General features: G+C 28.6%; 62 protein-coding genes and 1 pseudogene (2 of these 63 cut by a window edge). 16 read left to right on the top strand and 47 right to left on the bottom strand.

The genetic code is table 11. The features are described 5' to 3' along the window. Positions 1 to 495 carry the 5' portion of a MerR family transcriptional regulator gene (locus JFY71_RS06250; protein ID WP_243659963.1) on the bottom strand. Its footprint begins 312 nt before the window's first position, so only the first 495 of its 807 coding nucleotides appear in the window; the start codon lies at positions 493 to 495; its stop codon lies off the left edge, out of view. 60 nt (positions 496 to 555) lie between these two features. Here JFY71_RS06250 and JFY71_RS06245 point away from each other — a divergent pair, with 60 nt between their 5' ends. Beyond that, the gene (locus tag JFY71_RS06245) at positions 556 to 1,203 is read left to right on the top strand and encodes a YitT family protein (RefSeq protein WP_243659962.1); all 648 of its coding nucleotides are present in this window, start codon (positions 556 to 558) and stop codon (positions 1,201 to 1,203) included. A 90-nt stretch (positions 1,204 to 1,293) separates the two neighbouring features. Here JFY71_RS06245 and JFY71_RS06240 read toward each other — a convergent pair whose 3' ends face one another. Together JFY71_RS06240 and JFY71_RS06235 are read right to left on the bottom strand one after the other, a co-directional pair. Beyond that, on the bottom strand, positions 1,294 to 2,070 hold the full coding sequence (locus tag JFY71_RS06240; RefSeq protein WP_243659961.1) for a ZIP family metal transporter: 777 nt from the start codon (positions 2,068 to 2,070) through the stop codon (positions 1,294 to 1,296). Between the two features lie 282 nt (positions 2,071 to 2,352). Further along, positions 2,353 to 3,474, bottom strand: coding sequence for a baeRF3 domain-containing protein (locus tag JFY71_RS06235; RefSeq protein WP_243659960.1), 1,122 nt, complete (start codon positions 3,472 to 3,474; stop codon positions 2,353 to 2,355). A 207-nt stretch (positions 3,475 to 3,681) separates the two neighbouring features. Between JFY71_RS06235 and JFY71_RS06230 the strand changes: the two genes are divergently transcribed. After that, positions 3,682 to 5,151: an LTA synthase family protein gene (locus JFY71_RS06230; RefSeq protein WP_243659959.1), complete on the top strand. Its 1,470-nt coding sequence runs from the start codon at positions 3,682 to 3,684 to the stop codon at positions 5,149 to 5,151. 93 nt (positions 5,152 to 5,244) lie between these two features. Continuing rightward, entirely contained in the window at positions 5,245 to 5,997 is a 753-nt protein-coding gene (locus JFY71_RS06225; RefSeq protein WP_243659958.1) for a DUF2238 domain-containing protein, read from the top strand. Positions 5,998 to 6,065: 68 nt separating this feature from the next. Here the strand turns inward: JFY71_RS06225 and JFY71_RS06220 are convergent, their stop codons facing one another. The 8 genes from JFY71_RS06220 to JFY71_RS06185 all read right to left on the bottom strand — a co-directional run bounded on the left by JFY71_RS06220 (position 6,066) and on the right by JFY71_RS06185 (position 14,340). Further along, complete coding sequence (locus tag JFY71_RS06220) at positions 6,066 to 7,763, bottom strand: M3 family oligoendopeptidase (protein WP_243659957.1); 1,698 nt, start codon at positions 7,761 to 7,763, stop codon at positions 6,066 to 6,068. 96 nt (positions 7,764 to 7,859) lie between these two features. After that, a complete protein-coding gene (locus JFY71_RS06215; protein WP_243659956.1) occupies positions 7,860 to 8,756 on the bottom strand; it encodes a hypothetical protein in 897 nt (298 codons plus the stop codon). A gap of 78 nt (positions 8,757 to 8,834) precedes the next feature. Continuing rightward, a complete protein-coding gene (locus JFY71_RS06210) occupies positions 8,835 to 9,428 on the bottom strand; it encodes a cytidylate kinase-like family protein (RefSeq protein WP_243659955.1) in 594 nt (197 codons plus the stop codon). Positions 9,429 to 9,454: 26 nt separating this feature from the next. Then, positions 9,455 to 10,354, bottom strand: coding sequence for an acetamidase/formamidase family protein (locus tag JFY71_RS06205; RefSeq protein ID WP_243659954.1), 900 nt, complete (start codon positions 10,352 to 10,354; stop codon positions 9,455 to 9,457). Positions 10,355 to 10,432: 78 nt separating this feature from the next. Next, positions 10,433 to 10,891, bottom strand: coding sequence for a GNAT family N-acetyltransferase (locus JFY71_RS06200; protein ID WP_243659953.1), 459 nt, complete (start codon positions 10,889 to 10,891; stop codon positions 10,433 to 10,435). Between the two features lie 21 nt (positions 10,892 to 10,912). Then, a complete protein-coding gene (locus JFY71_RS06195) occupies positions 10,913 to 11,350 on the bottom strand; it encodes a GNAT family N-acetyltransferase (protein ID WP_243659952.1) in 438 nt (145 codons plus the stop codon). Between the two features lie 148 nt (positions 11,351 to 11,498). Next, the gene (locus JFY71_RS06190) at positions 11,499 to 13,592 is read right to left on the bottom strand and encodes an FtsX-like permease family protein (RefSeq protein WP_243659951.1); all 2,094 of its coding nucleotides are present in this window, start codon (positions 13,590 to 13,592) and stop codon (positions 11,499 to 11,501) included. Between the two features lies 1 nt (position 13,593). Then, on the bottom strand, positions 13,594 to 14,340 hold the full coding sequence (locus tag JFY71_RS06185; protein ID WP_243659950.1) for an ABC transporter ATP-binding protein: 747 nt from the start codon (positions 14,338 to 14,340) through the stop codon (positions 13,594 to 13,596). A 192-nt stretch (positions 14,341 to 14,532) separates the two neighbouring features. On the opposite strand from JFY71_RS06185, the gene JFY71_RS06180 reads away from it, so the two are divergent. Together JFY71_RS06180 and JFY71_RS06175 are read left to right on the top strand one after the other, a co-directional pair. Further along, the gene (locus tag JFY71_RS06180) at positions 14,533 to 15,240 is read left to right on the top strand and encodes a LytR/AlgR family response regulator transcription factor (RefSeq protein ID WP_243659949.1); all 708 of its coding nucleotides are present in this window, start codon (positions 14,533 to 14,535) and stop codon (positions 15,238 to 15,240) included. A gap of 8 nt (positions 15,241 to 15,248) precedes the next feature. Next, positions 15,249 to 16,589 carry a sensor histidine kinase gene (locus JFY71_RS06175; protein ID WP_243659948.1) on the top strand — a complete coding sequence of 447 codons (1,341 nt, stop codon included), beginning with the start codon at positions 15,249 to 15,251 and terminating at the stop codon, positions 16,587 to 16,589. 18 nt (positions 16,590 to 16,607) lie between these two features. Here the strand turns inward: JFY71_RS06175 and JFY71_RS06170 are convergent, their stop codons facing one another. From JFY71_RS06170 to JFY71_RS06145, 6 genes are all read right to left on the bottom strand, one after another. Continuing rightward, complete coding sequence (locus JFY71_RS06170) at positions 16,608 to 17,207, bottom strand: hypothetical protein (RefSeq protein WP_243659947.1); 600 nt, start codon at positions 17,205 to 17,207, stop codon at positions 16,608 to 16,610. Then, positions 17,194 to 18,384, bottom strand: a complete 1,191-nt coding sequence (locus JFY71_RS06165) for a glycosyltransferase (protein WP_243659946.1) — start codon at positions 18,382 to 18,384, stop codon at positions 17,194 to 17,196. Before JFY71_RS06165 ends, JFY71_RS06170 begins: the two co-directional genes overlap by 14 nt. Positions 18,385 to 18,394: 10 nt before the next feature. Beyond that, the gene (locus tag JFY71_RS06160; protein ID WP_243659945.1) at positions 18,395 to 18,910 is read right to left on the bottom strand and encodes a DedA family protein; all 516 of its coding nucleotides are present in this window, start codon (positions 18,908 to 18,910) and stop codon (positions 18,395 to 18,397) included. A gap of 337 nt (positions 18,911 to 19,247) precedes the next feature. Then, positions 19,248 to 19,721 (bottom strand): thioredoxin family protein, encoded by a 474-nt coding sequence (locus tag JFY71_RS06155; protein ID WP_243659944.1) that lies wholly within the window; start codon positions 19,719 to 19,721, stop codon positions 19,248 to 19,250. A gap of 81 nt (positions 19,722 to 19,802) precedes the next feature. Next, entirely contained in the window at positions 19,803 to 21,926 is a 2,124-nt protein-coding gene (locus JFY71_RS06150) for an ABC transporter permease (protein ID WP_243659943.1), read from the bottom strand. 2 nt (positions 21,927 to 21,928) lie between these two features. Then, the gene (locus JFY71_RS06145) at positions 21,929 to 22,690 is read right to left on the bottom strand and encodes an ABC transporter ATP-binding protein (protein ID WP_243659942.1); all 762 of its coding nucleotides are present in this window, start codon (positions 22,688 to 22,690) and stop codon (positions 21,929 to 21,931) included. 273 nt (positions 22,691 to 22,963) lie between these two features. Here JFY71_RS06145 and JFY71_RS06140 point away from each other — a divergent pair, with 273 nt between their 5' ends. Genes JFY71_RS06140 through JFY71_RS06130 form a run of 3 tightly spaced genes read left to right on the top strand, consistent with a single transcriptional unit; the run spans position 22,964 to position 25,008 of the window. Continuing rightward, on the top strand, positions 22,964 to 23,671 hold the full coding sequence (locus tag JFY71_RS06140) for a LytR/AlgR family response regulator transcription factor (protein WP_243659941.1): 708 nt from the start codon (positions 22,964 to 22,966) through the stop codon (positions 23,669 to 23,671). 7 nt (positions 23,672 to 23,678) lie between these two features. Beyond that, complete coding sequence (locus JFY71_RS06135; RefSeq protein ID WP_243659940.1) at positions 23,679 to 24,521, top strand: hypothetical protein; 843 nt, start codon at positions 23,679 to 23,681, stop codon at positions 24,519 to 24,521. Continuing rightward, the gene (locus tag JFY71_RS06130; protein WP_243659939.1) at positions 24,502 to 25,008 is read left to right on the top strand and encodes an ATP-binding protein; all 507 of its coding nucleotides are present in this window, start codon (positions 24,502 to 24,504) and stop codon (positions 25,006 to 25,008) included. The genes JFY71_RS06135 and JFY71_RS06130 overlap by 20 nt, the downstream gene beginning before the upstream one ends. A 36-nt stretch (positions 25,009 to 25,044) precedes the next feature. On the opposite strand, the gene JFY71_RS06125 is transcribed toward JFY71_RS06130, so the two are convergent. From JFY71_RS06125 to JFY71_RS06055, 15 genes are all read right to left on the bottom strand, one after another. After that, positions 25,045 to 26,370, bottom strand: a complete 1,326-nt coding sequence (locus JFY71_RS06125) for a 6-phospho-alpha-glucosidase (RefSeq protein WP_243659938.1) — start codon at positions 26,368 to 26,370, stop codon at positions 25,045 to 25,047. 9 nt (positions 26,371 to 26,379) lie between these two features. Beyond that, positions 26,380 to 27,963 (bottom strand): PTS transporter subunit EIIC, encoded by a 1,584-nt coding sequence (locus JFY71_RS06120; RefSeq protein ID WP_243659937.1) that lies wholly within the window; start codon positions 27,961 to 27,963, stop codon positions 26,380 to 26,382. A gap of 169 nt (positions 27,964 to 28,132) precedes the next feature. After that, complete coding sequence (locus JFY71_RS06115; protein WP_243659936.1) at positions 28,133 to 28,840, bottom strand: MurR/RpiR family transcriptional regulator; 708 nt, start codon at positions 28,838 to 28,840, stop codon at positions 28,133 to 28,135. Between the two features lie 62 nt (positions 28,841 to 28,902). Next, positions 28,903 to 29,262: an acylphosphatase gene (locus JFY71_RS06110; RefSeq protein ID WP_243659935.1), complete on the bottom strand. Its 360-nt coding sequence runs from the start codon at positions 29,260 to 29,262 to the stop codon at positions 28,903 to 28,905. Positions 29,263 to 29,532: 270 nt separating this feature from the next. After that, complete coding sequence (locus tag JFY71_RS06105; RefSeq protein WP_243659934.1) at positions 29,533 to 30,957, bottom strand: M20 family metallopeptidase; 1,425 nt, start codon at positions 30,955 to 30,957, stop codon at positions 29,533 to 29,535. 4 nt (positions 30,958 to 30,961) lie between these two features. Beyond that, on the bottom strand, positions 30,962 to 31,633 hold the full coding sequence (locus tag JFY71_RS06100; protein ID WP_243659933.1) for a hypothetical protein: 672 nt from the start codon (positions 31,631 to 31,633) through the stop codon (positions 30,962 to 30,964). A gap of 10 nt (positions 31,634 to 31,643) precedes the next feature. Next, positions 31,644 to 32,390, bottom strand: a complete 747-nt coding sequence (locus JFY71_RS06095; RefSeq protein ID WP_243659932.1) for a DUF5058 family protein — start codon at positions 32,388 to 32,390, stop codon at positions 31,644 to 31,646. Positions 32,391 to 32,659: 269 nt separating this feature from the next. Next, the gene (locus JFY71_RS06090) at positions 32,660 to 33,460 is read right to left on the bottom strand and encodes a GH39 family glycosyl hydrolase (RefSeq protein WP_338041883.1); all 801 of its coding nucleotides are present in this window, start codon (positions 33,458 to 33,460) and stop codon (positions 32,660 to 32,662) included. Between the two features lie 10 nt (positions 33,461 to 33,470). Then, positions 33,471 to 34,988 (bottom strand): helix-turn-helix transcriptional regulator, encoded by a 1,518-nt coding sequence (locus JFY71_RS06085; RefSeq protein ID WP_243659931.1) that lies wholly within the window; start codon positions 34,986 to 34,988, stop codon positions 33,471 to 33,473. A 375-nt stretch (positions 34,989 to 35,363) separates the two neighbouring features. Next, entirely contained in the window at positions 35,364 to 36,212 is an 849-nt protein-coding gene (locus JFY71_RS06080; protein WP_243659930.1) for a sensor histidine kinase, read from the bottom strand. Between the two features lie 78 nt (positions 36,213 to 36,290). Next, positions 36,291 to 36,635, bottom strand: a complete 345-nt coding sequence (locus JFY71_RS06075) for a GNAT family N-acetyltransferase (protein ID WP_263457765.1) — start codon at positions 36,633 to 36,635, stop codon at positions 36,291 to 36,293. A gap of 92 nt (positions 36,636 to 36,727) precedes the next feature. Then, positions 36,728 to 37,477: a hypothetical protein gene (locus JFY71_RS06070; RefSeq protein WP_243659929.1), complete on the bottom strand. Its 750-nt coding sequence runs from the start codon at positions 37,475 to 37,477 to the stop codon at positions 36,728 to 36,730. Between the two features lie 9 nt (positions 37,478 to 37,486). Then, on the bottom strand, positions 37,487 to 38,230 hold the full coding sequence (locus JFY71_RS06065) for a hypothetical protein (RefSeq protein WP_243659928.1): 744 nt from the start codon (positions 38,228 to 38,230) through the stop codon (positions 37,487 to 37,489). Then, the gene (locus JFY71_RS06060) at positions 38,223 to 39,143 is read right to left on the bottom strand and encodes an ABC transporter ATP-binding protein (protein ID WP_243659927.1); all 921 of its coding nucleotides are present in this window, start codon (positions 39,141 to 39,143) and stop codon (positions 38,223 to 38,225) included. The genes JFY71_RS06065 and JFY71_RS06060 overlap by 8 nt, the downstream gene beginning before the upstream one ends. A 93-nt stretch (positions 39,144 to 39,236) precedes the next feature. Beyond that, positions 39,237 to 39,917, bottom strand: a complete 681-nt coding sequence (locus JFY71_RS06055) for a response regulator transcription factor (protein ID WP_243659926.1) — start codon at positions 39,915 to 39,917, stop codon at positions 39,237 to 39,239. 364 nt (positions 39,918 to 40,281) lie between these two features. Here JFY71_RS06055 and pflB point away from each other — a divergent pair, with 364 nt between their 5' ends. The 4 genes from pflB to JFY71_RS06035 all read left to right on the top strand — a co-directional run bounded on the left by pflB (position 40,282) and on the right by JFY71_RS06035 (position 45,103). After that, positions 40,282 to 42,366, top strand: coding sequence for a formate C-acetyltransferase (gene pflB / locus JFY71_RS06050; protein ID WP_243659925.1), 2,085 nt, complete (start codon positions 40,282 to 40,284; stop codon positions 42,364 to 42,366). A 16-nt stretch (positions 42,367 to 42,382) separates the two neighbouring features. Beyond that, the gene (grcA3, locus tag JFY71_RS06045; protein WP_275955176.1) at positions 42,383 to 42,625 is read left to right on the top strand and encodes an autonomous glycyl radical cofactor GrcA3; all 243 of its coding nucleotides are present in this window, start codon (positions 42,383 to 42,385) and stop codon (positions 42,623 to 42,625) included. A gap of 1 nt (position 42,626) precedes the next feature. Then, positions 42,627 to 43,403, top strand: coding sequence for a pyruvate formate-lyase-activating protein (gene pflA, locus JFY71_RS06040; RefSeq protein WP_243659924.1), 777 nt, complete (start codon positions 42,627 to 42,629; stop codon positions 43,401 to 43,403). Between the two features lie 281 nt (positions 43,404 to 43,684). Then, the gene (locus JFY71_RS06035) at positions 43,685 to 45,103 is read left to right on the top strand and encodes a cation:dicarboxylate symporter family transporter (RefSeq protein WP_243659923.1); all 1,419 of its coding nucleotides are present in this window, start codon (positions 43,685 to 43,687) and stop codon (positions 45,101 to 45,103) included. A gap of 42 nt (positions 45,104 to 45,145) precedes the next feature. Here JFY71_RS06035 and JFY71_RS06030 read toward each other — a convergent pair whose 3' ends face one another. The 8 genes from JFY71_RS06030 to JFY71_RS05995 form a co-directional block, all read right to left on the bottom strand. Continuing rightward, positions 45,146 to 45,355: a helix-turn-helix transcriptional regulator gene (locus tag JFY71_RS06030; RefSeq protein ID WP_243659922.1), complete on the bottom strand. Its 210-nt coding sequence runs from the start codon at positions 45,353 to 45,355 to the stop codon at positions 45,146 to 45,148. Positions 45,356 to 45,365: 10 nt separating this feature from the next. After that, complete coding sequence (locus JFY71_RS06025) at positions 45,366 to 45,725, bottom strand: DUF6442 family protein (RefSeq protein ID WP_243659921.1); 360 nt, start codon at positions 45,723 to 45,725, stop codon at positions 45,366 to 45,368. A gap of 29 nt (positions 45,726 to 45,754) precedes the next feature. Beyond that, positions 45,755 to 46,093, bottom strand: coding sequence for a DUF6442 family protein (locus tag JFY71_RS06020; protein ID WP_243659920.1), 339 nt, complete (start codon positions 46,091 to 46,093; stop codon positions 45,755 to 45,757). A gap of 111 nt (positions 46,094 to 46,204) precedes the next feature. Next, positions 46,205 to 46,879, bottom strand: coding sequence for a methyltransferase family protein (locus tag JFY71_RS06015; protein WP_243659919.1), 675 nt, complete (start codon positions 46,877 to 46,879; stop codon positions 46,205 to 46,207). Beyond that, the gene (locus tag JFY71_RS06010; protein ID WP_243659918.1) at positions 46,879 to 47,382 is read right to left on the bottom strand and encodes a D-glycero-alpha-D-manno-heptose-1,7-bisphosphate 7-phosphatase; all 504 of its coding nucleotides are present in this window, start codon (positions 47,380 to 47,382) and stop codon (positions 46,879 to 46,881) included. Before JFY71_RS06010 ends, JFY71_RS06015 begins: the two co-directional genes overlap by 1 nt. Then, the gene (locus tag JFY71_RS06005; protein ID WP_243659917.1) at positions 47,379 to 48,137 is read right to left on the bottom strand and encodes a class I SAM-dependent methyltransferase; all 759 of its coding nucleotides are present in this window, start codon (positions 48,135 to 48,137) and stop codon (positions 47,379 to 47,381) included. The genes JFY71_RS06010 and JFY71_RS06005 overlap by 4 nt, the downstream gene beginning before the upstream one ends. 70 nt (positions 48,138 to 48,207) lie before the next feature. Further along, a complete protein-coding gene (locus JFY71_RS06000; RefSeq protein ID WP_243659916.1) occupies positions 48,208 to 49,947 on the bottom strand; it encodes a thiamine pyrophosphate-dependent enzyme in 1,740 nt (579 codons plus the stop codon). A gap of 53 nt (positions 49,948 to 50,000) precedes the next feature. Next, complete coding sequence (locus tag JFY71_RS05995) at positions 50,001 to 50,639, bottom strand: class I SAM-dependent methyltransferase (RefSeq protein ID WP_243659915.1); 639 nt, start codon at positions 50,637 to 50,639, stop codon at positions 50,001 to 50,003. 240 nt (positions 50,640 to 50,879) lie between these two features. Here JFY71_RS05995 and JFY71_RS05990 point away from each other — a divergent pair, with 240 nt between their 5' ends. Beyond that, the gene (locus JFY71_RS05990; RefSeq protein WP_243659914.1) at positions 50,880 to 51,782 is read left to right on the top strand and encodes an alpha/beta fold hydrolase; all 903 of its coding nucleotides are present in this window, start codon (positions 50,880 to 50,882) and stop codon (positions 51,780 to 51,782) included. Between the two features lie 56 nt (positions 51,783 to 51,838). On the opposite strand, the gene JFY71_RS05985 is transcribed toward JFY71_RS05990, so the two are convergent. Both JFY71_RS05985 and JFY71_RS05980 read right to left on the bottom strand, forming a co-directional pair. Then, positions 51,839 to 52,972 carry a helix-turn-helix domain-containing protein gene (locus JFY71_RS05985; RefSeq protein ID WP_243659913.1) on the bottom strand — a complete coding sequence of 378 codons (1,134 nt, stop codon included), beginning with the start codon at positions 52,970 to 52,972 and terminating at the stop codon, positions 51,839 to 51,841. Continuing rightward, the gene (locus JFY71_RS05980) at positions 52,956 to 53,450 is read right to left on the bottom strand and encodes an NUDIX hydrolase (RefSeq protein WP_243659912.1); all 495 of its coding nucleotides are present in this window, start codon (positions 53,448 to 53,450) and stop codon (positions 52,956 to 52,958) included. The genes JFY71_RS05985 and JFY71_RS05980 overlap by 17 nt, the downstream gene beginning before the upstream one ends. 405 nt (positions 53,451 to 53,855) lie before the next feature. On the opposite strand from JFY71_RS05980, the pseudogene JFY71_RS05975 reads away from it, so the two are divergent. Beyond that, positions 53,856 to 54,200: pseudogene (locus JFY71_RS05975) on the top strand (C-GCAxxG-C-C family protein); the annotation flags it as partial. Between the two features lie 17 nt (positions 54,201 to 54,217). Here JFY71_RS05975 and JFY71_RS05970 read toward each other — a convergent pair. From JFY71_RS05970 to JFY71_RS05955, 4 genes are read right to left on the bottom strand one after another with little or no spacing between them, the layout of a single operon-like run. Beyond that, the gene (locus tag JFY71_RS05970; RefSeq protein WP_243659910.1) at positions 54,218 to 54,694 is read right to left on the bottom strand and encodes a DUF6442 family protein; all 477 of its coding nucleotides are present in this window, start codon (positions 54,692 to 54,694) and stop codon (positions 54,218 to 54,220) included. 9 nt (positions 54,695 to 54,703) lie between these two features. Further along, positions 54,704 to 55,180, bottom strand: a complete 477-nt coding sequence (locus JFY71_RS05965) for a DUF2178 domain-containing protein (protein ID WP_243659909.1) — start codon at positions 55,178 to 55,180, stop codon at positions 54,704 to 54,706. Positions 55,181 to 55,195: 15 nt separating this feature from the next. Further along, entirely contained in the window at positions 55,196 to 55,618 is a 423-nt protein-coding gene (locus JFY71_RS05960; RefSeq protein ID WP_243659908.1) for a hypothetical protein, read from the bottom strand. Next, positions 55,618 to 55,818, bottom strand: coding sequence for a helix-turn-helix transcriptional regulator (locus JFY71_RS05955; protein WP_243659907.1), 201 nt, complete (start codon positions 55,816 to 55,818; stop codon positions 55,618 to 55,620). Before JFY71_RS05955 ends, JFY71_RS05960 begins: the two co-directional genes overlap by 1 nt. Positions 55,819 to 55,989: 171 nt before the next feature. Here JFY71_RS05955 and JFY71_RS05950 point away from each other — a divergent pair, with 171 nt between their 5' ends. Both JFY71_RS05950 and JFY71_RS05945 read left to right on the top strand, forming a co-directional pair. Then, a complete protein-coding gene (locus tag JFY71_RS05950) occupies positions 55,990 to 56,736 on the top strand; it encodes a threonine/serine exporter family protein (RefSeq protein ID WP_243659906.1) in 747 nt (248 codons plus the stop codon). A 17-nt stretch (positions 56,737 to 56,753) separates the two neighbouring features. After that, complete coding sequence (locus JFY71_RS05945; protein WP_243659905.1) at positions 56,754 to 57,206, top strand: threonine/serine exporter family protein; 453 nt, start codon at positions 56,754 to 56,756, stop codon at positions 57,204 to 57,206. Between the two features lie 45 nt (positions 57,207 to 57,251). Here JFY71_RS05945 and JFY71_RS05940 read toward each other — a convergent pair whose 3' ends face one another. After that, positions 57,252 to 57,671 carry the 3' portion of a M24 family metallopeptidase gene (locus JFY71_RS05940; protein ID WP_243659904.1) on the bottom strand. The gene runs 762 nt beyond the window's last position, so only the last 420 of its 1,182 coding nucleotides appear in the window; its start codon lies off the right edge, out of view — the gene reads right to left on this strand; the stop codon is at positions 57,252 to 57,254.

The following is a 57,671-nucleotide window of genomic DNA, read 5'->3' as shown; positions in this document are numbered from 1 at the left end:
ATAGTTTTCAAACTGGTGTAATTTAAAGCCATGTTGTTTTTGAAGAAATCTTATTGAAAAATCCACTTCCTCATCTAAGTAAACATCTGTTTCTAATTTTACTATTCTTCTACTTTCCAGCTCTTTAATTTCAAATTCTTCTACAGTCATTTTTTTGTATAAATCCAAATTTTCTATTTGAATTTCCAGTAGGGCTTTTTGTTTTTCTAATTGTTTTATTTCCTCTTCTACTATTTTATTCTGTTTATTAAGTAAGTTATATGTATTTGATAGGGACAAATCCTCTAAATATTCTTTTATTTCAGATAATGAAAAATGTAATTTCCTTAAGTCTGCTATTATATTTAATTTATAAATATCCTTTACACTGTATAGTCTGTAATTATTTTTACCACGTTTAGGTTTTATTAAGCCAATTTTTTCATAATATCTTAAAGAATCTATGCCAATATTAAATAAAGTCGATATTTCTTTGATTTTAAAATATTTTTCCATACTTCCTCCTTGACTCTAGTACTATACTATAGTTTATCATAATATTCGAGGTGAATTTTAATGATATTAAAAAATTGGAAAAATGAACTAAAGAAAGTATTTCCAATTAGCTTAGTAGTAAAAATATTTTTAGGAGCAATTATTTTATCCTTTGGTATATATAATATTCATGAACAGTCTTCTGTTACAGAAGGCGGCGTTATAGGCTTAAATTTATTGGTACATCACTGGTTTGGAATTTCTGTTGCATATATAACACCTATTTTAGACATATCATGTTATTTATTAGGTTTAAAATACCTTGGCAAAAGATTTTTAGTAGTGTCTCTTTTTTCTACTATACTTTTTTCAGGATTTTATAAATTCTGGGAATTATTTCCACCAATTTTTCCTAGTTTGGAAAGTCATATGTTAATTGCTGCAATTTTAGGCGGTTTATTTGTTGGTGTTGGTGCAGGACTTATTGTAAGTTCTGGAGGAAGTAGCGGTGGTGATGACGCTTTAGCTTTAGTAATTAGTAAAAAGTTTAATTTTAAAATATCCTCTGCCTATCTTTTTACAGACATTTCCGTTTTACTACTTAGTCTGTCCTATATACCAATAGGAAAAATCTTCTTCTCATTAATTACCGTTACTATATCGTCCTATACTATTGACTATATAACTAGCTTAGGTAAACAGACTGCTGTTTCATCAATAGAGGCATAGTTATTTTAAATATTTTCATAAAAAAATAGACATATTAATTTATGTCTATTTTTTATTTATTTTATTGTACAACAACTTCATGACCTTAAATTATCCTAAAGCTACATCAAGAACCATCATTATAGCAAATCCTACAGAAAAACCTATAACTCCTATGTTACTATGCTCTCCCCTTGATGCTTCCGGAATTAATTCCTCTACTACAACATATATCATTGCACCTGCTGCAAATGATAATAAATAAGGTAGCATCGGTTCAACTAATGACGCTGCTAGTATTGTTAAAATTGCACCAATAGGTTCAACTACTCCGCTTAATACTCCATAAAGAAAGGATTTGTTTTTGGAAAATCCCTCATTTCTTAAAGGCATTGAAATAATTGCCCCTTCCGGAAAATTTTGTATGGCTATTCCAATTGCAAGTGTTAATGCAGCTGAAAAGGTAATAGCTGTATTTCCTGCAGTGTAACCTGCAAATAAAACTCCAACTGCCATACCTTCCGGTATATTGTGTAATGTTACTGCAAGCATTAACATGGCACTTTTCTTTAATGTTGTTTTTGGTCCTTCAGGTTCATCATCATTAACATGAAGATGAGGTATAATATTATCTAATAATAACAAAAATAAAACTCCCAAAAGCAAACCTGTTACTGCCGGAATAAAAGATAATTTATCCATGTCTTTTGACATGTCCATTGCAGGTATTAAAAGAGACCAAACTGACGCTGCTACCATTACTCCACCGGCAAAACCAAGTAAGGCCTTTTGTAGATTGTCATTCATCTTTCCCTTCATAAAATAAACACAACCGGCACCTAAGGATGTACCCAGTAGTGGTATAAATAAAATTGCTAACAATTCCATAATATAACCTCCAAAAAATTTATAAACACTTTTTATATCTATCCTATATTAATAATTTTAAACAAAATCTAAATACATAGTGTATAATTATACCCCTAATTTTTTCTTATTTCAATCCAATAGCTTGCTGGTATTTAAATATAATAGTTAAATGCTTCTTAATTATATAAGGACTTAAGGAAACTCTACTCCATAATCTATCCAATAAAAAAGAGTGGAAATTTTAGCTTCCACCCTTTAAAATTTTATTTTAATAAATATTTATTTTTCTTTAAAATATTTTTAATACCTGTAAATTGCCGCTACTCCTGTAGTGTCCGGCATTTTTTCCTTAGGTAAAATAACCACTTCACCTTTCGCCTTTAAAACCATCTCTGCAATATCGTCTAAAACATCATCGGTTTCTACATCTTCTAAAGGCATTTCCTTAATTTCCTTTGTTTCCATATCTACAATTCCAGGTAAAATCTTATCAGACTCTATTAAAATAGTATCTATCCTACCTTCAACTGCTTTTTTAACAACATCGTTTATATTTGCACTTGCATTCCCCTTAGACTTACCATTGTTAAACATATTTACCAACATTTCGGTTCTGTCTAAGTAAATTTTTTCTATTATTTTCCATGCTTCTTCCTTAATAGCATTTATATCCATTGCCTCAAAGTCCTTATCTATTCCCTTTTCAACAAGTAATTTATTATTTGTTAATTTTCTAAATTCTCCTTGATATTGAGGCAGAGCTACTAAAACTAAAGGTGCTCCTGTTGGTTTTATGTAGTTTTCCCAAATATATCGGTCTACATTTCTAAGGTATTTTTCTGTTTCTTTTTTTACCTCATCCCTATTGCTACCAGTTGAATACATGGCTTTTCCATCTTTACTCATATCAATAGTTGTTAAACGATACTCTTCGGTAATTTCATCAGGCATATTTTTTGGTGATTCTATTTCTGTTAAATTGTATCTATCACCGTAAAACAATTTAAAATTATGTCTATTTATTCCAAGTACATAGTATTTATCCACAGATTGATAAACCCTTATTAATGGCTTAATGTGGAAACTATTAGATACTACTGTTAATTCCTTAATTTCCCTAAATAGATTATAGATTATGCAATGTTCTCTATTTAAAAATATTGCAACAGCATCTCTTGTCCTATTCCAAAAAACCATATCTTGTTCTAGGTCATAAAGGGGTGATAAAATTTCCTCTACTTCTTTTTTAGAAAATTTTTGTAATAAACTTCTTTCTGCCTTTTGAATTTGATTCTTAAACATTATTCTGTCTTTTTGATTTTCCATTTTATATCTGTGAGTTGGCATATATATGGATATACAAACATCTCCTCTTTCATATAAAACATCATTAGGAAAATCTTGAACTATTTTATATTTCATGTCATCACCTCTTGTATATTAGTTTCTATATTATATCTACCTGTTTTCATAGGTCCTAAAACATATTTTTTCTTTTTTACTTTAAAAATACCTAAAAAAATTAAGATAAGCCTTAACAATTCATTCTTTATAATATAAACTATGTTATATATTTACCCTTAGTCTTGTTAATTCAAGACTAAATTTAGACGATTTTATTTTAGGTGTGTGATATTTATTAAGAAAAGTATAAAAGATTATATTACAAATACCCTACTTATTATTTTTTCAATTATAATAGTAGCTTGTATTTATATTAAACTTAATTTTAAGAAACAAACAATTGAAGAGATTATATTTTACCTTTTAAACGATGCCGGACAAGCTTCTACAGCTGTTTTTATTACTGCAATTATTAAATCCATAATTCCCCTTCTTCTATTGGTTTTTGGATTATTGTTTTTAAAAAATAAACTATTTAAAAATAAAGAAATATTCTTTACTCTTATATTATTTTTATTAACAATGGTTACCTTTATAGTTACTTTAAGAGTAGATATCTTTATTAAAAACAATCTGCAATCTTCAAATTTTATAGAAGAAAATTATGTTGATGGTAGAGATGTTAATATTAAGTTTCCGGAAAAAAAGCGAAATTTAATATTAATCTTTGCTGAAAGTTTTGAAAACTCATTAATTAACAAAGAATTAGGAGGAGGCTGGGACTATTCCATTATGCCCGAAATGGAGGAACTGGCATTAAATAATTTAAATTTTTCAAATAATGAAAAAATAGGCGGTTTTTACCATACTAACGGTTCAACTTGGACTGTTTCCGGCTTAGTTGCAATAACTTCCGGAATTAATATGAAGGTAAATATGGCAAATGCATATTTTTCAAATAACTTTATGGCTGGAGCGTATTCCCTTGGTGATATTTTAAAAGAAAATGGATATAATTTAAATATTTGTATGGGCTCAGCTGCAGAGTTTGGAGGAAAGGATAAATACTTTTTAAATCATGGCGATTATGATATTTTCGACTATAACTATGCTGTAGAAAATGGATATATGAAGGCCGAAGATAAGGTTTGGTGGGGTTTTGATGATTCCGATCTCTTTAAATGGTCTAAGGAGGAAACTTTAAAACTTGCAGAAGAAAACAAGCCTTTTAATTTAATTATTGAAACCGCAAATACCCATTTTGAAAATGGTTATTTAGAAGAAAATGCTCCAAATAATTTTAATACTCAATATGAAAATGTTCATTCCTATTCATCTACACAAATTAATGATTATATTAACTGGGTAAAGGAACAGGATTTTTATGAAGATACAACAATTGTAGTCCTAGGAGATCATCTAGGAATGCAAACGGATTTTTATGAGGACAATATGACTCCCGGCTATGACAGAACGGTTTATAATGTATTTATAAATCCTGCCATTAACACCAAAAATAATAAAAACAGAACCATAACATCCTTCGATATGTACCCAACTATTTTAGCAAGTATTGGAGCAGAAATTGAAGGAGATAGGTTAGGCTTGGGAGTGAATTTGTTTTCAAATAAAAAAACCCTGTCTGAAAAAAATGGTTATGACTATGTAAATAATGAAGTTGGAAAAAATTCCAATTTCTTCAACCAGTATATACTTGGTGAAGATTATTTAGATGTAATAAGAATTGGAAAATAGTTTTTTAGTCTATTTTCTTAAATAAGGTATAATAGTAGTTATAATATTAGTTAAAATATATTTTTAACTTTAATAATTACGTAAGGAGATTTAATGAGTAAAAAGAAAATTGATGAAAATAGAACTAATAAAGAAGAAAAAATAGACAAAAGAAAAACCTTAATTTTTAAAATAGTTTTTACATTATTAGCAGTATCAGTGGTTTTTTCCATTTATAATTTAATAAACGCCCCATCCGGTGTTTCTAATAAAGAATATGAGCTGGTAAAAAGTGACTATGTTCTAATGATTTTACAATGTATAGTAGGTATGATAGTAATTTTTTTACCTTCCCAAGTTGAAAGAAAATTTGGCATCGATATACCTGACACAATGGAAATAATTTATTTTATTTTCTTATTCTGTGCAATTTATTTAGGCGAAGTAAGAAACTTCTATTATAAGATTCCTTACTGGGATATGATTTTACATGCCTTTAGTGCAATGATGCTTGGTGCCCTAGGATTTATATTAGTTGATTTCTTTAATAAGAAGGCCATTAAAGGCACCCACTTAAGTCCATTTTTTGTTTCATTGTTTGCTTTTTGTTTTGCAATGACCTGTGGTACGGTGTGGGAAATTTACGAATACTTAGCCGATAGTGTTCTAGGTACTAATATGCAGAAGTTTATTACAGCAGAAGGTGTTGTATTAACCGGTCATGCAGCTTTAGGCGACACAATGAAGGATATAATTGTAGACTTTATTGGTGCTCTTGTAATAGTTACACTAGGTTATATTCATTTAAGAAGAGCTGAAAAAAAGGAAACATCAAAAGAAGATAAAGATTTACAAAAAACTGCTTAAAAAAAACCTTTAAATCCAATGGATTTAAAGGTTTTTTTGTAACTAACAATTAATAGAATGAATTTCCTTTAAAATTTACTATCATCAATACTATTAAGTCTTTCCTTTAATGGTTTGATTGTTTCTTCTATTACTCCATCATTAAAAGGATTTTTTAAATTCGCCAACTTTAGTAGTTCTAAAAATGACTTGCTACCGCCTGCATCACAAAGCCTTAAATAATCCTTCCAAGCTTTTTTTCTATCTTCATTAAATTTATTAAAGAATTGGAAGGCACAAACTTGAGCTAGGGTATAATCTATATAGTAGAAAGGTCTTTCAAATATATGACCTTGTCTAAACCAAAATCCTCCTCTTTCCAAAAACTCACTTTCAGAATAATCCTTAAAAGGCATATATTTCTTTTCTATTTCTCTCCATTTAGCCTTTCTTGCAGCCGGAGTAACATTAGGATTTCCATAAACAAAATGTTGAAATTCATCTACTGCTACACCATATGGTAAAAACTCCAAGGTACCTGCTAAATGACTAAATTTATATTTTTCTGTGTCATCCTTGAAAAATAATTCCATCCATGGATAGGTTATAAACTCCATACTCATGGAATGAATTTCAGCTGCCTCATAGGTTGGAAAACTATAAGCCGGAATGCCTAGGTCCTTACTTCTGTAGGTTTGAAAAGCATGACCTGCTTCATGGGTTAATACATCAACATCTCCACTGGTTCCATTGAAGTTAGAAAAAATAAATGGTGATTTATAGTCATCTATAAAAGTACAGTAACCTCCACTCATTTTACCTTCTTTACTTACTAAATCCAATAATTCCCTGTCTAACATAAAGTTGAAAAACTCTTCTGTTTCAGGCGATAATTCAGAGTACATTTTCTTTCCATTTTCTATAATCCACTCCGGATCACCTTGTGGTTTAGGATTTCCTGAAAGGAATTTAAAACCTTCATCATAGTTTTTTAAGGAATAAAGACCAAGTCTTTTTCTTTGTCTTTCCTTAATATCCACTACAAGTGGAACTACAGACTCATATATTTGTTTTCTGTAATTTTTTACATCTTCCGGTCCATAGTCAGAACGGTTCATTCTTTTATAACCAAGTTCAATATAATTTTCATAGCCTAATTTCTTAGCTATTTTAGTTCTAATTTTTACTAATCTATCATAAATATCATCAAATTTATCTTCATTTTCCTCAAAGAAATTCAAATATGCATTTTCCGCCTTCTTTCTCATTTCCCTATCTTTAGAAGTTCTAAAAGGCAACATTTGAGATAAGTTTCTTTTTTCACCTTCAAATTCAATTTCTGCTGAAGCAATTAATTTAGAATATTCGTTAACGGTTTTATTTTCTTCTATTAAATCTTCAATAATTTCTTCAGAAAATACTTCTAAACTCATATCGGTTAAGGTAAATAATTGTTTACCCCATTTTTCTTCAAGTTCAGGTCTAAATTTTGATTTTACCACTGCCTTGTCGAATTTATTTATAACATTATCGAATTTAGGGCCATTTTCATCGAAAAATTCCCTTTCTTTTTCATAGAATTCGTCTTTTGTATTAATACTATAGCGTATATGCATTAAAGTTCCCATTGTACTAACATTTGACATAATTTTCATAATATTTTCAAAATACTTAGATTGTTCTTCAAAAGTAGAAGCGTTTTCAAATTTATCAATTAAAATATTCATCTCTTCTTCTATTTTTTCAAAATCCGGTCTTATATATTCATAATCCTTAAACTTTAGCATAAATACCTCCATTAATATTTATTATCACAAAATATATTTTACTACACTTTAGTTATTATATAAAGATTAATTTTTATTTATCATATTTGTATCAAATTAGTTTAGCAATTTTATTAGCTCAAGTAATTTTCTTGCTAATATTCCATTTTCCAAATTAGTAACTATATCTATTATCCAATCTGGTTTTATATTCTTCTCCTTGGCTACTAATAATGAATCTAATGGCTCAATAACTTCATCAATTTTAAACTCTATTTTTGGAATTATATATTCATACCCTCTTAAAAATTCATTTTTTACCTCATTATCTGAAAACCATAAGGCATTTTTTATATCTGTAGCCCTAATACCTATCCCTAAAAAATTAAAATCAAACATAAAGGCACTATCATATTTTTTACTAACTATAAGATTTTCAAAATAAAAATCATTATATGTTAAAGTTTTAGGTATTGTATTTAAAGTGTTTTGGATAACATTAAAATTATTTCTAAATAATTTCCAAAAAAGATTATTTTCTGTAGAAGTCCAAGTCGCCAATTTATTTATATTTTCAATAGTAATGTAGTTTAACGGTGAATACATTTTTATGTTAGTGTTATTTGAAACAAATTTTTCCCCTTCTAAATGTAATTTTTTATACCATTTTCCTAAATTATACATAACCTTAGGATTATTCATATCTTCCCTAATTCCTAAACGGAGATTTTTAGAATATAATATATCTTCCATTAAAATACTCATTTTTGACATATTAAATATATTGACTGTCGGTAGCTTTAACCTGGTTAATATTTTGTAGCTTTCTATTTCCCTTATATATTTATTTGTTAAAAACATTTTTAATATTGCAAATTTATCCTCTAACTTAACCCTGTAAACTACTATTTCATCTTTACACCTTACTAGCTCTATATTTAACGGTATATATCCCATACCTATTAATTCCTTTAAAGCTTTATTTTTCAATTCTTCACTATTATTAGTACTCATCTATTCTCCTACAATAAATTAAAAATATATTCACACAAAAACCACCTAATTTATAACTAGATGGTTTTATATTTGTAATTAGAAGTTTACAGCTTCTTCTATTAATTTTACACAATTGTCAATTCCTAATTCCCCACTATTTAATGTCATAGTAAAGTTTTCAACATCTCCCCATTCTCTATCGGTATAAAATTTATAATATACTCTTCTTCTTTTGTCCTTGTCCTTAAGTCTTTTTTCTAAACTTACTTCCCTGTCTCCATATTTTTCCCTTACTCTTCTTTTACGTTTTTTAAGATCAGCATGAACAAAAACATGAATGGTATCTTCCCTGTCCCTTAGAATATAGTCTGAGCAACGTCCAACTATTACAGCATTTTCTCCTGAGTCTGCTATTTCTTTAATTATTTTTGTTTGTGCTTCCCAAATATAATCATCTACAGACATTCCTCTATAGTCCCTTGCTAAAAGACCTATATTAAACAAGCCTCTGTATGTATCCTTTTCTTCTGTTTCTTCAATAAACTCTTGACTAAATCCCGATTCTTCGGCGATTTTTTCTATTATTTCCCTGTCATAATATTTATAATTTAACTTTTCAGCTAGCTTTTTTCCTACAGTTCTTCCACCGCTACCAAACTGTCTACTTATGGTTATAATTTTTTTAGCCATTCTCCCACCTCATCTTCATAAAATATTTATAATAATTCCTTCATTGTAATAATGTTTTTTGGTATTGCAGCTCTTGCTGTTTTCTTTGGATTAACTATTTGTGATATTTTTAAATCCATTACAAGACTTGCCATTACATAGCTTTCTGCCCATGAAACTTTTAAAGCATCCTTCATTAAATCAACTGCAGTACTGGCAGCTTCCTTTGTAGCTTCGTCTAAGCTCTCTCCGGAGGCAATTATTTCTATTCTGTCATCTAATTCTACAATAGGCCATGTTAATTTTCTTTTTGTTTTTATTACTTCAACTTCCAGTTCCACTTCGCCAGAAATTTCAAGTCCTGTAAAACAAAGTTCACCGTCTCCCATAACAGCATGTAAATCTCCTAAGGCTAACATCGCTCCTTCTTGTTGAACTTGAAAATATAAGGAACTTCCTTTTCCTATAATAGTGCTGTCCATATTTCCACCATGTTTCCAAGGAGTATGGGTTCCCCATTTCCCCTCTTCCTCTGCCGGAGCAAGACCTATAACACCAATCATTGGATTAATTGGAATCTTCTTGCCTAAATAATATGCATAGCCATCCTTTACTTCAATTACCCTTACAATTGCTTCCTTAGATTCTTCTGCAAGGCCACCGGCATTTGGAATTGCTGCTGCAACACCCTTGTCCTTTAGTTCTATATTAATAATATTAACTTTTAAAACATCTCCCGGCATTGCGTCTTCAACATATATAGGACCTGTTGCAGGATTTACAATATCCATATCTATTTCCATTAAAACCTGCTCTTCCGATTTTATTTGTTCATGAAAGCAATCACAGGTTTCTACAATAAAAGGTTCTTTTGGTTTAACTCTGTATTTTTCCTTCATACCATATTCGAAATTATAAATAACATTTTCTTTACTAAATTTATTCATACCTTAGAAGTCCCCTTTCATATTAAAAAATTTATACTATATTCATTCAATACCCTAATTTAGTTCTTTATAAAAATATTATTGCTTTTCATTTTCAATATTTAAAAAATATTTTTTAAAATTCTTTTGTAGCTTTATTTCCTTAAATCCTTTTTTCCTATAAAACATATGGGTCTCTTGTCTTTTTTCTCTGCTTACAAGCCTTAGGCCTTTTGAACCTTCATTCCTAGCCCATTTTTCTATCCTGTCTATTAACTTTCCACCTATTCCCATATTTTGAAAATCTTTTGCTACGACTAAGGCCATTATATCTTTTAAGGAATCCTGATACAGACTTTCATAGTCGTGAGCTTCAATATAAGCAACTACTTCGCCTTTATAAACTGCAACTAAAACCCTATAACTATTATTATCTAATATTTTTTCTAATTTTTCTTTTGTCTTCTCTAGTGGATAATCATAGCCAAGACTAAATTTGTTTAATTTATATATATAATTTGCATCTTCAATAAGACATCGTCTTATAGTAATCTCCATAATGCCTCCTAAATTTATATATTAAAATATTAGATTTTTTCTAAAATTCTTTTGATCTTTTATTTTTTTATAACCACATTTAAGATAGAACTTATGGGAATCTTCCCTTTCTTCACCTGAAGCTAATCTAACGCAGGAAACCTTTTCATCCCTTGCCCATTTTTCCACTGCTTCCAATAAATCTCTGCCTATTCCTATTTTTTGAAATTTCTTTGAAACAGCAATTCCTAAAATATTTTTCATAGGTTTAGAATATATACACTGATAATTACTGGCATGTACATAGCCAATAACATATTCGTCAACTTCTGCAACAAAAATCTTATCTAACTTATTTTCACTAATTTTCTTTAAATTTTCTACCGTTTCTTCCAAAGGATAATCATATTTCATTTCATTTTTGTTTAACTGATAAATAGCCTCACTATCGTCAAGTTTAAATTCTCTTATAATTAACATAAGCGCTCCTTTAAAATAACTGATTCCCATTACCTACATCCGACCTATTTGTTTAATTATTATATAATATATTATCATATAAATATCCTAACAAATTAATTTATTCAAATAAAAAAATCCATATATTGTAATATGGATTTCCTTTATCTTATGAAATATTTAATATTTTACAGATTTTTTTAAAGCTTAGCTTATACAAAATATAAATAACAGTGGACATTATAATAACTACTCCTATACTAATTCCAAGTCCAATAAATTCCTGTTCTGTAAATTGTCCATCATTTGAGTATAGCATCATAGTATAAAAAGCTATTATTACAATAGTTCCAATTAAGGTTGGAGAAAAAAATATTTTAGATATTTGGGACTTCATGGATTTCTGAAGATATTTATTATTTGCCCCTATACGTTTTAAATCCTCATAGACTCTTTTATTATTTAAGCCGGTAGTTAAACTTCTCACATATAAAATAACTATTACTGCAGAAAAACAAATTATGGCAATAAATACAAATAAGAGTAAAAAAACTGCATATTGTTTTAGAAAATCTATCTTGTTCATTATTGCAAAGTTTGGCATATATTTCCAATTACTTCTAAAGTCAGATGAATCCTTTAAATCATAATCAACTTTATAGGAATCCATACCATATTCTTTTCCTTCTTTTTCAGCAACTATTTTTGAAACAGGGTCCCAATATAAAAATTGTTTCACTTTAGAATCGGAATGTTCTACTATTTCATCAAATAGTAAATTTGCAAAGTCATAGCTTGCCTCTAGGTTTTTTACATTGAAAAAAACTATTTTTTCCAGCCATTCCGGCGTTAAACCCCTTGTCATTTTTTCATAGTCTTCATCTGATAATATTCTATAACCAAATAAGGAATTATTTCTAAGTTTTAGTTTTGATGGTGTAACCTTCATCTCTTCACCTGTAACCATATTTGTTATTATGGAAATTTCTTCACTGGTTCTAAAATCATTACTTCCATCATGACTTAGTATAGTTATAACCTCTCCGGGTTTAATACTAATATTTTCTCCTGTTAGTTTATTATAGGCCTCTTCCGATAAAAACCTATCACTTGCTAATAGGGTTTTATATTCAAAGGTTAATTTTCTATTTTCCTCTACTGTTTCTAACTCACCATCTACACCTAATATAGCCATAGGCTCTGTCCTATACTCTGTAATTTCCACATCCTCTTCTTTAGCTAAATCAAAAATATCATCTTTACCTATCATATTTTGGTCTTGTCTATAATTAAAGGAGTAGTCTACCTTACTTTCTTTAAATGCATTTTCTGATACTGAGAACATTAAGGGAGTATAAAAGGATGCAAAATAACCTCCTGCTATTAGTAGGGTTATAACTATCATATTTCTTACAGTTTGACGACCCTCAAACTTCATCATACTGGTACTTATTATATTCTTATATTTGTTTTTTCTACCTCCCCATCCGTTAACAACAGTATGAAGCATTATCATATACAAGCCTATTAATGCTGGTAAATAAAAAATACCTGGAAGCCAATCCGGTGGAAAATAAGAAAACTTTTCTATAATAAAACCCGATGAAGAGTATCCTAAAAAACCTCCTATAAGCATTAAGAGTATTCCAATAAATCCATACCAGTTTGGAACATCTTTAATAGGTTCAGATTTTTTAGATTCCTGAACTATATCTATTATATTTGTTCTGTTTATAAACTGTTTCATTCGTATAAATGACAATATAATAATTACTACTGTAAATAAAGCCGATAAGGCTATTGCTTTATATGAAATATTTAATACCATGTCAGGTGTGTCTACAATAAAAATCCTAAACAATTTCCAAATTCCAAGGGCAGATACCACTCCTAATCCTATACCTATAAGAGAAACTATTAAGACAAGCGTTAAAACATCCCTTATTAAAAAATGTTCAATCTTTTTCTTAGAAGTACCTAAGGCCATAAGGACTCCTACTTCCCTAGATTTATAGCGTAAAAATAAACCTATAGCATAGTTTACAAATACAATACATCCAATTACAGCAACTGCAAAAATCATCATCATCTGTTTTCTTGAATCTCCTCCAGGTGGAAGAATTGTTTGTACTGTTGGTGAGTTCATAATAGTTAAATAGGAAGTTATTAAAAGTACAGATAATAAGATACTTCCTAACATAAAATAATATTGATTTTTGTTCTTACTTCTTAATTTTTTATTTATACTTTTAAAGTCTATCATTTTAACCCTCCTCACTTAGAAGTTGGATTGAATCTAAAAGTTCTTTTTGGAAAATTCTTCTTTCTTCGTTTTTCCTTTCCTTTATATCCCAAACTAAACCATCCTTTAAAATTACAACCCTATCACAATGGGAAGCTGCTAAGGAGTCATGGGTTACCATTAGTATAGTTGCCCCTAAGGAATTTTTTGCCTCTATAAAAGACTTTATTACCGCCCTTGAACTTTTAGAGTCTAAATTTCCAGTTGGCTCATCGGCTAAAATAATCTTAGGATTATTAATTAAGGCTCTGGCAACTGCTGTTCTTTGTTTTTCCCCACCGGATATTTCTGCCGGGTATTTGTTTTTTATATGGGAAATTTCAAATATTTCACATAGACTATCTGCCATTTCTTCCATACTTACATCTACTCTTTCACTTATTATTCTTGGAAGCATAATATTTTCCCTTATTGTTAGTCCATCAAGTAACATAAAGTCCTGAAATACAAAGCCTAAATCCCTGTTTCTTATTTCTGCTAGATCTTCATTATTTAATTTTGAAATATCCGTTTCCCCTAGTAATATTTCTCCACTATCAATAGGAATATAGGCTGAAATACAATTTAAAAGTGTAGTTTTTCCTGAGCCGGAAGCACCCATTACCCCAACAAACTCCCCTTCTTCTACCTTCATGGTAATTCCCTTTAACACTTCATATTTTTCAGTCCCAACTTGAAACGATTTATACAAATTATTTATTTTTAACATAGTAGTCCTCCTCTTTATGAGAAGTCTAACATTTTTGGATTTTAAATTTTTCTCCCTATGTAAGTTTTAACCTAATTCTTGTTATTTATTAGCCATATATAATTAATAGTGTAAAATTGACGGTTTTTATGTAATATTTGGTTTTGAAAGAAAATACCTCCATGATACAATAAAACAATAAAGGAGGTAGTTATGCTTCGTATAGCTATTTGTGATGATGAAAAAAAGGCAAGATTTTCTTTATATACCGGACTTGAAAGAGTTTTAGAAAATAAGGAAATAGAATATGTTATTTATGAATTTCCAAGTGGAGAAAAATTAATAGATTGGTATGAAAAACATAGTGATGAAGTGGATTTAGTATTTTTAGATATTGAAATGCCGGGACCGGATGGAATGGAAGTAGCTAAAAAACTCCGTAAGAGAAGTAGTATTTTGCAAATAGTCTTTATTACCAGTTACCCCGACTATGTTTTTGACGGCTACCTAGTTGATGCAATGGGATATTTATTAAAACCCGTTAAGGAAAAAGATTTAATTAATATTATAAATAGGTCTTTAGCTAAGATACTCCAAAATGAAAATGATGTTTTTACTTTTAAAAATATGAAGGGTATATTTAGAATTCCTAAAATCGACATCTTGTATTTTCAATCTGAAGGAAGAAAAATAAATTGTATTACAAGGGACAGTAATTATGTATTTTATGAAAAATTAAACAATATTGAAAAATCAATTGGACCTGCATTTTTAAGAATACATCAAAGCTATTTAATAAATTCAAAACACGTTGACCAAGCCAAGGCTGAATCTGTTTTAGTAAATGGCAAGGAACTTCCTATTAGTAGGCAATACAGAAAGACCGCCTTGTTAGAACTTGGCCGCAACTTACTTAATTGAGGTATTGTATGAAATTATTCTTAAATTTTCTTTTACCAATTATTAATTATATTGTGCTGGGAGTAAGCACCTATTTTTTTGTTAAAAGCTCTCGTAAAATTTTAAGGCCTGTAAAGAGTAAAATATTAAAAATAATTCCTTATGTACTTTTCTTCAACTCCTTAGGGATACAATCATGGATAGGGGATGAAAATCCCTTTATAATTTTACCTTTCTATATACTGGTATTTTTAATTTGTTACAGGGGGAATAGTATTTCCAAATTAGTTACAGCCCTACTTTTCTATATTTTAATTACCCCTATTAATATGCTTATAGACACTATTTTCGCCTCCTACTTTGATGAAGCTCTTCTTGGAGCCTTTTTGAAAAATCAATTAACTCTCTTTGTAAAAGCTACTATTTTTATTATAATTAGCTTAATTTTGTATAAATTTATTAAAGATGAAAATATTAAATTACCAAAAAATTTATGGTACCTACTTCTTGGCCTATTAATTGGACCATTTTTTGTTATTGTCGGTTTTACAGGATTTGGCGTTGGAGATTTATTATACCCTTCACCATCTTTAAAATCCCATTTATTTAACGAGGAAGGCTATAGTATTATAAGATTTATTACTTTAAGATTATCCTTCATTATAATCCCCTTTGTAATTATTTCCGCCATTTCAATTTTTATTGCCATGGTAATTCTTTCAAAACAGGAGGAATTGAAAGAGAAAGAAAACATAAATAATATGAAGGAACTCTACTACGAAGGAATCAAAAACGAACAAAAATCAATTAGACTTATAAAACACGATATGAACAATTATTTACTTACTATGGAAAATATGTTGGAAAATAACAAGGTTGAAGAAACTAAAGAATTTTTAAAAAGTCTAACTTCTTCCAGTAGTTTTAATAAAACAAGACAATTAACTAGAAATGAAGTAGTCAACGCTATTCTTGACATTAAAATCAATGCAATAAAAGATTATAATATAGAGTTTGATTATGAAATATCAGTACCGGAGAACTTGGAAATTTCCCATGTTGATTTATCCGCCTTACTAGGTAACGGATTGGACAATGCAATAGAATCCACTATAAAATCCAATGTTAAGAAGATTAAATTTCGTTTGAAAGTTGAAAAAGGACTTTTCATGTTAAAAATAGAAAATCCCATAGGTGAAAAACCAATATTAAAGGACAATACCTTCCTATCTACAAAGAAAAATAGTTCCAACCATGGCTTTGGTCTTACAAGCATAAGGGAGATTGTTTCAAAATATAGGGGAAATATGGATATTAATATGGAAAATGACAAATTCACATTAATTATAATAATTCCTTTAAATAGTTAAGGTAGCTTTAAAGCTACCTTAATTTACTTTATTCTTATATTTTTCAAAAACCACTTCTATCCTACTAAAAGGCAGTGGAATAGAATAGTTATCCCAACGCTTTTTAAGGTTTATTGATGGTGAGTTTTTAAAACTTACAAAATAAATATCCAAATTAGCCTTTTTTGCTAGGTAGGGCAATAATTCTTTAGCTTTATGCCTTGGTCCTAAAGGTCCATCCATTGCTAAGGCAAAAACTCGCCCCCTTGTACTGGCAGTATTAATTAAGAGCCTTAAATTCTTTCTTGCTCCTAAGCCATCTTCTGTACGTATAGCATTAGCCCGGCATTTGTCTAATATGTAGGAAATAATATCACCTCTCCAGTCAGCAGTTATTACTACATCTACCGGTGGTAGCTGATTTTTTAAATGCATAAGTAAAATCATCATCAAGGAGCTGTCACCATGCCAATAGCCAAGCATTTCCAGTTCTTTAAGTAAGTGTAAATTTATAATTTCATATTTTACTGTTTTGTTAACCAGCCATAAATATCCATAAAATATTCTACTAAGTATATAGCCTACTAACTTTTCTTTTTTACTTCTATTTATTTCCTTAACATTATTATGGCACAACATATTTTACTTTCCCTTGTATTAACTGTAAATAGTTTTCTTCTGTTAATTTAGCAATTGACTCTGCCGTATATTCTTTAGCAGTATTATATGCACCGATTTTTAAAGTATTGAATAAATAGGAATTTCCCATAATTTCTTCAATAGGCTTAATCCATAAATCTTCATTTAATTCTGTTTTAAATCCATTTTCCCCATTTACAACTACATCATTAACCCCGCTACCGGAAACTGCAACTACCGGTAACTCTGCAGCCATAGCCTCTAAAAGTACTATACCTTGAGTTTCCGATTGGGAACTAAAGAGGAACAAATCACAAGCATTATAATAATGAACCAGTTTATCATGTTCTATATTTCCTAAAAAATATATTTCTTCTTCCAGTCCCAGTTTTTTACTTAGTAAATTAAGGGATTTTCTTTCTGCTCCATCACCAATAATTATCATTTTAAAGGGTTTTTCCCATTTTTCTTTTAAAGCCTTTAAGGCTTTTAACATAAAGGGAAAATTTTTTTCCTTTCCTAATCTACTTACACAACAAAATAAATTTGGGCTATTGAATTTTTTTCTTATTTCTTCTGTTTTCTCCCTATCCCTTATGAAATCATTTTCAGATAAACCTGTAGGTATTACAGTTATAGGCGTATATACTCCTCTTTTAATCATTGTGTTTTTTATTTCCGGTGTTGGTGCAAAAATCAAGTTACATTTATTTGAAAATGATCTTGTATATTTAGAAACAATTTGTTCAGCTACCTTATATATTTTAGTATCATCTTTGTTTTTATTTAGTAGACTAGGCATTACATAGTGCATGTACTCCTCATACCTTGTATGGTAGGTGTAAATTAAGGGAATATCATATTTTTTAGAATAGGATAGGGCAATATTTCCCATTAACATTGGGTGATGACTATGTATAATGTCGTAATTTCTTTTTTGGAATTGTTTTCTAATATCCCTATCGAACATATTAGGAACTACAATATCACCATCAAGTTTTTTATTTAGACTTTTAAATCTATAAACTCCTGTTTCAAGTTCTTGTTCCTCATAAGTCGGTGCAAAAACATCTACAATATGACCTCTTTTTCTAAGTCCATTTGCTAATCTTTCAATAGAAACAGGCACTCCTCCAATATATGGTTTATAGTTATTTGTAAACATTGCAATTTTCATTTAACTCCCCCTAAAACTTTGCAAACCAATTTAAAGCCGCCGAACCAAAAATATAACCACCACCAACAAATACTAAATTCCAAATTATAATGCCAATAGTTGAATAAAAACTGTATTTATAAAAATTCATTTTTATAACACCGGCCGGAATAGAAATAATAGTACGTATAACCGGAAATAATTTTGCAATAAGCAATCCCCAATAACCCTTTTGATTTAATTGTTCAATGGCCTTATCTAGGGCAACACTTTGCTTGGTGAATTTATTTCTAAACCAATTTAACAAAGGTCTTCCTATATAAAATCCTAGAAAATAAAGAATCCAACTGCCTATTAATCCGGCAATTACCGATATTACAATAACAAGTAAAAAAGATTTATTAAATTTGTAAGCCCATATTCCAGCAAGTGGCATTATTATTCCTGCCGGAAATCCCGGTAAATTCATATATTCCAGTAAAACAACTATGAATAAAGCCAATAGACCATAATTTTCTAAATAAAATTCTATTGTTTCAAAGTTCATAAGCTATTTCCCCTTATATTTCCAATTCCTTTAACTATCTTCCTATATTTATAATATCAATACACTTTTACAATTCTCTTAAAAATATATTACAAATCTCTTAAGATCTTTTTAAGTATACAATTAAAATTACAAGAATTTATCAATTTTACTTATTACTATATTAAAAGACTTGGCTTTATCTTCTATTTGTATATTATCCCAATTTCAAAACCCCGGCTTAAGCCTATGTAATATTTAACAATATTTTTGTAATATTTAGATTAAATACTTTTTTTGTGTAAAATTAAAACAATATTTTGTATAAATCGGCTTTACTAAAATTAAAAGACTACACCTATTGATTTAAGGTATAGTCTTTGTTTTCCAACTGCATTAAAAAGTTTGAAATACTTTTTTTAGAGCTAATATCTTCCTCTAGTTTAACCAATTTACCTTCTTTAATATAGGCTAGAGTAGGAGTGTTGTAAATTTTATATTCATCTATTATTTTATTTGTTAATTTGGAATCTCTTTCCATTTCTTTGTTTAAATCAATATAGATTACTTCTAAATTATTATCCTTTACAAAATCTACTGTTTCAGAAATGTTTTTCCTGCAATTATTACAGTCCTCCATTCCAAAGTAAATAAATTTATTATTATACTCTAAAAGATTACTCTCGATTACATCCATATTTACTTTTTCAAAGGATTTTATATTATTTTCGTAAGTATATTTAGAGCTATCGTATTGAAATACAATATACATAATTACAAAAGTTATTAGTAAAATTACAATTGTTTTTATTAATTTAAAACCTTTAGTCATTACAAGCTCCTTTAATATTTATCTCTTATTTCTTTTCTATTTTAAGTATATATTTAAAATTTCAATTATTTATCAACTTTTCTATAGTTTTTCTACTACTGCTTTTTCTATATTTTTTAAAGCTTTTTGCTTTACTACAATTACTATTAAATAGGCCATTAGTAAAAGTATTAAATCTGCTATAATCTCTATTCCTAATGGAACCTGAGAAAGTATTATTATAGATATAATAGTAAAGGCCAGTATTCCTCCACCAATAACAGGATAGATTATAGTTCTTCTATTAATGGTTTTAATGTCTCTTAATATATTCTTATTTGTTGCTCCTAGTTTCTTCATACTCTTAAAAAGATTAATATTGTTGAAAAATATCGAACTTGCCCTATTATAGGTTATAAAAACAGTTGCCGTTAAGGCTATTATTACTATAAAACCACACAATAAGACCTTTACCAGATTTAGTACAAAGGAAGCTGTGTTTTCATAATAATTCATTCTCGGATAGTACTTCCAATTTCCTTGTAATTCAGAATTATCCTTGTTCAAGCTTACAAGATAGGCCCCTTCTGTTTCATATTCTTCAAGCTCTACTGTATACCATTGCCTACCGGAGTTTTTTACCAGCTTGTGAAGATTTTTATCATAGTCTGTTTGTACCGCCATTTCTTTTGGGGAATTTTCTAAAATATAGTCAAAAACATCTTCAGAAAATTCAAACTTTTTCTCCCCTTCTATGCTAAATACTATGTTCTTAATCTTTTGTCCTTCTGAAATACCCCTTGTTAGTTTTTCATAGTCCCCATCGTCTAAAATATACCTTTTATTCCATGACAATCCTCTGTCTACTAAAAGGTCATCTTCCAAAGTCTCTTGGTAGTTCACCTTCATCTGTTTTCCATCTACTGACTTAATATTTTGTAAATCATCGTCTGACTCCCATGAATTATATTTATTATTTTTTCTAACAAGATTTATATATTGGCCTTCTTCTACATCTATCTTCTTATTAGATAGACTATTGTATTCAGACTCAGAAATAAATTCATAATATTTGTATTCCTCAACTACTTTTTCTATAATATTTTCAGCATTGTCATCCCAAGTTCTAACATTACTTCCGGACAATAGTTCACTAAATTCATATTCCTTGTAAGTTCCAATTCCTATCTTATGTTCTTTAGCTATTTCTTGTATTATATTTTTATCTAAGATGCTATTTTCCAGTCTTAGTGGTATAGAAAAATCATATTCCATTTTTTCTTCCCTTAATCCTCCACTTTGGTTTACAAGGTTAAAGAAGGAGAAGGTAAATACACCAAATATTAAAATCATTGAAAACATAGAGCCAATTATCTGTTTTCCTTGAAGCCTTGTAATATTGTAATAAGCAATATTGTTATAGTATTTTTCCAATCTTTTACTTGATTTTTTTGGATTGGAAATAAAGTAATAGAGGACCATATATATTCCTATAAATGAAAATATATAGGCTAGGGAAAAAATGGACGGTGCAGATTTATCAAAATTAATCGTATACCATTGTGGTAGAAAATAACCTATTGAAACTCCTGCAACACTTAGGATTAATCCTAAATATAAATATGGTTTTTTCAGCCTTTTCAACTTGTCCGTCCTTGACCTTGAATGCATTAGTTCCATAACATCATATCGTCTAATATAAATAAATAATCTTAGATAAACTATTACAAATATAAATAGTGAAAATATAATTCCTATTATTATACCTTTAGTATTTAAAGACAGATTTTCTATTGTATATTTTGAATAGATTATTTGGAAAAACTTCCAAATTCCAAAGGAAAAGACTAGGGACAAGATTCCTGCAATTAATGTAAGTTTTATAACTATAGCTAGTATTTCCTTTGCTATGATTTTTACAAATTCTTTTTTTGTTAGGCCAAAGGATATAAAAACACCTATCTCCCTACTTTTATATTTTAAGAATACCTCTGCCGAATAAATTACAAGCATGGTGCAGCCTACCATACATAAAATGAAGATTGACATTATCATCTGGTTAGAGTCTGTTCCATACTCCATAATCTTCTGTAAGGTATTACTCATGTAGAGATTTGCAAATGTAAATATTAAGGTAAAAGCAATTAATATGCTGGTATTAAACTGAAAATATTCTTTTTTGTTATACTTTTTTAATTTTTTACTTATTAATTTATAATTTAACATACTTAACTCCTGTCCATATTTGCAAAGGCTTCTACAATTTCATCTTGTAATTCTTTCCTATTGCCTTTATTAACTAAGACCTTACTTATTTCACCCTTGTTTAAAATAAACACCTTGTCACTATAACTTGCATAGTACATGTCATGGGTAACCATTAATATACTGGTGTTTAAATCCTTCTTTATTCTTGTAAAGGAATCTATTACTTCATTTGCAGACTTACTGTCTAAGTTTCCTGTTGGCTCATCTGCTAAGATAATGTCCGGACTGTTAATTAGTGACCTGGCTATTGAAACCCTTTGTCTTTGCCCTCCTGACAACTCTGCCGGAAAAGAGTCCATTTTTTCTGCTAAACCAAATAGATTCAAGAGATTCTTTGCCTTCTCCTCCATACTTTCATACATGGTATTTGTTTTTTTCATTTTGGAAATTATTGATGGAACACAGGTATTTTCTATTAAATTCAAACCATCTAGTAACATATAGTCTTGAAATATAAAACCTATATTTGTATTTCTCATAGTTGCTAAATCTTCTTCTGTGAATTTTCCAATATCATTACCCTTTAAATTAATAAGGCCAGATTCATAGTCTATATAACGACAAATACAATTTAATAAGGTAGACTTCCCACTTCCGCTGGAACCCATTATAGAAACAAATTCCCCTTCTTCTACCTTTAAGGATAAATTCCTTAACACCTGTAAATTTGAATTACCGGATTTATAACTTTTCTTTAAATTACTAATTTCTAATATTGCCATTTTTTACCTCCTAGTATTTAAGAACTAAAAATAATTTCGATTTATAGGTCTATACTTGTATAAATTTTCCTGTATTTTTTGTCCCTTATTTATTAATTGAATAATACCATTTAGAAAAATATTTGTTTTTCCCCTTGAAAAGTTTTACATAAACCATGTAATCTTTTTACAAATAAAATTAAAAATGTAATGAATTACACTTCTAATGTAATATTCGGTTTTGAAAGAAACTGCCATCATGGTACAATTATTAAACATAAGGAAGGTGATTATATGCTTCGTATAGGAATTTGCGACGACTCTAAGGAAGCAAGTTTTACTACTTATTTTGGTCTTGAAAAAATTTTAGAAAATAGAAACATAGAATATGTTATTTATGAATTTTCCAGTGGGGAAAAATTTATAGAGTGGCATAAGAAAAACAAAAATGAAATTGATTTATTGTTTTTAGATATTGAAATGCCGGGACTGAACGGAATGGAAACAGCCAAGCTAATTAGAGAAGAAAACGACTATTTACAAATAGTATTTGTTACAAGTCATCCTGACTTTGTTTTTGACGGCTACTCCGTTAATGCCTTAAGCTACTTGTTAAAACCTGCTAAGGAAGAGGATTTAAATAAGATTATTACAAGAACACTCCTAAACTTAGATAAAAATGAAGAAGAGGTCTTTACCTGTAAGAATATTGATGGAATATACAGAATTCCTAAAAAGGATATCTTATATTTTTATTCAAAGGCTAGAAAGGTAATTTGTGTTACCAGAGAAAATAATTATGAATTTTATGAAAAATTAAATAATATAGAAGAGAGTATTAAGGGAAATTTTGTTAGAATACACCAAAGGTACCTGGTTAATTCAAAGGCAGTAAGGCAAATAAAGTCCGACACAGTTCTTGTTGACAATATTGAACTACCAATTAGTAGAACCTACCAGGACAAGGCTGTAATTGAATTAAGTAGAAATCTTTTAAATTGAGGTGTATATGTTAAAATTAGATAATATAATTTTAGACCCAATTGTAATTATTCTTACACTGTTTGCATCATATTTTTTAGTAAGACTAGTTTCAAAAATAGTTCCACTTAAAAATAATAAAGCCTTGAAATTACTAGCCTTACTGCCTTTTTCCCTATCTATTGGAAGTGTTGATTACCTAGGGGACTCAAATATAATAGTTTTATTAATTTTTTATGCAGTTATTTTCCAGCTGTCCTTTATAGGAAGGGCTACAAACAAATTTATAATATCCTTGATGTTCTACCTACTATTAACCTCCTTTAATTTAGTTGTCAGTACTATTTTTATTAGCAATGACTTTAAGTTCTTTCCAAATGAAGAATACTTGTATATTGTAAAGGCTCTTTCTTGGATTATTATTTCAAATATTTTACTTAAATATATGGGAAATATAGAAGTAAAACTATCTAAAAAATTATGGTTGTTACTAGGTGGATTATCTACCGGACTATTTTTTATAATTATAGGTTTTAGTAATATAGGTTTTGGAGCTTTACTGGATATATTTACCGATATTACAAAACCCGAATATGTAGCCAGTGACTACTATTATGAAGTTCATGATATGCTAAATAAAATTGGATATATTATATTTCCCTCGGTATTTTTGTCAACCCTAGCCTTATTTACAGCCATAAAGGTTTTAACAAAACACGAGGAACTTTTAGAAAAAGATGCCTTGGAAAGTATAAAGGAAAATTATTACAGTGGCTTACAAAGGGAACAAAAATTAGTTCGTACTATTAGACATGATATGAAAAACCATTTACTTACAGTACAGGCTATGATTGGAAAAAAAAGACTATAATAGGGCAAATGACTACCTAACAAACCTAACTTCATCTTCCGCCTTTGAAAAAGGAAGGCAGATTTCTAAAAACAATACTATAAATGCAATTTTAGACAATAAATTGGATTTAATGGAGGAGTATAAGATAGAATTTGACTATAGAATTTCCGTACCGGAAAAGTTGGAAATTTCAGATATTGACTTGTCCTCTTTACTGGGAAATGCTTTAGATAACGCCATAGAAGCAAATTTAAAAACCAATAATAGAAAAATAATCTTTAGACTTAGGGTGGACAAGGGACTTTTTATGCTCCAGATTAAAAATCCCCTTAGTGAAAATCCTCTTGAAAAAAACGGAAAATTTATAACGACTAAAAAAGATAAAAAACACCATGGCATAGGACTTTCCAGTATAAGAGAAACGGTTTTAAAATATGGTGGAAATATAAGTACAGTAGCAGAAAATGGAATATTTGAATTAGTTATTGGCATACCAGTAGATTAAAAAAACCTCCGTTATGGAGGTTTTTTTAATCTATTTTTATTGTAATTCCGGCCAGTAGTCTCTATTAGCTTCAATTAAATCATCTAAAATATCTTTTGCTACTTTTGCACTGGGTATAGTTTTAGATAGTGTAAAAGACTGCCATAATTTTTGATAACTCTTCTCTATATACGCTTCCACTAATAATTTTTCAACTGTTACTTGCTGGAACATAAGTGCTTGTTCAAACATAGGAATGTTCCCTTGGCATATAGCTTCCGGTCCATCGGAACCGACTATACATGGTACTTCAACCATTGCATCATCCGGAAAATTAGCAATTGCTCCGTTATTTTCTACAATCATTATCATTCTTTCATGGGTATTAAATGCAATTGCACAAGCTAAATCCACTATAAATGAAGCATGAGCATCTATATGGAATCCACTGTTTTTAGCTGTCCCTTTTTTAATTATTTTTCTCGCTTCATCAAATACCTGTTTTTCTCTTCCATCCATTACTTCATTAGCTCTTGTATAAGTACAATCCATATTTTCATAAACATAATCAGGATATAAATAATATTTTAAATACGTATTTGGTAAAAATCTAGGATCAACTGCCAATAAATCTTTCGCTTTTTTATGAGTTTCTTGCCAACTTGGATCTGTATGTTGTGTATCTACTTCTACTTGTGTTAAATATCCATTTTGGGATACATATTCCTTTATTTCATCTATATACTCTTTTCCGGACTTATCTTTTACACTTGTCCACCATCCAAAATGATTTAATCCGAAATATGAAACATCTAAATCCTTTGGGTTTTTATTGATTATTTGTGACATTCTTCTGAGAGTTCCCACCGGCATATCACAAATATTTAGTACTTTCGAGTCAGGTCTTAATATTCTACAGGCTTCTGCAACTATGGCTGCAGGATTTGAGTAGTTTAACATCCATGCATCTGGTGAGTACTTTTCCATATAATCTATGAGCTCCAACATACCGGTTATGCTTCTCATTCCATAAGCTAAACCACCTGGCCCGCATGTTTCTTGTCCTGCAACACCATGTTTCAAAGGAATCTTTTCATCTTTTTCTCTCATTTCATATTTTCCAACCCTTATATGAGCCATACAGAAGTCAATATCTGCGAAAGCTTCTTTAGGATCTATGGTATATGAAAATTCAACTTCCGGCGCTTGTTCCTTCATTAATATTTCTAAAGCTTTACCTAAAACTTCTTGTCTTTCCTTATCATTGTCGTATAATTTTAATTTTCTTAAAGGAAATCTATCTGCATTATCTAACAACATCATTACTATTCCAGGTGTAAAAGTACTACCTCCACCTGCAATTACTACTGAAAATTTTTCCATAATATCTCCTTACTCAACAACAGTCTCTAAATATTTATCTAATTTTTCTCTTATTTTTTTAACTTCAACTCCATATACAACTTGTATATTATTTCCACTTTTAATAACTGCCTTAGCATTTGTTTCTTCTTTTAAAAGATTTTCATTAATTAAATCAACATCATTAATCTTAAGCCTTAATCTCGTATAACAGTTATCTACAGATAATATATTTTCTTTACCTCCTAAATAATTTACAATAGATTCTGATAAATCTTCTACATTACTATCTTTTTTCTCTGATTCTTTCCTATTTACATATTCTTTTTTTGAATATAATTTTGTTTCTTCAGTATCTTCCCTGCCTATTGTTTTTAAGTTTAATTTCAATATTAAGGTTCTAAATACCAAAAAATATATTACAAAGAATAAAACTCCTACAAAAATATAAATAGGCCATCTAGTTTTTCCTATTCCCAATGGTAAATTGTATAATAGAAAGTCTATTATCCCATTAGGCCCTATCGCTCTTGACCCTAAAATATTTAGTACTACCATGCTCAAGCCACTTAAGACACTGTGTATCACAAATAAAAGTGGAGAAATAAACATGAAAGAAAATTCTATTGGTTCAGTTACTCCTGCTGTAAATGAAGTTACTGCTGCCGGTAATAATACGGCTCTTGCCCTTGCTTTCTTTTCTGATTTTGCTGTTGAATACATTGCTAAACAAGCCCCAATTAATCCAAACATTTTTGCTATTCCCCTAGCATCCCATATAACACTACTTGATAAAATACTAATTGAAGGATCCGCCATTTCAGCAAAATAAATGTTTCTAGCTCCTTCAAATATTTCTCCCCCTATTTCTGCCACTCCACCTAAGGAAGTATATAAAAATGGAGTATAGACTAAGTGATGCAAACCTGTAATTATCAACAATCTCTCTAACATTCCATATAAAAACAGACCAAAATTACCACTTCTCTGTATTATTAAACCTAGATTGTTTATTCCGGACTGAACTACAGGCCAAATATATGTTAATAAAATTGCTAAAAAAACAACTAATGGTATTAATACAATAAAAACAAATCTGGCTCCTCCATATACTTGAAAAGCGTTTTTAAATTCTGTATCTATAAATTTATTAAATATGTAAGCAGTTAATAATCCTAAAATAATTCCTAGAAAAACTCCCATATCCAGTACTTGAACACCTAAAACCATCTGCTGCCCTGTTCCTCGCAAGTTTTCGGCATCTGCTAGTATTCCTCTTAGCTCCATAAATTTATTCATAGCATTTAAAAATATCAAATATACTAATACAGATGTAAAAGCTGCTTCTGCCTTTTTCTTCTTTGCTAACCCCAGCGCTATTCCCACACAAAAAATTATTCCCAAATTTGTAAGTATTGGTACTAACGAAGAAGAAAGAATTGTCCCAAATCCAATTGTAATTGGATTATTCATAAAAGGAAATCTTTCAATTAATCCTTGATTAGTAAATATATTTCCCACTGCAATTAATATACCTGCTATTGGTAATATTAGTACCGGTACAAAAATCGCCTTTGAAAACTTTTGCATTGCATTCATAAAACGTTCTTTCATATTTTTATCCCCCTTTGTTTTGATAAATCCATATTAAACAAAAAGTGCAACAATGTCCATTAAATAGCCATTTTTGCACTTTGTTTCAGTTGCTGTAACTTGTTTCAGATACTATTATTTTTTATGTTAGTAGTTTGTTATAACTTTATAATAAATTAATTTCATCAGTTTATCTTTTGAAAACATCAACAAACAATTCAAAGGTGTTTAGTAAATTACCATAATATTTAGTATAGGTCATATTTTGTGTATCAAATTTATTATCATCCTCTGTAATGAAAATATAATCTGAAAGTTTTGCTGCCCTACTATTTTCGTCACCAGTAAAAAGAACCGTAGGTATTCCTTCTTTTTTACAGCGTTTAATCTTATCTATTAAATTATCGGTCTCACCGGATTTAGATATTGTTATTAAAAAACTTATACTATCTAAATTGCTATTAATTATTCCTAAAGAATCTTGAGCTCCTACTTGCATAGTTCTAATACCATTAACCAACAATTTTTTCAACAAATATTCTCCAATAATTCCAGAAAATCCCGTTGCAGAAATAAATATTATTTTTTCTTTATTCACTTTATATATTTTTCTTATTTGCTCAACTATATTATTATCAATTATATTAGATGATAATAAATTTTCCTTTTCCTTCTTTACATAATTATTTATTAAAAAATAATACATTTCTAAATATCCTTTGAACCCAAGTTTTTGAGAAACTCGTATAATGCTTGCCGGTGATGTATAAATATCTTTTGCTAATTCTCTTACACTTTTTCCCTCTATATTTTCTAAATTATTAAAAATATACTCCAATATTCTATCTTCGGTTTCATTTAATTTTATACCTTTAGTAAAAATACCTTTATCTATCATAGGATCACCTCAAAATAATCTTAACAAAAAACCTGACGATTATGCTACCGCCAGATTTTCACTTAATATACAGCCTTAAATTCTTTTAGTTTATTATTTAATGCTTGTTCTTTCTCCTCTATATTATTAATTCTAATTATTGGCTTGTTTTTCATACTGTCAACTAAAAACTCAATTTTATTCCTTGGTCCCTGTACTTCAGCTTCTACTCTACCATCACTTAAATTTTTAACCCAACCAACTAATTCTAATTCTTGTGCCATTAACATAAATTGGAATCTAAATCCTACACCTTGTACTTTTCCGGAAAATTTAAAATTTTTATTCACTATTTCCGAATCTGAAAATTTTGGTATTTCAGTATTATTCACTTGATTTTCTATATATTTTTCCTTTAATCTTCTTATAAAATCCTTAACCATGTTTTCCCCCTTAGTGAATAAAACTTCCTTTCCTTCATTTTAGTTTAATATATAGCCACTGTCTAGTTATAAATATATATTTAATTAATATAATACTGAACTTACTTTTAAAAATACAAAAGAAATACACAATATCGTATAAAAATATTCTAAATTATTAGTGGTCATTTCTTATAATTCTAATATGATATAATAATTGAAATTAAAGAAATAATAGGGAAATTCTAATATGAATTTCCCTATTATTTCTAACCTTCTAAAATAAAAATCCTATTTTGGAACTACATTTTTTGGAATAGCACTTTTATATTTTTCTCCTCCTAAATTTACTACATGCTCTTTTCTCGCTTCCTCTAACAAATTCGGTTTTTTTATAATATCATACGCAGTCATTGCTATAGCCTTAGCTGCAGTTATCATACCTTTATGCATAATACTTGATTTGCCAGTTGCAACCCATTGCCAAGAATGGGCAGGAGTACCTTGTGGAGCACAAGTTACCATAATCTGACCTGTTGGAACATTCCAACTTACATCACCTACGTCTGTTGATCCTCCCATATTCTTAAAGGCATCATAGGGTAAAATCTCTGATATTAATGGTGAGTTACTTAATTCTCGAATTTTTTCTTCTTCTAAAAATAAAGTTCTAGCTCTATTTCTTATGCTATTTTTCATAGAATCATCTATTGTATTAAAAAATTTACTTCCATATTCAATTTCTTCCGTTGAATACTCAATAGGTGTGATTTCTTTTAAATTACTATACATCGCTTTTGTTAAAGTTTGATTAGGTATATAATTTGCTGCTGCAGAATCCCATACAATTTCTAATTGTGTCTCTGTCATATGAGCAGCTCCTTCTGCAATTTTAACAACCCTCTTATATATATCAAGAGCCTGTTCTGTTTTAGGTGCACGTATAAAATAATGCAAACTTGCAGTAGGCTGTACTACATTTGCAGATTTACCACCTGCATCTATAAAAGCGTAATGTATGCGAGCTTCATCAATAATATGTTCCCTTAAAAAATTCACTCCAACATTCATAATTTCAGCTGCATCTAAAGCACTTCTTCCCATTTCAGGCATAGCAGCAGCATGAGATGCTATTCCTACAAAATTAAAATAGACTTGCAATACAGCTAAAGAACTACTAATCCATGCCCCACTTGAATCCCAAGGATGCCATGCTAAAGCCACATCTAAATCACTAAATATCCCTTCTCTAGCCATAAAGGCCTTACCGTAACCGCTTTCTTCTGCCGGACAACCAAATAATTTAATTGTTCCTTCTATCTTATTTTCTTGTAAATAATCCTTAATTCCAATTGCTGCTGCAACTGCTCCTGTTCCTAGTACATGATGACCACATCCATGTCCGTTTCCATTATCTATTAAAAATTTTCTCTCTGGAATATCCGGAACTTGACTTAAATTAGTTAAAGCATCATATTCTGCTAAAATTCCAACAATGGGTTTTCCTGAACCATATGTGGCAATAAAAGCATTTTCCATATTTGCAAGTCCTTTTTTCATTTTAAAGGATTCTTCTTCTAATAAATCACATAATACTTTAGCTGATTTTGGAGTGTCAAATCTAATTTCAGCATATTCCCAAATTTTATCACTTGCATCGAAGTATTTTTGTTTTTTTTCTTCAATTAACGAAATTATTTTATTTTTTTCATTCATTTAATCACCTAATATTCCTTTCTCTATTCATTACTATTACAGATATTACTGATATGACCATTGTTCCCAATAATAAAAAGCCTTGAAGATTCGAATAAGTTGCAGCCGGTAATATAATTCCAGCAATTAACGCTATTAAGAAAGGAACTACTGCTATCTTAGGTTTTTTTAATAAATATGGCATTAACATAGCTCCAACTAATGCTGGCATTATATTATTAAATCCAGGTTGAATAATATCACTTTGTAGATACTTCACAACTGGTGATAGCAAAAATATTCCTAAGAATAGAATCACTGCTGTTACAATTGATGAAGCTCCTATAGCCAATACTGAAATTACTTCTCCCTCATCGCTAGAAGGATCTACCTTTGCCATTTTATGACATGATGAAGCTGCCGGTAATTTCATATTTGACACATTACCTGTTACGAAGGATAAATATGTACCTCCGGATCCTAGAATAGGCGAAAATGAAACAACCTCTGTAAATTGAGTAGGTATAAATACAATACAAAGTTGTGCTGCAGCTGCTAATGTAGTTTTCCAATCCACCTTAATATTAAATACAAACATTGTTACTATAGGTATCATAAACATCAATATAATAACTATCAACGTAGAAATTCTTCCAAGTCTATGTATAGATGAATAATAATCATTATTTTTTTTCATTGTTCCCTCCCTAACTTAAAATTAGTGTAAATAAAATAGCTGAACCCATTCCTATTATTAAACATAAAGGAAAAGCAAGCTCTTGTAATATTTTGATTTTTGTCTTAAGCACAATATAATCAAATAACCAAATAAATAATGCAGATGTAATTACCACTAGTAAAGGAACTATTCCAACTATGCCGGTTTGAGATACTTTAAAGGGTGATGCAAAGTAAGTTCCACCAAAAACACATAGTAAAGAAATGAACATTACTGCAAAAATATCCTTATAATTTTTTTCCTGTTTTCCTTTTATTAGATTCATTCCCTTTTGAATATATTTAGACCCTAACATAGTATACAAAGGTCCCCATATTATTCCTATTGTCATAACAAACATTGTACTTACAAAGATTTCTGCGGTAAATCCACTGCTGGATATGCTCTGTAAACCAAATGCTTGTGCCGTTGCATTAGCTGCCATATTTTCATAAGGACCAGAACCTATAACACTTAAACGTAGCCATGGAAAAAATTTACCTAGATTTGGCATTAATACCACTAAAACCAATAGAATAGGTAAACTTGGTATAATCGAAAAAATCGAACTACTCCTTATTGTTTTTTTCATTATTTCCTTAGACATTCCAAGTTTTATCCCTTGCTTCCATGCTTTTCTCATAAATAGTATAGCCTGAATCATTACAAAACCAACTGTAATAAAACATAATACAAAGAGCAAAGGGCTATTTGCAATTTTCAAATAATCTTTCATTTTTAACCTCCAAATATTTATATAATAATTTTAAACAATAATTGAAAACGTTTCTATTCAATTATTAATGCATTATTAAGAAATTCGCATATAAAAATAACGGAAAATAAAATCAGGAAATTAATAACCGTTCTTTTTATCCTATAAAGATACTATAAATACAATATAGTTAATAAAAGCGTGCATTGAAGTTATCTACTCAATAGAAAAAGTTCCTTTAATTAATAATTAAAGGAACTTTTTCTATTTCTATTGTAAATATATTTAAATTAATTAATTTTCTTTATTCTATAAAAAACTATACTATTAAATTTTAAATCCACATTTAAATTGAAATCTCCATTTATATGTATATTGATAATTGTAAGTTTTGGTGCTATTGAATTTTCCAAATATTCCACTATTTCTTCATCTATATATCCTGGAAATCCCAATTTATCAATATGGCTATAAATTCCATCACTACTATTATCATAGATGAATTTCTTTATTTGGTAATATCCGTCTATAAAGTTCTTTATTACTATTGATATTTCTTTTGTTAATTGCTCCGTAAATTTATAATCTACTGACAATAATGGATGTATGTAGTTAGGATTATAAATTACTATATTATATTCTTTATCATTTTCTTGAGTAATTAATATATTGTCATTCCTATATAAGATTTTATTATGATTGATTTTATGAAATATATCCAACACAAAAAATATTGGTCTCTTTATTTTTAAAGTTAGAAAAAGCCCTAGTATTCCTTCGTTTTTATCTTCTCTTTCAACTATAGTCCTATATGTATCAAGATAAAAACCAATTCCATTAAGATCATTATAGTTTTTTAAAATACTCTCAAAAATTATTGCTGACCTAAAAAACGTTCCTGAAAGAGCAGTAGAATCTGATGAAGTAACTGTATTCCAGTCTAGCATATAGATTGGTATATCATTAATTCCATACTTAAATAAAATTGTTGAAATATCATTGATTAAAAAATCAGAATAACTTGAAATTTCTTTAATTCCTTCATCTGCAAGATTATTTACATATTCCGTTGGATCACAAGAGAAAGTTATAAAATCTAAATTATTTGCAGATTTTTTCCAAAAGTTCTATAATCTCTTTTTTTGATGGTTCAAATCTATTGTAAAAAGTTTTAATTCCTATACTTACTTCCCCCAAAGATTTCTTAATAATTCTATAGCAGTTGTTATAAAAATCTATATAATCTTTTTGATTAACAAAGGAATCATTAGTAATTTCAAATTTAAAATCTGAAATATAATATAAAGGAAATATTTTAACTATAGAATTTAAACTTTGCTCTAGATATTCATAATATTCTTTTAGTGTAAATAACCCTTTTAAAACTTTAAAATAAACATTAGAAAAATCAATTTTGAAAAATGGGTATAATTTTTGAATATATAATGGATCTAAATATTTATATATTCCATATAATTTCAAAGGTGAATGACCTAAAACATTTTCAATTTTAATATCATCAAATGCAGAAAAATAAACATATTTTACATTAAATTTATCTTTAACATATTTTAGTTGTTGAATCGTTATATCATTTTCAAGAAAATCTATATTCAAAATATTTATAATTGGAGTTGGAACATCTAAATATTCCTTAGAGTCCAAATCTAAATTTATCTTAATCATATCAAGATCATTTTTAGGATTCATTTCTGTTTTAAATAATTCATATTTTTTTATATACCTTTTTAATTCCATAATAGTATCCGTTGAAGAAGGATTAAATTCCTTTACTTCAAATTCACTATACTTTATTTTGTCCTGATTTTTCAAACGGTATTCTGTAGGAGTTAATTTATATCTATCTTTAAAATTTGTAGAAAATGATTTAGAACTTGGAAATCCATTCTTCAACGCAACATTTACTATAGTTTCATCAGTAAACAATAAATCTTGAATGGAATTATCTATTCTTATATTGGTTATATATTTATGAAATCCAATTCCAATTTTAGATTTAAATAGTTTTGAAAAATATTGAGGAGATATATAATTTTTTTTTGCTAAATCGGTTAATGTAATAGTCTTATTGTAATTACAAGATATATATTTCTTAATATTTGAAAAATCCTTATCGGCTTTTATTATTTCATTAATCTGTCGGTTCTTTATGCCAAAATTTATTAATAAATATTTAATAAAATCAAAAAACTGTGAAAACAACTCGAATTTATAGCCTTTTTTCTTTTCAAGGTTTATATAAAGAATCTTACTAATAGAAGATTTTAAATTCACGTACTTATTTCCACTACTAATTTTCTCATCTTTAGGATTGCATAAAAATGTATAGCTTCTTATTTCAGAATATATCTCAGATAAATAGTCAATATCTATTGTCATCTTTATTACTATATTGGATTCATTACCTACCAAATAATACCTATCTCCATTATTGGTTACAATAATATCATTTTCCTTGAGAATATATTCTTCATTATTGACTCCTATAGTGACAAATCCCTTAATTACTAAGAAGCAATCCATTTTCTCTTGACAGTAATGAATAAAATCCTTATCTGTGTTATTAATATTGACTAGAGAAATATCAATATTATTCATTATTACCCTCCGTAATTTTATAAAAAACTATTTAAAAATTATTACATGTTCCTTCTCATTATATCGATAATAATTTTCATTCTATCTTAATATTAGTATATAGTCTAATAACGCTGCTATTATAACATAAAATAAACCATATTATTCTAATCCTTTTTATATTCCAGCTAATATAATTATTGGTCTAGATTATAGTTGTTCTTACTCTAAAATATGGGTTATTGTCCCCCTTAGTGAATAAAACTTCCTTTCCTTCATTTTAGTTTAATATATAGTCACTGTCTAGTTATAACTAGCATTTTAAACTGAAAACAAAAATCGGAGCAGATTTTCTACTCCGAAGAAGTTTGATTTTAAATCAAGGGCAGTTTATTTTTAAAAACATATTTCTATTGTAAATTCATTGTTTTCATAATTTGCATCTATTTTCCCATTTTGCAAAACCACTAGTTCCTTTACTATATAAAGTCCTAGTCCAAACCTACCGGCTTCCCTAAAGTCACGTCCCATAAAGGTACGGTCAAATATTTTGTCGATAATTTTTTCATTAATATTATTACTATTGTTTTTAGCGATTATTTTTAAGCATTCTTCTTCAACTATTTCTAATTTAAAATAACTTTCAGCATAAGTAAGGGCATTTTGCACTAGATTTATAAAAATTCTACTGCTTGCTCTTTTGTCCAATAAGATTTTAGGAATATTTTCATCTATTTTAATTTCTACATCTATGTTTTTCTTATTAAAATCCTCATAAAAGGGAATAATATTTTCTACTGCAACTTCATATAAGGAAAGCGGCTCTAATTCTATTTTATAATCCTCTGATTCATATTTAGATATTTCATAAAAGGCTTCAACTGTATCTGTTAATATGTTAATCTTATTATTTACTATGTTAATATATTCTTCTTTTTCCTCTTCTGAAATACTACCATCTTGAATTAATTCAACAAAGCCTTTTATTGAAGTAACAGGTGTCCTAAAATCATGGGAGAGATTAGTTACCTCTTCCTTAAATTTAAGGTTTTGTTTTTTTGCCTCTTTTTTACTTTTTGTATTCTCTTCTATTAATTTATTAATTTCTTCTATTAATTCTGTAGTTGAGTCCGATAAGTCTAAAGACGTTAATAATTTATTAGAATCCTCCAATAATCTAATTTCTTTAATTTGCCTTATTAAGTTTTTTATATTTTTCTTATTAATATATAGTTTAAAAATCAAATATGCTATTGTTGCAATTAAAACTATATATATTATTATATGGTAGTTTATTTTTACCACCTCTTAGTAGTTATTTAATTATAATACTTTTTCCATAATAATTTCATAAGGCTCATTTAACAAAGTAAATCCACCAATAGTTGTATAGCCTAGTTTATTATAAAAATGTTGGGAATATTCCCTTGATACAGTAGATGTCATAACTAGTTTATGTCCTAGCTTTTTCATGTTTTCTTCCCAATATAAAACCAATTTTCTTCCATATCCTTTTTTACGATACGCTTCTAAAATATACAACATATTCATAAATGGTATACTGTCCCAAAAAAGATTATATCGTAACCAGCCAATAAGTTCTTTATCTTCTTCTATTATATAGACTCTAGAAAGATTTATTAAGTTTCTTAATTCTTCCTTACTAATAAGTTTATCATTTTCTAATAATATTTTAATATCATCAATAACTGCTTTTCGTATATTCTTAAGATTCCTCTGAAATTTATTTGTCTATAAAATTAAAAATCCTTCTTCTTGAATTTCCTATATCCTATTATTAGCACTGCTATTGTTATTATTATACCTATTATCCAAGCCTCTGACATAAATACAACATTTTTATTTCTTAAATACTCTAAATTATTTAAAAATATTGCATAAGGCAAATATCCAAGAATTTTAGTTAACGGTTCAAAAATACCGGTAAATAAATTTAGTATAGGTTCTAATACTCCATATACAAATAATAAGAATATTATAATAGATGAACTTTTTATTTTAAATATTCCAAAAGTATATGATATTGCAAAGGCCGATATTAAAATTGGTAACATATTCAATAAGGCCATTATATAATTTTTTATTCCTGGGTCTTCTGTTCCTTTTAAAAATACCTGTCCTAAAATAATGGTTATTCCAACTAGAATTATTCCTAATAAAATATAGTATCCTGTTCCTATAAGAAATTTTGACCAAAAGATTTTACTTCTACTTACTCCACCATGTATTGATGCTTTTATAAGATTTAAATCCTTTCCTAAAAGTATGTTGGAAACAATAAAACCAAGCATTATTATTAATGGTCCTTCACCGACTACATTTCTATATAAAAACATAATATTGTTATATTCAAAAGTACTGCTACCCCTACCAGCTATATTTAATACTATTACAAGTGATAATATTAAGATAGATGTAATTGCCAACAATATACTAAAGGTTTTCTTTCTATTAAATCTGTAAATTTCACTTTTCATATAATTAATCATTTTATTTACCTAAAAATCTTTCTTTTTATATTTACTATATCCCAGAAAAAATACAAGAAAAAATATTCCTATTCCTACTATCCAAGCTTTTGGCATAAAAACAATTTCTTCTTTTGCAAAATTCGCCTTTATTGTATCTGATATTCCTTTAGGACTTATACTATAAATTTTTTCTATAATAATATTCAATGAAGATGCAGCACCTAAAATAGCACCTAAAAATTCATATATTCCCAATATAAAGAGCAGGGCAAATCTATTTCCAAATATTCCTAAAACATGGGCTATTGCTAATACAGATATTTTTATTGGAAACATGTTTACTAGGGAGACAAGATATAGTTTAAAATCGTTAATATTGAAATTACCTATAAGCACAACTCCTATTATAGAGCTAACTACTATTATTAATACCTCCAATACTGTAAAGGATATTAACGATATCTTAAATTTGTCCTTAAAAATTCTTTCCCTTGTAATACCTGAATTAATTGAAGCCTTAATTACTCCTATATCCTTGCCAAGTAAAATATCGGCAATAATTACAGCCACTATATACATAATTGTATCCTGTGACATTACTATTCCAAAAAAAGCTATGTTTGTTAATGGTTCTTTTACTGTATACTTTATATTTGAAAATACAATCCCCATTGCTACTAGAACTACCAAGGAAAGAAGAACTATTACTGTATTCCTATAGGTTTTCTTATTATTAAAACGGTATATTTCACTTTTTATATAATTATTCATAACTTTTCCCACCTATTAAATCTAAGAAATACTCTTCTAAATTTTCCCCTTCAATTGTAAAGTTATATATTAAAATTCCATTACTTGCTAATTTAGTATTAATTTCAGGTGATTTTTCTAATAAATTATAAATGATTATTTCTGAATCTGCTAAAACCTTATATTCAATTCCTGTAAATTCACGCTCTAACACTTGAGTGGCTTTAGCTGTATTATCAACTTTAAATTTTATAGCCTTTCGACTTGTAGAATAAAGTTCCTCTTTACTTAAATCCTTAACTATTTTCCCATCTTTTACAAAAACAAATCTACTTCCAATTGCCTCTATTTCTGTAAGAATATGACTTGAAATCATAATTGTAACATTGTTTTCCCTGTTTAATTTAAGTAATAATCTCTTAATATCGTTTCTTCCTTCAGGGTCAAGTCCATTTGTCGGTTCATCTAATATTAAACAATCCGGGTTGTTCATTAAGCTTAAAGCCAGTCCCAGTCTTTGTTTCATTCCCATAGAATATTCTTTGAATTTTTTCTTACTTCTATGTTCTAACTCTACTATATTAAGCATTTTACTAACTATATTTTTTTCCGGAATTCCCTTTTGCCTTCTAAAATACTCTAAATTTTGCTCGGCTGTAAAGTCTCCAAAAAACTCCGGTGCCTCTATCATAAATCCTATTCGTTTTCTTGCCTCTAATATTTCCTTACCTGTCTTATTAAAGATTTCCATTTCTCCGGATGTTGGAAATATTTGTCCTGATAATGATTTGAAAAAAGTGGATTTCCCAGCTCCGTTTTTCCCAATTATGCCACAGATTTCCCCATGTTTTAATTCAAAAGAAAAATCCTTTATGGCATAAAAATCATTGTATTTTTTATTTAGATTTCTGGTTTTTATTATAATATCTTGCATTTTATATCTCCCTTTTTTTATCTTAATTTCATTATAAGGAAATATTTTTTAAAAAGCTTTAAGTAAATCTTAAAGAATTCATAAAGATTAAAATTAATCTAAAATAAATCCTATTCCCCAAACGGTTTTAATATATTCCTCTTTTGTTACTTTTAAAAACTTCTTTCTTATATTGGATACATGTACACTAATTGTATTGTCATCTCCTAAATATAAGCCCTTGCCAATTTTTTCAAAAATATTCCTTTTTGAAAAAACCTTTTTAGGATTTTCCATTAAAAGTTGTAAAATATCAAATTCCGAATTAGTTAAGTCCATAGATTCTTCCTTTAATTTTACAATTCTTTGTTTTTTGTCTAAAATTAAATCCTTCCAAACCAAAATATTTTCTTCCTTATTATTCAAGAATTCTCTTCTTCTAAGCTGTACTTCTACCCTTGCCTTAACTTCTTCCTTTGCAAAAGGCTTAGTAATATAATCATCTGCGCCTAAACGAAGTAGTCCTACCTTGTCATCTAAGGTGGATTTTGCAGAAATAATTATAACCGGAATTAAAGATGTTTCCCTTAGTTCTTTTAAAAACTCTTCACCGTTTATTCCTGGCAACATTAGGTCCAGTAAAATTAAATCAAATTTATTTGTCTTAAATTGTAAAAGCCCTTCCGTTCCCGAATAAGCCGGTACGGAGTTTATATTTGCTTCTTCTAGTATTTTACTTAATAGCTTATTTATTTCTACATCGTCTTCTATAATTAAAACTCTTTTATTGTCCATATTATTCACTCCCTAGCTAATATATAGATATTAGCATAAAAATATTACTAGGTGTATTTAAATATTTAAACGTATATTTGCGTTTCACAATTTAAATTGCTAATATTTTTAAATAAATAATAACAAAGTGATTTAGCTCATTTTAATATATTCTTTATTGGGTTACAATTATAAAAATAATTAAATACCTAGCTAATATTACATAAATACACAATAATACGTGATCATGTTCACTGATATCCATTATTAATTAAGATATAATAAGTATGCAAAGATAAAAATTTTATTTGCAATACCTACTATTTAAATAGGATTTAATTATTTAGAATTTATTACTCATTTATTTATAAATTAAGGAGATTTTATGAGAAAAGAATGGATGGGATTTTCAAATGGTACTTGGCAAAAGAAAGTTGACGTAAGAAATTTTATTCAAGAAAATTATACTGAATATAAGGGAGACGACAGTTTCCTATGCTCTCCTACTGATTCAACAAAAAAACTTTGGGAGACTGTAACAGATTTACGTAAACAGGAAAGAGATGCCGGCGGAGTATTGGATATGGATACAAAAATCATTTCTACTATTACCTCCCATAAAGCCGGTTACCTAAATAAAGATTTAGAAAAAATTGTTGGTTTTCAAACAGATAAACCTTTTAAAAGGTCATTACAGCCTTTTGGTGGTATAAGAATGTCCGTTGCAGCATGTAAGTCCTATGGCTACGATGTTGATGATAATATTATAGATATTTTTACAAAATACAGAAAAACTCATAATAGTGGAGTTTATGATGTTTATACAAGTGAAATGAGAAAGGCAAGAAAATCAGGTATTATAACCGGTCTTCCTGATGCCTATGGTAGAGGAAGGATAATTGGTGACTATAGAAGACTTGCCTTGTACGGTGTAGACTTTTTAATTGAAGATAAAAAAGACCAACTCCTTAGTACTGAAGGAATGACAATGAACGATGAAAATATAAAACTAAGAGAAGAGCTTTCTGAACAAATAAGAGCCTTAAACGAGGTAAAGGAATTAGGTGAAATTTATGGTTTCGATATTTCCAATCCTGCTAAAAATGCTCAAGAGGCTATTCAATGGTTGTATATTGCTTATTTAGCTGCCGTTAAAGAACAAAACGGAGCTGCTATGAGTATTGGAAGAACTTCAACCTTCTTAGATATTTATATTGAAAGGGATTTAAAAAATGGAATTTTAACCGAGAAAGAAGCCCAAGAATTAATCGACCATTTTATAATGAAATTAAGACTTGTAAAGTTTGCAAGAACTCCGGAATATAACGAATTGTTTTCAGGGGATCCTACTTGGGTAACTGAATCAATTGCTGGAATGGGAACAAACGGAAGATCTTTAGTTACTAAAAACTCCTTTAGATATTTACACACCTTAGTGAATTTAGGAACTTCCCCGGAACCAAATTTAACAGTGCTTTGGTCTCCAAAACTTCCGGAAAACTTTAAAAGATATTGTGCAAAAATTTCCATTTTAACTTCATCTATACAATACGAAAACGACGAACTAATGAGGCCAAGTTTAGGTGACGATTACGCAATAGCCTGCTGTGTTTCCTCTATGGCTGTTGGAAAGGAAATGCAATTTTTTGGAGCTAGGGCAAATCTTGCTAAATGTTTACTATATGCAATTAATGGCGGTATTGATGAAAAATCAAAAGTACAAGTTGGACCAAAATATAGACCGGTAAATACGGAATATTTAAATTATGACGATGTAATGGAAAAATATGACAGTATGATGGAATGGTTAGCAGAGCTATATGTTAATACTTTAAACGTTATACATTATATGCATGATAAATACGCCTATGAAAGAGTACAAATGGCCTTTCATGATAGGGATGTAAAAAGATATTTTGCTACAGGTATAGCCGGACTTTCTGTTGTAGCTGATTCATTATCTGCTATTAAATATGCAAAAGTTAAGGCAATTCGTGATGAAGATGGAATTATAACCGACTATGAAATAGAAGGCGATTATCCAAAATACGGAAATAATGACGATAGAGTTGATGAACTTGCTGTTGATTTAGTAGAAAGATTTATGAATAAAATTAGAAAGCACAAAACATACAGAAACTCTATACCTACAATGTCAATATTAACAATTACTTCAAATGTAGTCTATGGTAAAAAAACCGGCTCTACTCCTGATGGAAGAAAGGGCGGAGAACCATTTGCTCCAGGTGCAAATCCAATGCATAGAAGGGATAAAAAAGGTGCTTTAGCTTCTTTATCATCTGTTGCAAAATTACCATTTGGAGATTCACAAGACGGTATATCTAACACTTTTTCAATTGTTCCAGACGCTTTGGGAAAGGAACTAAATATATTACAAGGAGATTTAGAATTTGAGTTTGAAAATAAAATTTGTGAATCCTGCGAAATTCCAAATTTAGACCTAGATTAATTGAAAGGAGATATTAATGAAAGTCAATAATTCACAAATTGATAATTTAGTTGCTATGTTAGACGGCTACTCTGAAAAAGGTGGCCACCATTTAAATGTAAATGTATTTACAAAAGATACTTTAATAGATGCTCAAAAACATCCTGAAAAATATCCTCAATTAACTGTAAGAGTTTCCGGTTATGCTGTAAATTTTATAAATCTAACAAAGGAGCAACAGGACGATATAATCAACAGAACTTTCCATGAGGGAATGTAATATGAAAGGTTACATTCATTCTATCGAAACCTTTGGAACAGTTGATGGACCAGGCATAAGATATGTAATTTTTATGCAGGGATGTCCAATGAGATGTTTGTATTGTCATAATCCCGATAGTTGGAAATTCCATAAGGAAAACGGAAAAACCGTTGACGAAATATTGGAAGATTATAATAGATATAAACCCTTTTTACACAAGGGAGGTATTACTGTATCCGGTGGAGAAGCATTACTACAAATTGATTTTCTTATTGAACTTTTTGAAAAAGCTAAAGAAGAAAATATACACATATGCTTAGATACTAGTGGAGTTCCTTTTAATAGGAGCAAAAAATATTTAAACAAAATAGACCTTTTGCTTAAAAATGTTGATTTAGTTCTTTTAGATATAAAACATATTGATGATGAAGAACATAAGAAATTAACAGGAAGAAGTAATAAAGAGGTACTGGATTTTGCTAATTACTTGTCTAGAAAAAATATTCCTGTATGGATAAGACATGTAATAGTTCCAAATATAACCTATAAAACAGAATATCTTTTAAAACTTGGAGAGTTTTTAGCAAAGTTAAATAATATAAAAGCTATAGATATACTACCCTATCATACAATGGGAGTTTCAAAATACAAGAATTTAGGAATTCCCTATCCCCTAGAGGGAACAGAAGCCTTGACTAAGGAACACGCTAGGAAAGCTTATGATGTAGTAATATACTCTATAAAGAAAAAAAGAGCTGAGTTAAAAAAAATACAAATAGGTGAAAACATAGCATAAAAACATGGTCTAATATACTAGGCCATGTTTTTATGCTATGTTTTAAATTATTTTCAACATTCTATATAAGGAAGTTAAATATTTTCTTAATTATAAATATCAAATCTTTAAAAAAAGTATATGAAATTAATATTTAATAATAAAAGATTAATATCATGTTTGATATACATACCTATTATCGGGTATAATATAAAAGCAATTTTAATTTTTGTTGATTTTAATTGCTACAATTATTGTAGGATTTCATTCCTGCTAATTACAAAATGAAAGGAGTTGTTTTTATGATTAATGAACCATTTTTTACCCAATTTTTAAAGCTAAGTAATTTTTATACTATTTCAGCTATTATTGTTTTAGTAATTTCTTTATTGTTTTTAAAATATTTGAAAAGTAAAAAATTAAACTTTTCCAAACGTATGATTATTGCGTTAATTTTAGGTTTAGTAATTGGGGTTGCCATCGATTTCATTGGTGGAGAAAATAATATTTATTTAGAATATGGTCGAGTTGAAATTTCATCTTGGTATGGACTTATTGGTACAGGTTTCCTTAAATTAGTTCAACTTTTAGCTATTCCAGTAGTTTTTTTATCTATAATTAAAGTTGTAATTGACGTTCAAGGAAACAGACTTAGAACATTAACTGGAAAAACATTTTTTGCTTTATTGGGAACTACTGCTATATCTGCTATTGTAGGTATCTTAGTTGTTAAGTTATTTAACCTAAATGGAGCAACTTTTGCAGGAGAATTAACGGAACAAAAGATGGAAACAATGACTAATGTTGCTACCCAATCCTTCCCTGAATTTTTCTTAAATCTTGTTCCAAACAATATTTTTTCAGTTATGGGAGACAACGGAAGTATAGTTTCTGTTGTAATTATTGCAGCATTATTTGCAGGGGCAATAAGATTTTTAAAGGTGAAAAAGCCAAAGGAAGTGGAACCTTTTGTTACTTTATTAGAATCATTAAAAGTTACTGTAAACTCTGTATTGACCAATATTATAAAACTTATGCCATATGGAGTTGTTGCTTTAGTATCTAATACTATAATTTCCAACGGATTAAAATCTATTTATGGAATGTTAAGCTTTATAGGTGCACTTTATGTTGGTGTAATTATAATGTTGTTAGTTTATGTAGTAATTTTAATAGCTGTAGGTGCAAATCCTATAACATTCTACAAAAAAGCCTTTACAACATTATTATTTGCATTTTCTTCTCGTTCAAGTGTAGGTACCTTACCTTATACTTTAAAAACTTTAGAAAATGATTTAGGAGTTTCTAACCAAACTTCAAACTTTGTGGCAACCTTAGGAACTTCCATAGGAATGAATGGCTGTGCCGGAGTCTTCCCTGCAATGTTAGGTGTTTTAATAGCATCTGCTGTTGGTACAGAAATGACTTTCTCCTTCTATATGTTAGTAGTAGTCGTAGTAACAGTAGGCTCTATTGGTATAGCCGGTGTTCCTGGAACTGCCACAGTTGCAGCTACAGTTACCTTAAATGGATTAGGATTTGGTCATACTATTTCAAGTATTGGTGCTGTTTTTGGAATAGATCCAATTATAGACATGGGACGTACCTTGTTAAATGTAGCAGGTGCCATGGTTTCAGCAATACTTGTTGATAAATGGGAAGGTACTTTTAATAAAGAGAAATACAATAGCCCAATGGAAAAATCTTCTGAAGAAGAATAAATAAAAGCTTATATCCTATTTAAAGGGTATAAGCTTTTTCATTTAAAAATAAAATAATTCCTCAAATTTTTTATCCAAGGCTATACATAAAATAAGGGCCAATTTAGCCGTTGGATTAAATTGTCCTGTTTCTATTGAGCTAATGGTATTTCTTGAAACTCCTACTAGGTCTGCAAGTTTTTGCTGGGATAGTCCTTTTTCTGTACGTACTTCTTTTAAATTATTATGTAGTATTAATTCTTCTTTTTTCATAAGATTTTCCTTAAATTGAAATAACAAATTTATATGTGTATATAAAATACATAATTACATTAGCTAAAAAAGCTATGCCATACAAAACTGATGATATAATATATTTCTTATTTTTTATTTTCTTATATATAAACAATTGATTTGCAGAAAGACATCCTAGAAGTACTGCTATGAATTCAAAAAACGGAATTCCTTGTTCAAATTTACCAATAGCTGAAAATATTAATTTTGAAATCGCAAAAAACAAACATAATATAGCAACAACTACCATTGATTTATTCATAGCTTTTAGAAAAACCCTATCTTCATATTCTTTATTACTTTCTTTTCTTGCTCTTTTTAAAATTTCATCCTTATCTATTTTTTTCATAATATTCTCCTAACTATTACTTATGTTTATTAATTTATAATAATATTTACAAGTGTTAGAATTACTGCTAATAATACCAATCCTAATCTTAATAAACTACTTTTTTCTTTGGTGTAGAAATAATTCCCTATACTCTCTCCCAATATTCCAACCCAAATTGCAAAGAAAAGAACTTCTATATCTGCAAATGGCTTTCCAGTAAATAATTTTTGAAAAAAGGCTACAATAGTAAGTAGAATAAAAAATCTAATTATAAATCTATAGCCAAATGAATAGGATTTATAAAATATCTCTCTATCTCTTTCATCTCCTAATTTGTTTTCATTTCTTGCTTTTTTAAGTATTTCATCCTTATTTAAATTTTTCATCTTAACCTCCTTGCCAAGTTTACTTGGTAAATATATTATAATATCGCCAAGTTTTCTTGTCAATAGTAAATAAAAAAACCATATGCTCTTTTGCATATGGTTTAAATTCTACTACCAAATAAAGGGGATTATTCTGTACTTGACTTCTTTTGTGTATTCATAATATCCTTCTAATTCTTTTTTTAGCATATTGTCTTCAAGTATGGTTCTAATTATTGTAATTACACCTATTACTATTGCTGTTATAATTACATTTTTAGTGGTAAATATTAAAGAAATTGCTAGACACCATACAAGTATTGCAGCATAGGTTGGATGTCTAATTATTTTATAGGGACCAACCTTTATTACCTTCTGATTTCTGTCCCTTTGTATTCTGGAAGTAGACTCCAAGTAGGTGTTGAAAATTAAGGCCCATAAGGTTAAAAATGATGATAAAAACTGCAATATTATACCTAGCATAAATAAAACCCCTATGGTTTTACTATTAATGCTTTCAACTCCTGCTATAAAATAAATTAAATAAAACATTAAGAACCACAATAGAGATGCTAAAATTTTATCCCACAAAGGTGCATTGCTTTTAATCTTATTTCTATAACCTAAGGTTTCTGCATTTATTTTATATATTATAAAAGAGGACACTATTGCCATTGCAAAATAAATAAAGAAGTATATTATTCCTCTTTCATCTATTTTAAAATGAGAACCAAGTAGAAATAAAAGTAATCCTAAAATACATTGTAGTATTATTTTTATTGTATAAATTCTCGCTTCTTTCTGCATTACAACTCCTTGGCATATTTTCTAATTTCAAAAATATTTCTAATTTTATTTTTACAATTTAGATTTATTCCAAAAAATTTTACCCCTATATTTTCCGCTAATTCTAAATCACATTTAGAATCTCCTATAAATATGGATTTATTCATGTCTATATTAGGGTATTTCTCAAGGGCTTGTTCTATCATTCCTTTTTTTGGTTTTATACAGTTGCAATTTTCCCTTCTTGCATGAGGACAATAAAATATATCGTCTATATCTATTCCCTTGTCCTTTAATATTTCTATTAATTTGGAATTAAAGTCATTGTATTGTTTTGTTGTTATATAGTTTTCTCCAATTATATACTGATTTGTTATAATAATAAATTTAAATCCCTTGTCTTGTAAATATTTAAGTCCTTCTATTGAGCCAGGTAAAATTTCAGGTTCAACTATTGTTGTCCATTGCTTATCCTCATAGTCCTTATTAATTGTTCCATCCCTATCTAAAAATGCTATTTTCATTTGTTTAACCTGGCTACAAAAACATACCTATGTTCTGTTCCTTCTATAAATCCATTTTTTTCAATTTCCTTGTCTATTGCAATAAGTTCGTCCATAGTTTTATCTACAGAAAAATTAGGAAACTCCCATTCTATTATTTTAGCAAAATACACCAGGGCCCCTGTATCAAAAAATCTTATTGGCGTAAAGGACTCATTGCTGTAAATAATTTCAAAATCATTTTTTTCTAGGTTAGGTAGAACCTTACTTAAAATATTGTCCGAATATTTAGGTTTAAAATTCTTAATAAGTCTTTTAGAAAGGTCTCTATCATTTTTTCCACCAATTTGTTGACTTATAAAATATCCTCCCGGCTTTAATACTCTTGCCACTTCTTCTATATTAAAAGATTCGTGTCTGTTTAATACTAGGTCGAAGGAATTATTTGGAAAGTTTAATTTATTATCGTCTTCTACAAATTCAACTTCTATTCCCATTGGGGATAATTTTTCTTTACAAAGTTTAAAATTAGGCAAATATCCTTCTGTTACAGATATTAACTTAGGATTATGATTTAAGGATAATACAAACTCTCCTCCACCTGTTCCCATATCCAGTAATCTATAATCTTCCCTTAAATATTTTTCTATTATTTGTCTATAATCCCAAGGAATTTTTTCATCTTCCCATCTACCTTTTAAGTGGGAAAAGTCCCAACCTTGAAAGGAAAATTTTTCTTCAGCCTTCCATTTTTTTATTTTATTTTCTAAATCCATGTCACCACCGTCCTTTAAACAATAAAAAATCCTTAGTCTAAGTATATCTTAAACTAAGGATTTTTTTAAATTACATTTCTTTTAATATTTCTGACAATGCCGGTTGTCCAAATACATTATATGTTTTCTTAAATTCTTCTATTTCTTCTTTAGAATATATTTCCGGATCTAATTTTATATTACTTGTATCTAATGGATCTGAATATAAGAGTTTTGCATCTAATAATATAGGCTTTTTGTTTCCAGATTTTTGAATTTCTATTATTTCATCCATTGCCTTATTTAATTCTTCAATATTTTTAACTGTATAGGATATTGCTCCCATTCCCTCTGCAGTTTTTGCCCAATCTACATCGGTAATATCCACTCCATACATAAAGTCCTTTTGAATTTGTGCATGTTGAATAAAACCATAAGAACCGTTACTTAAAACTATATTAATAATTGGTAGCTCATACCTTACTTGAGTAATAATCTCTTGCATGTTCATGGCAAATCCACCATCACCTGATATACTCCAAACCTGTCTTTCAGGAGTAGTCAGCTTTGCTGCAATACTATAAGGAAGTCCCACTCCTAAGGTAGCAAACCAACCACTTATTACATGTCTTCTCTTTTTGTTTAAAGGTAACATTCTTACAGAATACATTGTATTATTTCCAACATCTAATCCATAAAAAGCATCTTCTGTAGAACGATCTCTTATTGCTTTTATTACAGCCTCAGCATTAAGTCCCTTGCTGTCATCATCGGCTATATTTTCCAACCAAGTATCCCAGTTTTTCTTGTTTATTCTACAAGCTTTAAGAAAATCCGTTTCTTCCCTCTTGTAGTCAGCTTTCAATAGTTCCTCTAAAAATTCTTTACCATCAGCAACTATTCCCATTTCTACCGGAATTTGTTTACCAATATCCTCTATATTATTATTGATTTGAACAATTTTTAAATCTTTCGTCCAAAATCTTGCAAATGGAAAATTAGTTCCAACAAAAAGCATTAAGTCAGCCTTATTAATTGCTTCAAAAGCAGGTTTTGTTCCTAAACGTCCAAAGCTACCCATATAATTTTCATGGTCATTTGGTGCTGCAATTCCTATTGACAATGCAGTTGTTATTATTGGCATGGAAAATTTTTCAGATATTTTTACAACTGTATCCCTTCCACCAGCTAGTCCTAAACCTCCATATATTACAGGTCTTTTAGCCTTTTTAATCATCTCTAAAACCTTATTTACATCATCTTCAACAATAGGTTGTTTTTCAACTATTGGAGGTGTTTTTTCCTCTTTTCTAGGACTATAATCTATTTCCTTTTCAACTAAATCATTTGGCAATATTACAACAGCTACTCCTTTTTTTGAATAAGCTGTTCTAATAGCTTCTTCAATTAAATGTGGAATTTGTTCTGCAGTTGTAGCCATTTTATTATATACTGCAACATCAGAATAAGTAGGAACTTCATCCATTTCTTGGAAGAAATTAGTATTAACATTTGCTGCTGCTGTTTGACCTACTATTGCTAGTAAAGGAACCCTATCCATTTTTGCATCGTATAAACCGTTGAAAAGATTCGTTCCTCCCGGTGCTGCTGAGCCATAACAAACACCAATTTTTCCTGAAAATTTAGAATATGACGTTGCAGCCATTGCACCTGCTGATTCGTGACGTACTTGTATATACTTTATTTTATCCCTTTCCGTATAAAGAGCATCCATTAGCCCATTTACTGAACTACCAGGTATGCCATAAATATGTTTTACATCCCATGAATTTAAAACATCTACTAAAGCTTGCCCTGCCGTTATTTTCATATAATCACTCCTTGGTTTGATTAATTTATCCCTTATATTTTTTACCCAATTTGTTATTTTTTAGTCATAAATAATATTCCCGAACAGTAGGAGTATTTTTCAAAACTTATTTTTTTATTAATAAACCAACTCTTTATATTGTCATATATTAAATAATATTCATCATCATCCCAAATGTTTATGTCCTTAGTTCTTGCAACTTCCATTTCCTTCTTTGTTTCTGTAATTATATCTGCAATAATTATAGTTCCCTCTTCTTTTAAAATATTAAAAGCTTCCTCTAATAGTAGTTTCTGCAAGTTATCCTTTAAATGATGTATTGCATAATTACAAATTATTATGTCAAATTTATTATTTTTAATTCCCTCTGGCAATCCATAAGTAAAATCCCAATTTATTAAATTCGCAGTTGGAATCAGAGTTTTTGTTTTTTCAAGCATCTCTTTAGAAAAATCTATTCCTGTAATATTACATCCCTTATCGTATAGTAATTTTGCTAAAGTTCCTGTTCCTATTCCAATATCGAGTATATTTTTTCCCCTTCTACTTAAAACATATTCTTTAATTCTATTTTGTATATTTTCGTAAGCTGCAAAGGGATATTTATTTTCTTCATCACTTTCCCTTACCTGTCTATTATAATTTTTAGCCCAGCTATTAAATTTTTCAATTTCAAAACTATTTTCCTTCAAAACCTCTCCTTTATTAGTCCATCTTATATTTTTGTCATTCTTCCTATCTTTTTACCCTTTATATACTTAAATGATTTTTTTATACTTTTCATAACTTTACCTCCTACAAATAAAAGTTCTTCTATTAATTAGACAAATTAAGTATATATATAACCTCTTAATAACACAAGGAAGTTTGTTAAAAAATAAACCTAATAAAATATATGGTAAAATACAATATACTTAAGAAGGTGAATTAAAATGAAAAAATCCATTAATAGTAAAACAAGTAAGAATATAAAATCAGTTTATAAAAAATTAAGCTCAAAAATGCAAATAAAATATTTATTAATTCCTGTTTCATTAATTTTTATACTATCTTCATGTTTAAATAAAAACACCAATAAAACCAGTTCTAAAAACTATAAACAAAAGAAAAGTTCTATTCCTACCTTGTATATACACGGTTATAAGGGTACGGAAAATTCATTTGGTAAAATGATTAATCGTTTTGAAGAAGGAAATATTTCTAAAAAAGAATTAGTATTAAAAATAAATAAAGATGGTGAAATTATAGCAAGGGGAAAACTTACAAACAAAAACACTAACCCAGCTATACAAATACTATTTGAAGACAATAAAAACAACGAATATAAGCAAGCAACTTGGATAAAAAACATCCTAGCCTACTTAAAGGACAAGTACAATATAGAAAAAGTCAATTTGGTGGGACATTCAATGGGAGGAGTAAGTATTTTACAGTATTTAATAACCTATGAGAAAGATGAAAATTTACCAAAAGTTGAAAAATTTGTTGCCATTGGCTCCCCATTTAATAACCTAATCGAATTATCTGAGGAAGAAACTTTAGATTCCCTTATTAACAACGGCCCCCTAGTTAAAAGTAAAGGCTATATTGATTTTGAAAATAACATTTCAAATATTAATCCAAATATAAATATTCTAATTATAGCAGGAGATGTTGAAGACGGTTCTTTAGGTGATGAAGCAGTACCAATGGCAGATGCCTTAAGTATTATTTCTCTTCTAAAAAACAACAATATTTCTGTAGATTATAAAAAATATTATGGTAAAAATGCCCAACATAGTAAATTACACGAAAATAAAGACGTAGACAAAAAAATAATAGAATTTCTTTATTAATATCAAAAAAAGTCCGCTTAATAGTGGACTTTTAAAATTTTTATTTTAAGTAATATCTATAGTAAAATCTCCCTTAATCTTTTTACTATGTTTTTAAATTTTTCCTCCTTTTCAAGTCTTGAAAAACCAGGATTATTTAATATCGGTTCTGCTAAGGCCCTTTTTACATCTTCTTCCTTCATAGTATTAGTTGACTGAAATATAACATTATTATCAAGCCATTCTTCTAATTTATCGAAAAGTTCTATTCCTTTTAATTGTATTGGAAAGTCTAAATTTTCAATTATTCCTGTATATTCTTCTAAGTAAAATAAAGCTAATTCTACTTTCCCTAATTGACAATAGCCTAAGGCTGCAAAAATATAATAGCCTAGGGTAGAATTAGTTGGCATCTCTTTTAAATCCAATAGGTCAATAATATTTTCACCTAATTTTATAAGTTTTGCAAACCATACTTCATTTACCGGTAATGTAGTTAGTTTTGCAACAATAATTCCTAAAGTATTAACAGCATTTTGGTAAAGTAATATTTGAAAGCCGTATTCAAATTCATCTAAATTACCATTAGCTAATAATGCAGATATATATACTTCATCAAGTCCGTTATGAACAGGAGAGAGTAATTTTTCTCCAATACCTATAATTTTACTGTATTCTTTTTTTAACATATAGGTTACAGACTCTATTAATTCTGCTTCCTCTAAATAAATAGTATTACTTGAAATATTTTTCACCTGGCCTGTAAGTTCAAATACCTTCTTATAATATTTTTCTAAGTTTTTCTCCTCTTTAACTGCATAGGTTGAATTTAATAACCATTGCGCCATAGATATTAAAAATTTAGCTTGATTTTTATATCTTCTTAGGTAAAAGTTTAATTGCTTATAAGCCTCTTCTATTCCCTTTTCATTTAGTAAGCTACTTAAATTTTCCGTTAAAATTACTATTTGATTGTTTGTTAAATTTGATTCATAGCAGAGTAACTCATCTATTGTAATATTAAACAAGGTTGCTATTTCGGGTAGTAATAAAATATCGGGATGACTTCTTCCCCTTTCCCATTTTGATACAGAAGCTTTTGTTACTCCTAAATAACCCGCTAGCTCTTCCTGAGTCCAATTTATTTCTTTTCTTTTTTCAGATATGATATCACCAAGTTTTAAGACCTTATTACTAAATATATTCTCCATTTTCTTCCTTTTCTACTATTAATTCCATTGTTTTTGGTAAATTAAAAATTCTCTCTTTTATAAATTCAGGATACAAATACTCGTTTTTTAGGCTTTCAAAGGAAAGCCAAGTATATTCTAATTTCTTATTATTATTTTCATAAACTATAAATTTATTTTTCTTTGTTATACCATTATCCTTAATATTAATTAAAAAATAAATTCCAAGTTCGTGGTGTTTTTCCTTCTTAACATCTTCAACAAAAAAATTTTCAACTAACCACAAGGGTCTTTCTATTTCAACATCTATTTTTAATTCTTCTTTTATTTCTCTTTTTATTGCTTCCTCAGAAGTTTCATGTAATTTAACTCTGCCACCTGGTAAATAGTAATAGTCACCTTTTCCATCTTTCATAAAAAGTATTTTATTATTATTTAAAATAATTGCACCTACCCTATAATTAAACCTACTTTCTTTCACTTTTATTTCTATATCCATATTTCCTTCCTTTACAATTGCTTACTTATAATCTATATCATATAATAAATCTAACTATTAAGGATAATTTAATAGTTAAAGATATTATAAATAATAACTGCCATTAATATTTATTATACTGGAGAAAATGAAATTTCTAAAAATTTATGAATAATTTTATATCCAATAGTATTGTTTATAATATAAATATTTCTTTTCCTGTAGTTAATAAAAATACTGTACTTTTATTTAATAGTTGGAAAATTTAAGATTTCTTAGTAAATGACTTTACCAATACCAAAAAGATAAATAAATATAAAGATATATAAGAAAATAAATACATTTAATAGGAGTGAGATTATGGTAAATATTGACTATGTAAATAAAAAAATGGCTGAAGGACTTAACTGAGGTCAGGTAGTTGTAGATTATTTTACGAAAGATATAGGTATATCTAAAGAATTTGCACATAAAATGGCTGCTCTTTTAGGTTCCGGTCTTAATCTAGCATCTACTTGTGGTGCTGTTACGGGAGCATACTTAGTACTAGGTCTTAAATTTGGAGAAAACACCGGTTTTACAAAAGAAAAAATGAGAGAATTTAACGAAGAATTTATTAAAGAAAATAAATATTTTAACTGTCTGGATTTACTTGGCCATAATATGACAATTCCTAAAGAAAGACAAATGGCTGTGGATTCCGGAATTAAAGGACATGTTTGTCCTAAAGCCGTTGCAAGTTCAATTAATATTTTAGAAAAAATTATATAAAGCCTAATTACTAGGCTTTATATTTTTCTTTCCAATATTTTATAGGAAACAAAATAGGATATTACAAGAATAAGACATAAGGAACTCATCATATCCCTAGTTTCAGGATCTTTTATTCCCTTAAAAGTATATATTAAGAAGATACATATAATAAGTATTCTTAAAGAAATTCTAGAAGCTCTAATGGATATTTTTTTATTTCTTTCATCAGTATGCTCTATTCTTTCCTTTTTCAATCTTTCTTCATTTTTAACAACCCTTCTATTATTGACAATACTCCATAATCCGGCAACTGCTAAAAATATTCCAAAAGCAGAATAGATAAAAACATTATCTTTACTTATTCCATCATATAACTCTCTTGCAAATACACTATGAACTAGACAAATCACACCAAAAATAATTAATAATAAGTATTCTTTGTTTTCCCTCTTTTTTTCCAATATATATTCTTTATCGGTTTTGGCATCTAAACCAGAAAAAATTCCTAACATATTAAAATCCTATTCCTTGCTATTCAATATCCTATAGGAAATGGTGTAGGATAAAAGTAATAATAAAAGCAGCTTTCCCATTATCATTCGAATTTCAGGATTTGTAATTCCACTTGTTATAATGATTAAAGTCATAGCTAGTGCCAATATTCCCAAGGCTATTCTCGCCGATTTGAGTGATATATTTTTATTTCTTTCATCACCATTTTTAATTCTTTCACTTTTTAACTTTGAAGGGTTCTTTAATATATTTATAGTTTTTAAAATTAGAACAAGACTTGCAAAAATAAGCCCGCTACCAAATCCATAATAGTAATACTCCCCTTCCACATTGTAAATCCCTAATATGTTTTTCGCTATTGTCGGAATTAATAACGAAATAATTCCAATTAAAAATATAATTCCCAAAAGCATAATCCTCTTCCTTAAGATAGCCCTATACTCCTCATCACTTTTTACCTTAACTCCACAAAATAATCCTATCATTTTATTTTCCCTTCCTTACATTTTCTTTTCAATTTTTTCCCTATAATATATACTATAAATATTTATGAATACATAGGATATTGCAAGTATTAGTATCGCTCTTTCTTCAACCTTTAAGAATACAAGCAACAATATAACAGCTCCAAATAAATATACTGTCATATCGAAAGCCTTTGCTTTTGCTAAGTTAGATATTTTTACATTTCTTTCATCTTCTAAAGCTACAAGACTTTCTTTTTCTATTTTTGGATTATCTTTTATAGCATATTTTATTAAAATACTTCCCATTCCATGACCAAAAATACCAATTCCAAAAATTAATAGAATATATGTTAACATTTCCAATATCCCTTTTAAATTACTAATGCTCTTATATAAGAATATCCCAAATACTATTAGTACAATACCAGTAAGTGATAAAATTAAATTCTTTTTCATTACTCTTCCCCCTCATATATAAAAATATCTTCAATTTGCATATTAAAATATTTGGCTATTTTAAACGCTAAATTAATTGAAGGGTCATATCTACCATTTTCCAAAGAGCCTATGGTCTGCCTTGTAACTTCTAAGGCTTCTGCTAACTCCTCTTGGTTTATTCCCCTTTCCTTTCTCAATTCTCTTAATCTATTTTTCACATCTAGTCTACCTCCAAATGTTAAGTATACTTTCCATTAATTATATTATATCAGCTTTGAAATAAATGTAAAGTATGCTTTCCATAAATATATTTTTCTTAATATTGAACGGCTTTAGTAAATATGATATTCTAGTTACCATCATCTTATTAACTTATTTAGGAGAATTTTATGGAACTGGAAAAACTATTGGACTGTTCTACTAATATTGGCTATTTGTTACTGTCTAACGGTGCTGAAGTATATAGGGTAGAACAAAGTATTGAATATATTTGTAAAGCATATAAGGTTGAAGAAGTTAATGCTTTTGCCTTGTTAGGAAATTTAATAGTTACAATTGAAAAAGATGGCAAATCTGTAACAAAAAGCAAAAGAATTAATAATATTTCTACAGACTTGGACAATGTAGAACAACTTATTGACCTGTCACGATATATTTCTAAAAACTCTCCTGATTATGAAGAAATAAATAAAAGAATTTTAAAAATTACCAACTCACCTAAATATAGTACAGCAATATATTATATTGGTTCAGCTGTAATTGCGGCCCCATCCTTTGTAATTTTCTTTGGCGGTACTTTTAAGGAAGCATTTTTAACAATTCCCATTGCAATTATTATTACTTTTTTAAAGAAATTTCTTAATAAGGCAGAAATTAGTGGTTTGTTTGTTAATATTGTTTCGGGCTTGTTTTTAATACTAGGTACCAATCTAATAGAATATTTTTTCACCGGTATTAATACCAGTAATATTATACTCGGCGCCTTAATGCTACTAGTTCCCGGTCTTGCCCTGGCAAATGCTATGCGTGATATGATTATGAGCGATACTATTTCAGGTTTGTCAAGACTTATTGACGCACTTTTAACTGCTGTCGGAATTGCTATTGGCCTAGGTATAGGTATGTATTTCATATAAGATAGGGAGAAATTATTTTGATTTATAGTAGTCTTTGGGCCTTTTTTTGTGCCTTTGGTTTTGGAATAATATTTAATATAAAGGGAAAAAACTTATTCTTCGCTTCAATAGGAGCTTTTGTAGGAAATATAGTATTCGTATTAACAAAAAATATAACTGATTCCGATATTATTTCCTATTATTTTTGCGCCATATCCTTTTCCTTATTGGCAGAAATTTTTGCAATTTATAGAAAAATACCTGTTTCAATTTTTTTAAGTCCCTCAATGATACCATTTGTACCAGGAGCAGCAATACTTTCTACTATGGAAAACCTAGTTGAAGGAAATGCAAGTCAAACTTGGCAGTATGGAGTTTATGCCCTACAAGTTTCCGGTGCTATTGCTATGGGAGTTATAACAGTTTCCTTTGTTGTTAAAATTTGGAGAAACAGCATAAAAAAATACTTTTTTAAAATTAACGGCTCTTAAATAAAAAAACAGTAGGATAAATTTACCCTACTGTTTTTTATTAAACTAAATATAGTGTGGAGTCTTTGGCGTTAAAACCTCTGCCCCTGTTTCTGTTATAAGTACCATATCCTCTATATTAAAACCGTTAAAATTGTCTATATAACAAGGAACTTCCATAGCTAAAATCATTCCCGGTTCTAACAATCTATTTTCTGTACTATTTATATATGGCTCTTCAGCTGTTTGAGGCCCCATACTAATACTATGACCTAAATGCCCTCTTTTATATGCTGGATATTTTTCCTTTACATAATTAAATCCCGTATTAAATAGTTCCTTAATTGGAATTCCCGGTTTTGCTAATTCTATCATTTTTCTTTGAGCTTCATACAGTCTATCTTTTAATTTATATAGTTCTTTTTCTGCTCCCTCCATAACCCAAGCTCTGGAAGTATCTGTAGTATAAAAATCAAAAGCTGCATT

The organism is Miniphocaeibacter halophilus, assembly GCF_016458825.1.
Classification (GTDB): Bacteria; Bacillota; Clostridia; order Tissierellales; family Peptoniphilaceae; genus Miniphocaeibacter; species Miniphocaeibacter halophilus.
This window is presented reverse-complemented; position numbering and strand designations above follow the sequence as displayed.

What these genes read in the sequence shown, in the direction of transcription:
- JFY71_RS06245 (WP_243659962.1), top strand. Translation starts at nt 556, where the DNA reads ATGATATTAAAAAATTGGAAAAATGAACTAAAGAAAGTATTTCCAATT.
- JFY71_RS06240 (WP_243659961.1), bottom strand. Translation starts at nt 2,070, where the DNA reads ATGGAATTGTTAGCAATTTTATTTATACCACTACTGGGTACATCCTTA.
- JFY71_RS06235 (WP_243659960.1), bottom strand. Translation starts at nt 3,474, where the DNA reads ATGAAATATAAAATAGTTCAAGATTTTCCTAATGATGTTTTATATGAA.
- JFY71_RS06225 (WP_243659958.1), top strand. Translation starts at nt 5,245, where the DNA reads ATGAGTAAAAAGAAAATTGATGAAAATAGAACTAATAAAGAAGAAAAA.
- JFY71_RS06220 (WP_243659957.1), bottom strand. Translation starts at nt 7,763, where the DNA reads ATGCTAAAGTTTAAGGATTATGAATATATAAGACCGGATTTTGAAAAA.
- JFY71_RS06215 (WP_243659956.1), bottom strand. Translation starts at nt 8,756, where the DNA reads ATGAGTACTAATAATAGTGAAGAATTGAAAAATAAAGCTTTAAAGGAA.
- JFY71_RS06210 (WP_243659955.1), bottom strand. Translation starts at nt 9,428, where the DNA reads ATGGCTAAAAAAATTATAACCATAAGTAGACAGTTTGGTAGCGGTGGA.
- JFY71_RS06205 (WP_243659954.1), bottom strand. Translation starts at nt 10,354, where the DNA reads ATGAATAAATTTAGTAAAGAAAATGTTATTTATAATTTCGAATATGGT.
- JFY71_RS06200 (WP_243659953.1), bottom strand. Translation starts at nt 10,891, where the DNA reads ATGGAGATTACTATAAGACGATGTCTTATTGAAGATGCAAATTATATA.
- JFY71_RS06195 (WP_243659952.1), bottom strand. Translation starts at nt 11,350, where the DNA reads ATGTTAATTATAAGAGAATTTAAACTTGACGATAGTGAGGCTATTTAT.
- JFY71_RS06190 (WP_243659951.1), bottom strand. Translation starts at nt 13,592, where the DNA reads ATGATAGACTTTAAAAGTATAAATAAAAAATTAAGAAGTAAGAACAAA.
- JFY71_RS06185 (WP_243659950.1), bottom strand. Translation starts at nt 14,340, where the DNA reads ATGTTAAAAATAAATAATTTGTATAAATCGTTTCAAGTTGGGACTGAA.
- JFY71_RS06180 (WP_243659949.1), top strand. Translation starts at nt 14,533, where the DNA reads ATGCTTCGTATAGCTATTTGTGATGATGAAAAAAAGGCAAGATTTTCT.
- JFY71_RS06175 (WP_243659948.1), top strand. Translation starts at nt 15,249, where the DNA reads ATGAAATTATTCTTAAATTTTCTTTTACCAATTATTAATTATATTGTG.
- JFY71_RS06170 (WP_243659947.1), bottom strand. Translation starts at nt 17,207, where the DNA reads ATGTTGTGCCATAATAATGTTAAGGAAATAAATAGAAGTAAAAAAGAA.
- JFY71_RS06165 (WP_243659946.1), bottom strand. Translation starts at nt 18,384, where the DNA reads ATGAAAATTGCAATGTTTACAAATAACTATAAACCATATATTGGAGGA.
- JFY71_RS06160 (WP_243659945.1), bottom strand. Translation starts at nt 18,910, where the DNA reads ATGAACTTTGAAACAATAGAATTTTATTTAGAAAATTATGGTCTATTG.
- JFY71_RS06155 (WP_243659944.1), bottom strand. Translation starts at nt 19,721, where the DNA reads ATGACTAAAGGTTTTAAATTAATAAAAACAATTGTAATTTTACTAATA.
- JFY71_RS06150 (WP_243659943.1), bottom strand. Translation starts at nt 21,926, where the DNA reads ATGTTAAATTATAAATTAATAAGTAAAAAATTAAAAAAGTATAACAAA.
- JFY71_RS06145 (WP_243659942.1), bottom strand. Translation starts at nt 22,690, where the DNA reads ATGGCAATATTAGAAATTAGTAATTTAAAGAAAAGTTATAAATCCGGT.
- JFY71_RS06140 (WP_243659941.1), top strand. Translation starts at nt 22,964, where the DNA reads ATGCTTCGTATAGGAATTTGCGACGACTCTAAGGAAGCAAGTTTTACT.
- JFY71_RS06135 (WP_243659940.1), top strand. Translation starts at nt 23,679, where the DNA reads ATGTTAAAATTAGATAATATAATTTTAGACCCAATTGTAATTATTCTT.
- JFY71_RS06125 (WP_243659938.1), bottom strand. Translation starts at nt 26,370, where the DNA reads ATGGAAAAATTTTCAGTAGTAATTGCAGGTGGAGGTAGTACTTTTACA.
- JFY71_RS06120 (WP_243659937.1), bottom strand. Translation starts at nt 27,963, where the DNA reads ATGAAAGAACGTTTTATGAATGCAATGCAAAAGTTTTCAAAGGCGATT.
- JFY71_RS06115 (WP_243659936.1), bottom strand. Translation starts at nt 28,840, where the DNA reads ATGATAGATAAAGGTATTTTTACTAAAGGTATAAAATTAAATGAAACC.
- JFY71_RS06110 (WP_243659935.1), bottom strand. Translation starts at nt 29,262, where the DNA reads ATGGTTAAGGATTTTATAAGAAGATTAAAGGAAAAATATATAGAAAAT.
- JFY71_RS06105 (WP_243659934.1), bottom strand. Translation starts at nt 30,957, where the DNA reads ATGAATGAAAAAAATAAAATAATTTCGTTAATTGAAGAAAAAAAACAA.
- JFY71_RS06100 (WP_243659933.1), bottom strand. Translation starts at nt 31,633, where the DNA reads ATGAAAAAAAATAATGATTATTATTCATCTATACATAGACTTGGAAGA.
- JFY71_RS06095 (WP_243659932.1), bottom strand. Translation starts at nt 32,390, where the DNA reads ATGAAAGATTATTTGAAAATTGCAAATAGCCCTTTGCTCTTTGTATTA.
- JFY71_RS06085 (WP_243659931.1), bottom strand. Translation starts at nt 34,988, where the DNA reads ATGAATAATATTGATATTTCTCTAGTCAATATTAATAACACAGATAAG.
- JFY71_RS06070 (WP_243659929.1), bottom strand. Translation starts at nt 37,477, where the DNA reads ATGATTAATTATATGAAAAGTGAAATTTACAGATTTAATAGAAAGAAA.
- JFY71_RS06065 (WP_243659928.1), bottom strand. Translation starts at nt 38,230, where the DNA reads ATGAATAATTATATAAAAAGTGAAATATACCGTTTTAATAATAAGAAA.
- JFY71_RS06060 (WP_243659927.1), bottom strand. Translation starts at nt 39,143, where the DNA reads ATGCAAGATATTATAATAAAAACCAGAAATCTAAATAAAAAATACAAT.
- JFY71_RS06055 (WP_243659926.1), bottom strand. Translation starts at nt 39,917, where the DNA reads ATGGACAATAAAAGAGTTTTAATTATAGAAGACGATGTAGAAATAAAT.
- pflB (WP_243659925.1), top strand. Translation starts at nt 40,282, where the DNA reads ATGAGAAAAGAATGGATGGGATTTTCAAATGGTACTTGGCAAAAGAAA.
- grcA3 (WP_275955176.1), top strand. Translation starts at nt 42,383, where the DNA reads ATGAAAGTCAATAATTCACAAATTGATAATTTAGTTGCTATGTTAGAC.
- pflA (WP_243659924.1), top strand. Translation starts at nt 42,627, where the DNA reads ATGAAAGGTTACATTCATTCTATCGAAACCTTTGGAACAGTTGATGGA.
- JFY71_RS06035 (WP_243659923.1), top strand. Translation starts at nt 43,685, where the DNA reads ATGATTAATGAACCATTTTTTACCCAATTTTTAAAGCTAAGTAATTTT.
- JFY71_RS06030 (WP_243659922.1), bottom strand. Translation starts at nt 45,355, where the DNA reads ATGAAAAAAGAAGAATTAATACTACATAATAATTTAAAAGAAGTACGT.
- JFY71_RS06025 (WP_243659921.1), bottom strand. Translation starts at nt 45,725, where the DNA reads ATGAAAAAAATAGATAAGGATGAAATTTTAAAAAGAGCAAGAAAAGAA.
- JFY71_RS06020 (WP_243659920.1), bottom strand. Translation starts at nt 46,093, where the DNA reads ATGAAAAATTTAAATAAGGATGAAATACTTAAAAAAGCAAGAAATGAA.
- JFY71_RS06015 (WP_243659919.1), bottom strand. Translation starts at nt 46,879, where the DNA reads ATGCAGAAAGAAGCGAGAATTTATACAATAAAAATAATACTACAATGT.
- JFY71_RS06010 (WP_243659918.1), bottom strand. Translation starts at nt 47,382, where the DNA reads ATGAAAATAGCATTTTTAGATAGGGATGGAACAATTAATAAGGACTAT.
- JFY71_RS06005 (WP_243659917.1), bottom strand. Translation starts at nt 48,137, where the DNA reads ATGGATTTAGAAAATAAAATAAAAAAATGGAAGGCTGAAGAAAAATTT.
- JFY71_RS06000 (WP_243659916.1), bottom strand. Translation starts at nt 49,947, where the DNA reads ATGAAAATAACGGCAGGGCAAGCTTTAGTAGATGTTTTAAATTCATGG.
- JFY71_RS05990 (WP_243659914.1), top strand. Translation starts at nt 50,880, where the DNA reads ATGAAAAAATCCATTAATAGTAAAACAAGTAAGAATATAAAATCAGTT.
- JFY71_RS05985 (WP_243659913.1), bottom strand. Translation starts at nt 52,972, where the DNA reads ATGGAGAATATATTTAGTAATAAGGTCTTAAAACTTGGTGATATCATA.
- JFY71_RS05980 (WP_243659912.1), bottom strand. Translation starts at nt 53,450, where the DNA reads ATGGATATAGAAATAAAAGTGAAAGAAAGTAGGTTTAATTATAGGGTA.
- JFY71_RS05970 (WP_243659910.1), bottom strand. Translation starts at nt 54,694, where the DNA reads ATGTTAGGAATTTTTTCTGGTTTAGATGCCAAAACCGATAAAGAATAT.
- JFY71_RS05965 (WP_243659909.1), bottom strand. Translation starts at nt 55,180, where the DNA reads ATGATAGGATTATTTTGTGGAGTTAAGGTAAAAAGTGATGAGGAGTAT.
- JFY71_RS05960 (WP_243659908.1), bottom strand. Translation starts at nt 55,618, where the DNA reads ATGAAAAAGAATTTAATTTTATCACTTACTGGTATTGTACTAATAGTA.
- JFY71_RS05950 (WP_243659906.1), top strand. Translation starts at nt 55,990, where the DNA reads ATGGAACTGGAAAAACTATTGGACTGTTCTACTAATATTGGCTATTTG.